Raw genomic sequence first — 46,144 nt, 5'->3', positions numbered from 1 at the left:
TCCCGCCCGCACCCCGAGAGGCCGTGAACCCCAGGCAACGCCCCCCCCTCTCCCCCCTTTCTCTTTGGGGGGTGGCGGGGGGGGGGTCTCCCCCCCCCCCCCCCCCCCCCCCCCCCCCCCCCCCCCCCCCCCCCAGGAAACCCCGCTGGGCTGGGCTGTGACTACGAGGCGTTCGGAACGATGACGCCGATCTTCGGGGCCGCCTCGTTCTTGTAGTCCGCCGGGCCGAGGTTGGCGTCGACGGCCTTCTGCCAGGAGCCGTCGCTGACCATCTGCTCCAGCGCCTTGTTGATCTTGTCGACGGTCGCGGTGTCGCCCTTCTTGACGCCGACGCCGTAGTTCTCGTTGCTCAGCTTCAGGCCCGCGAGCTTGAACTGGCCCTTGTACTGCTCCTGGGACGCGAAGCCGGCGAGGATCGAGTCGTCGGTGGTCACCGCGTCCACGGCGCCGCTCTGCAGAGCGGCGATGCACTCCGAGTAGGTGCTGACCTCCTTCAGGTTCGCCTTCGGGGCGATCGACTTCTGGACGTTCTGCGCCGAGGTCGAACCGACCACGGAACACAGGTTCTTGCCGTTGAGGTCGTCGCCCTTGGCGATGTCCGAGTCCGACTTGATCAGCAGGTCCTGGTGGGCCAGCAGGTACGGGCCGGCGAAGTCCACCTTCTGCTTGCGCTCGTCGTTGATCGAGTAGGTGGCCGCGATGAACTTGACGTCCCCGCGCGCGAGGGCGTTCTCGCGGTCGGCGCTCTTGGTCTCGACGAACTCGATCTGGTCCGCCTCGTAGCCGAGCTGCTTGGCGACGTAGGTCGCCACGTCCACGTCGAAGCCGGCGAAGGATCCGTCGGGCTTCTTCAGACCGAGACCGGGCTGGTCGTACTTGATGCCGACCTTGATCTTGCCGCCACCGCCGGTGCCGGTGGTGGAGCCGCTGCCCGCGTCGTCGTCGCTGTCGCCGCCGCACGCGGTGGCGGAGAGGGCGAGGGCGAGCACAGCGGCCGAGACGGCGGTGACCTTGCGAAGCTTCATGACTACTTCCTTAGGGATGAAGGACTGAGGGCGGTGCGGGTTCCGTCAGACATAACGGGCCGGGGCGCGGTCAGTGGTGAAGGATCTTCGACAGGAAGTCCTTCGCACGGTCGCTGCGCGGGTTGCTGAAGAACTGGTCGGGAGTGGCCTCCTCGACGATGCGGCCGTCGGCCATGAAGACCACGCGGTTCGCCGCGGATCGTGCGAAGCCCATCTCGTGGGTGACGACGATCATGGTCATGCCGTCCCGGGCGAGCTGCTGCATGACCTCGAGCACCTCGTTGATCATCTCCGGGTCGAGAGCCGAGGTCGGCTCGTCGAAGAGCATGACCTTCGGGTCCATCGCCAGCGCCCGGGCGATGGCGACACGCTGCTGCTGGCCGCCCGAGAGCTGCGCCGGGTACTTGTCGGCCTGGGTGCTCACGCCGACCCGGTCGAGGAGGGCTCGGGCCTTCTCCTCGGCCTGCTTCTGGTCCGTCTTGCGGACCTTGACCTGGCCCAGCATCACGTTCTCGAGCACGGTCTTGTGCGCGAACAGGTTGAACGACTGGAAGACCATGCCGACGTCGGCCCGCAGCCGGGCCAGCGCCTTGCCTTCCGCGGGCAGCGGCTTCCCGTCGATCGTGATCGTGCCCGCGTCGATCGTCTCCAAACGGTTGATGGTGCGGCACAGGGTCGACTTCCCGGACCCGGAGGGCCCGATGACCACGACAACCTCACCGCGGGTGATCGTCAGATCGATGTCCTGGAGCACGTGCAACGCGCCGAAGTGCTTGTTGACACTCTTCAGGACGACGAGATCGTCGGGCGGGGCCGCATCTTCCTTGGCCACCGAAACATCGGTCATCGCTCTCAGGCTCCGTCCTCCTCGGTTTCGGAGGACAGTAATAACCGGGCGCGACCAGCGTCATTACATCTGAGGGGAATCTGAGCATCACGATCCGATAGCAATCGGACACGTGTCGTAGTACTTGCGACCTGCGCGCGTATCGGCCGGGTAACGGAAGTTCCCCGCAACCGGAACCCACTTGACGGCGTCCTCGTCCATCAGCGTGACTGCCATGATGCACACGCACGTGTGGCACTGTTTTTTGTACATAACACGACCAAACGGCCGATGAACCGGAGGGGGCCGGGATGAGACTGCTCCTCGTCGAGGACGACAACCATGTCGCCGCCGCACTGTCCGCGGTCCTCAGGCGGCACGGGTTCGACGTCACCCATGCCCGCAACGGCGAGGAGGCCCTTCAGGCGCTGGTCCCCGAGGGCCCCGGCTTCGGCGTCGTCCTGCTCGACCTCGGCCTGCCCGACCAGGACGGCTACGAGGTCTGCGGCAAGATCCGCAAGCGCACCGCCACCCCGGTGATCATGGTGACCGCGCGCGCCGACGTACGCTCGCGCATCCACGGCCTCAACCTGGGCGCCGACGACTACGTGGTGAAGCCGTACGACACCGGAGAACTGCTCGCCCGGATCCACGCCGTCAGCCGGCGCACCGTGCCCGAGGATCCGGCCGCGGCCGGCGACGACGCGCTGCGGCTCGGCCCCGTCCAGATCGAGCTGCCCACTCGGCGGGTCACCGTGGACGGTTCGGTCGTCCAGCTGACCCGCAAGGAGTTCGACCTCCTCGCGCTGCTCGCCCAGCGTCCCGGTGTGGTCTTCCGGCGCGAGCAGATCATCAGCGAGGTCTGGCGTACCAGCTGGGAGGGGACCGGGCGCACCCTGGAGGTCCACGTGGCCTCCCTGCGCGCCAAGCTGCGCATGCCCGCCCTGATCGAGACCGTACGGGGCGTCGGGTATCGGCTCGTCGCCCCCGGCGCGTAGCGGGGAACGTTGCGCACACGTCTGCTGCCGCTGCTCATCGTGCTGATGGCGGCCGTCCTGCTCGCCCTGGGCGTGCCGCTGGCCGTCAGCGTGGCCGGCGCGCAGCAGCAGAAGGTGGTCGTCGACCGGATCGACGACACCGCGCGCTTCGCGGCGCTCGCCCAGTTCGTCACCGTCCCGTCGGAGACGGACACCGCCCTGCCCTCGTCCACGAACGAGCGGCTCGAGACGCTTGAGCGCGAGCTCGACAGCTACTACGACGTCTACGACATTCGTGCCGGTGTCTTCTACCCCACCCGTGTCCCTCTGGCCAATGCTCCGGGGAACTGGCCCCTCCCCCAAGAGGGTGAGGTGCGGGACGCGTTCCAGGAGGCGCTGCTCAGCCGGCGCAGCCACGACCCGCAGCAGGTGTGGCCGTGGCAGCGCCATCGTCTCGTCGTCGCGTCGCCGGTCATCCGGGACGGCGACGTCGTCGCGGTGGTCGTCACCGACTCGCCCACCGGGCCGATGCGGTCGCGGATCCTGCAGGGCTGGCTGCTCATCGGCGCGGGCGAGATCGCCGCGATGCTGCTGGCCATCGGCGCCGCGCTGCGGCTGACCGGCTGGGTGCTCAAGCCGGTCCGCGTCCTGGACGTCGTCACCCACGCGATCGCGAGCGGCCGACTGAAGTCCCGTGTCGCCGTCGCCGGCGGGCCGCCGGAACTCAGGCGCCTGGCCAGGTCGTTCAACGAGATGGCGGACAACGTCGAGGACGTGCTGGAGCAGCAGCGTGCCTTCGTCGCCGACGCCTCGCACCAGCTGCGCAACCCGCTCGCGGCGCTGCTGCTGCGCATCGAACTGCTCGCCTACGAGCTTCCGGAGGGCAACGAGGAGATCGCCTCCGTCCAGAACGAGGGCCGGCGCCTGGCCGAGGTGCTGGACGACCTGCTCGACCTGGCCCTGGCCGAGCACACCGAGGCCGATCTGAGGGTCACCGACATCGGCGCGCTGGCCTCCGAGCGCGTCGCCGCGTGGGCGCCCACCGCCGAGGCCAAGGGCGTCCGGCTGGTCGGCGACTGCCCGGCCACCACGGCCTGGGCCGACCCCGTCACGCTCTCCAGCGCGCTGGACGCGGTGATCGACAACGCCGTGAAGTTCACGCCGGAGGGGGAGAGCGTCGAGGTGTCGGTCGCGGCGGACGGTGAGACCTCCACCGTCGTCGTCACCGACAACGGCCCCGGCCTCACCGACGAGGAGCTCGCGCGCGTGGGCGACCGCTTCTGGCGCAGCGGCCGCCATCAGAACATCAAGGGCTCCGGCCTCGGCCTGTCCATCTCCCGGACCCTGCTCGCGGCGGGCGGCGGCTCCCTCTCGTACGACCATCACGAGCCGACCGGGCTGCGGGTGACCGTGTCGGTGCCGAGGTCACGGCCCACGCTCTGAGCGGCGGCGGGTTACGGCTTGACGGAGCGGTAGTAGCGGCGGGCGCCGTCGTGCAGAGGGAGGGGGTCGGTGTAGATCGCCGTGCGCAGGTCGACCAGCTGGGCGGAGTGGACGCGCGAGCCGATGTCGTCCCGGCTCTTGATCACGGTCCGGGTCAGCCACTCGGTCAGCCGGGGGTCCATGTCCGTACGGGTCATCAGCAGGTTGGACACCGCGATCGTCGGCACGGTGTCGCCCTTCTGGATGGTCGGGTACGCCGACTCGGGCATGTTCGTCGCGCGGTAGTAGCCGGTGGAGCTGTCCTGGCTGTGCATCTTGGCGACGAGCTTGGCGTCGATCGGCACGAACCGGAAGTCGAAGGTCTTGGCCAGGTCCCGCAGACCGCCCGTGGGCACCCCGCCGGACCAGAAGAACGCGTCGATCTTCCCCTGCGCCAGTCGCTGGGGACCGGTGTTGATGCCCTCCGACACGGCCGTGATGTCCTCGCCCGGGTCCACGCCGGCCGCCTTCAGCACGCGTTCCGCTATCAGCCGCACGCCCGAGCCGGGCAGCCCGGTCGCCACGGTCCTGCCCTTCAGGTCGGTGAGGGAGCGCACGTCCGAGTCGCGCGCCACGACGAGCTGCACATAGTCGTCGTAGAGCCGGGCCACGCCGCGCAGCCGGGCCGCGGACCCCTTGTTCCGCGACTCGTAGGTCTGCACCGCGTCCGCCGCGGCGATGGTGAAGTCGGCGTCGCCGTTCGCCACGCGCGCGACGTTCTCCTGCGAGCCGTTGCTGGTCGTCAGCGTCACCTTCAGGTTCGGCATGTCCTTCGCCAGCTCGTCGCGGAGCAGGGTGCCGTACTCCTGGTAGACGCCGTGGGTCGTGCCCGTGCTGAAGGTGATCGTGCCGTTCGGCGGGGCCTCGCCCAGCGGCAGCAGCCACCACAGCAGCAGACCGAGCGTGACGACACCGGCCGCCGCACCTTGCAGCGCCCGGCGCCTGCCGATACGGGGGAACACCTTGGACATGCGGCGATCCTGCCAGCAGGGACGCGGTGCTGACCAGGGCGGGGCTCACGGACCGGCGAGACGGGGCGGGCTGTCGGTGGGGGTCGTTACAGTCGGTGCATGAGTTCTTCGCCCGTCGAACTGGTCCGTGAGTTCCACCATGCCTTCGGGCTCGACGCCCGTGGTACGCCGACCGAGGTGTCGCCCCGGCTCGCCGCGCACCGGGGCGAGCTGCTCGCCGAGGAGGCGGCGGAGGTGGCCGAGGTGTCGGTGGGCGGCCCGTTGGACCGGCTCGCGCACGAGCTGGCGGACGTCGTGTACGTCGCGTACGGCACCGCCCTGGTGCACGGCATCGACCTCGACGCGGTGATCGCCGAGATCCACCGGTCCAACATGACGAAGCTGGGCCCCGACGGCCAGGTCACCCGCCGAGAGGACGGCAAGGTCCTCAAGGGCGAGCACTACGAGGCGCCGGACGTGTCGGCGGTGCTGCGCCGCCAGGGATGGATACCTGGCGGCGCGTCCTGATCCACCGGGACGGGCGGTCCTAGGAGGACTCGCCGCCCGCCAGCTTCCACTCCCGGTGCAGTGCCCCGAGCGGGATGTCCCGCTGGAACACGGGCGTGCCGAAGATCGACAGCTGCAACCGCAGGGTGCCGCTGAGGTCGACTCCGCCGTAGACGGCCCAGGAGCCCTCGGCCTCGAACACGTCGTCGGTACCGGTCACCGTGCCGGTCCCCTCGCCGCGGACGTACGGGGCCAGGTCGGCGATGACACCGACGCTGCCGTAGAGACCGACGGTGGCCTGGGCGCCGAGGGCGGCCTTCACGCTTCCGGCGGTGGTGACGGAGGTCCGTACGGGCGTGCTCGTCATGTCGGAGGAGCTGACCGGCGTCCAGCCCTGGGCGAGGCCGAAGGTGCCGCCGGCCTTGAAGTCGCCCTTGAGGTTCTGCTCGACGTCGACGGTGACCTTGCCGTCGCCGCTGATCTGGATGTAGCAGGTCAGGTCGAGGTTGACGACGACGGGCACGGGGCCGACCTGGAGCACCGGGTCGGCGTGCAGCGTGGCGAAGGGAATGCGCACTGGGGTTGCTGAGGCGCCGGCGCGGCCCTTCAGCGCCCAGCCCGAGGTCCAGTCGCCGGACACGCCCAGGTAGGCCGAGGCGGGCGCGGTCTCGGCGCCCTCACCGCCGTAGCGGAAGTCGACCTGCGGGGCGACCTGCACGAAGCCCTCGACGGACGCGGAGGCCGAGGCGGTGGCGTCCCCCGCGGTCGTGGTCGCGGTCGGCAGCTCGGCGCGTACGTCGAGCCGCAGACTGCCCAGCGGAACCGTCGCGCCCTCCGGCCCGACGTGCACGTCGTCCGTGCGCGTCCAGGAGACGTCGACGTCGGGCAGCAGCTTGTCGATGTCGAAGGCGGCCGGGTCGACCGGCACGCTGCCCTTCGCGGTGTCGTCCCCGAGCAGGGCGTTGAGCTGGGCGGGCTCGGTCTGTACCTCCGTGCCCTCCTCGGTCTCGCCGATCACCTTGGTGACCTTCGCGAGCAGGCCCTTCGGGGCGCCGGGTGCCGGGGCGCTGGCGATGACGTCGCCGACGGCGGTGCGGTGGGGCGTCTCCTCCGAGGCGCTCGGGGAGGGCGGGTTCGCGGTGGGTGAACCTGCCGAGGGTGAGGAACTCGGCTCGTCCGTCCCGTCGTTGGAGGAGATGACGGCGCGCCGGGTCTTGCTGTCGTAGGAGCTGACGCTCAGCTCCGTGGACTGGGCCTCGCCGCCGGCGGTGCCCGGACTCGCGGTGGCGGTCGCGGTCCCGGCGGGCGCGGCGGCCACCGCGAGCGAACGCTCCGCGGAGTCGGGAGAGGCGTCCGCGGCGGCCTGCCGGCCGGCGGTCGAGGAGGGAGTGTCGGCCTGCGACGGGGGAGAGGAACAGCCCGCAGCGAGGAGGAGGGCGGATGCGGCTAAAGCGGGCATGAGGGCACGGGAGTGCCTCAGGCGTCTGCGCAAGGTCAGTCCTGGAAGGTGGGGGGTGAGGAAAGGGGACCGGCCGGGCAGATGGTGCTACTGGCCGGTAACAGGCCATGAGCATGCCATGGGTGACCCAAGGAGACTTCACGAATCAGCCATGTGTGGGGTGTGACGTGAGACACGAGATACGGGTGGGGGCGGTGCGTCCGGTGGGGCGAGTGGGGCCGGTGGGGCGCGCGCGTCCGGTGGGGCGAGTGGGGGTCGGTGGGGGCGCGCGTCCGGTGGGGCGAGTGGGGTCGGTGGGGGCGGGGCGCGCTTTCCTCAGTCGCTCACCGGTGTCTACGGCCGCCGTACCTCCGGCGGGTGCTCCGGCGTGCCGGGGCCGGGGCCGGGGCCCGTGCCAATGCCAGTGCCCGTGCCGGGGCTGGTGCCGGTGCCCGCTGCCGTTCCTGTGCCCGTGTCCGTTCGAGTGTCCGTGTCCCCGCGCGGGTCCCCCGTGACCGCGCTCGTTCCCGTCGGTCGGGTGCGGCGGTGGGTCCACCAGCTCGCCACCGGTTCCGTGAAGCGGGCGGTGAGGGGGCCCAGGACGACCAGGAGGAGGACGTACGCCGTGGCCAGCGGGCCGAGGGACGGCTCGATCCCGGCGGTGACCGCGAGCCCGGCGATGACGATCGAGAACTCGCCGCGGGCCACCAGCGCACCACCGGCGCGCCACCTGCCCTTGGCCGAGATACCGGCGCGGCGGGCCGCCCAGTAGCCGGTGGCGATCTTCGTCGCGGCGGTGACGACGGCCAGCGCGAGCGCGGGAAGGAGGACCGGCGGAATACTCGCCGGGTCGGTGTGCAGTCCGAAGAAGACGAAGAAGACCGCGGCGAACAGGTCCCGCAGCGGGCTCAGGAGCGTGTGCGCGCCCTCCGCGACCTCCCCCGACAGCGCGATGCCCACCAGGAACGCGCCCACGGCCGCCGACACCTGGAGCTGCTGGGCCACACCTGCGACCAGGATGGTCAGGCCCAGGACGACGAGCAGCAGCTTCTCCGGGTCGTCGCTCGACACGAAACGCGAGACGACCCGGCCGTAGCGCACCGCCGTGAACAGCACGAGCCCCGCGACGCCCAGCGCGACGGCCAGGGTGAGGCTGCCCGCGGCCAGCCCCGCCCCGGCCACCAGCGCCGTGACGATGGGCAGATAGACCGCCATCGCCAGGTCCTCCAGGACGAGGACGCTCAGGATCACCGGGGTCTCCCGGTTGCCGACCCGGCCCAGGTCGCCGAGGACCTTGGCGATCACCCCGGACGACGAGATCCAGGTGACGCCCGCCAGCACCACGGCTGCCACCGGACCCCAGCCCAGCAGCAGTGCGGCCGCCGCGCCCGGCAGCGCGTTGAGCGCGCCGTCCATGAGCCCGGACGGGTAGTGGGCCTTGAGGTTGGAGACCAGATCGCTCGCCGAGTACTCCAGGCCGAGCATCAGCAACAACAGGATGACGCCGATCTCCGCGCCGGTCGCGATGAACTCCTCGCTCGCCCCGAGCGGCAGCAGTCCGCCCTCCCCGAAGGCCAGCCCGGCCAGCAGGTACAGCGGTATCGGCGAGAAACGGAAACGGGCCGCGAACCGGCCGAGCAGGCCGAGGCCCAGGATGATGGAACCGAACTCGATCAGCAGGACGGCGGAGGAGTGCATCCGTCGCTCACTCCCGCCCGAGTATCGCCGCGGCCGCGTCCACGCCCTCACGGGTGCCGATGACGATCAGGGTGTCACCGCCCGCCAGCCGGAAGTCCGGCGCCGGGGACGGAATCGCCTCGGCCCGCCGCAGCACCGCCACGATCGACGCGCCGGTCTCCGTCCGCATCCGGGTATCGCCGAGCAGCCGGCCGTTCCAGCGGGAGGCCGCCGCGACCTCGATCCGCTCGGCGACCAACCCCAGGTCCGTGGTGTACAGCAGGCTCGCGCTGTGGTGGGACGGCTTCAGCACGTCGATCAGCGAGCCCGCCTCCGCGCCGGTCAGATGCAGGGAGTGGGCGCAGGTGTCGGGATCGTCGGCCCGGTACACGCCGACCGTGCGGGTGCCGTCGCGGTGCGCCACCACCGACAGATGGCGCTGCTCGCGCGTCACGAGGTCGTACTGGACCCCGATGCCTGGCAGCGGTGTCGTCCGGAGGCGTGGAGCAGACACGTTTCTTCCCCTTACTGATCGTTCCTGTCCGTGCTGATTGCTGCTGATGCCGTCGATCGCCGTCGATCGCTGCGGATCGCTGCGGGTCGCTTGTGCGAGGCCAGCCGCTGCGCGGCTGCCGACGGCGGGGCGAGGGGCCGCCGCCGGGTGCGCGCAGCCGCCATGCTGCCATCCACCCGTACGGTGGCGACATGGGTGTTGTGACGGATGGACAGGGCCGCCGGACGGAAGAAAGGCTGGTCACGGCGGTGCCATGGGTGGTGCGTGGCGGGAGAAGGCGGAGCGGAGGGAGAGGGAGCGTGTCGCTGTTCCGGAGGATCTTCGCCCTCAACGCCCTCGGTCTGATCGTGGCCGCCGCGCTGCTCCTCGGGCCGGTCACCGTCTCCACCCCGGTCCTGCCGGGCGAGGCGCTCGTCGTGCTGGCCGGGCTGGCCGTGCTGCTGGCCGTCAACGTCCTCGTGCTGCGGGTCGGACTGGCCCCGCTCGGACGCCTCGGCCGGGCGATGGCCGCCGCCGACCTGCTGCGGCCCGGCGCCCGTGCCGTGGTCAGCGGACCGGTGGAGACCGCCGAGCTGATCACGACGTACAACGCCATGCTCGACCGGCTCGAGGCCGAGCGCGCCGCCAGTGCGGGGCGCGCGCTGTCCGCGCAGGAACGCGAGCGGCAGCGCATCGCGCGCGAACTCCACGACGAGGTCGGCCAGACGCTGACCGCCGTCCTGCTCCAGCTCAAACGGGTCGCCGACCGGGCACCGGAGGAACTGCGCGACGAACTGGGCCAGGCCCAGGAGGCCACCCGCGCCGGGCTGGACGAGATCCGCCGGATCGCCCGCCGGCTGCGCCCCGGTGTCCTCGACGAACTCGGGCTGCTCAGCGCCCTGCGGTCGCTCGCGGGCGAGTTCACGACCCATGGGCTGACGGTCCGACCCGACCTGCGCCCCGGCCTGCCCTCGCTGCCCCAGGAGACGGAACTCGTGCTCTACCGCGTCGCCCAGGAAGCCCTCACCAACACCGCCCGCCACTCCGGAGCCGACCACGCCGAACTCCGCCTGCGCCCGCTCGCCGACGGTGTCGAACTCCTCGTACGCGACAACGGGCGCGGGCTGGGCGAGACCACGGGGGAGGGAGCCGGCATACGGGGGATGCGGGAGCGGGCGCTGTTGATAAGGGCGAGGCTTCTGGTGACTTCGGGCGTGGGGCGCGACGGGAGGGGCGGTACGGACGTACGCCTGTGGGCATCGGTGACGCCCGCGCCGCTGCCCCACGATCCGGCCGCCGTCGGGGCGGGCGCCTCCCCGCCTGCCGTACTCGGAGCGGAGCGATGAGCGACGGCAGGGGCGGTCGGCCGATCCGCGTGCTCCTCGCCGACGACCACACGCTGGTCCGCCGGGGCGTGCGGCTCATCCTGGACGGCGAACCCGACCTGGAGGTCGTGGCGGAGGCCGGGGACGGGGCCGAGGCGGTCGAGAAGGCCCGCGCCGGGGGCATCGACCTGGCCGTTCTCGACGTGGCCATGCCTCGGATGACCGGCCTCCAGGCGGCCCGCGAGCTCTCCCGGCGCCTGCCCGCCCTGCGCATCCTCGTCCTCACCATGTACGACAACGAGCAGTACTTCTTCGAGGCCCTCAAGGCCGGGGCCGGCGGCTACGTGCTCAAGTCGGTCGCCGACCGGGACCTCGTCGAGGCGTGCCGGGCGGTGGTGCGCGACGAGCCGTTCATCTACCCGGGCGCGGAGCGGGCGCTGGTCCGCTCCTACCTGGACCGGCTGCACCGCGGGGACGCCGTCGACGGACTGCCCGCACGGCCCATCACCGAGCGCGAGGAGGAGATCCTCAAGCTGGTCGCCGAGGGCCACACCTCCCGGGAAATCGGCGCGCTGCTCCACATCAGCGCCAAGACGGTCGAACGCCACCGCGCCAACCTCCTGCACAAACTCGGCATGCGCGACCGCCTGGAACTCACCCGCTACGCCATAAGGGCCGGCCTCATCGATCCCTGAGGTCCTGAGGTCCTGGGGTCCTGAGGTCCTGGGGTCCTGAGGTCCTGGGGCCCTGAGGCCCTGGGGCCCTGAGGCCCTGAGGTCCTGAGGCCCTGAGGCCCTGGGGTCCCTGGAGGGGTCCCCGAGCTCCCTGAGCGTGGACGGGAGCCGGTGGAGTGTTCACGCGCCCGCGTGTACGTACGCCGCCCACACGTGCGGTCGTTCCGGTATCCGCTCGCGCAGGGCGCGGACGCTGTGGTGGAGGGCGTGGGCCGGGAGGTGGGTGGTCGTGGCGTGGCGGTAGAAGTCGCGGGTGACATGGTCGGCGTGGGTGCTGTCGATCTCCCAGAGCGTGCCCACGGCGGTGGGGAATCCGGCGAGGAGGAAGGCGCCGGTGATGTGGATGGCCTCGTCGCTGAGCCGTTCGGAGGTGCGGGCGGTGCCGCAGGCGGCGAGGAAGGCGAGCTGTGCCGCGCCCGGCTGCGCGCGGCAGATGTCCAGCACGGACAGGGACTCGCCGCTCGGCAGATGCAGCAGGGCGCCGGACGGCTCCGCCGGGTCGGCGGCCGCGTGGCAGCCGAAGTGCGCCCAGGCCGCGCCGCCCAGTGTGGCCAGCACGGCCGCCCGGGTCGCGGCGGCGCCCACCAGCGGCTCGCGCGCCCCGAGCAGCCCGGCCGCGTAGCGGGTCGCGGCCGCGACACCGGGCAGGTCCTCCTCGGGTGCGGCGACCAGCAGCGCGGTGCCGTCGCCGGCCCCCTCGCGCCGTTCGGCGCGGGCGCGGGCGTACGCGAGGGTCTGGAAACCAGGGACGTACGACGACACCACGGTGTCCAGCGCGGCCCCGCAGCCGCCGAGGTCGCCGAGGTCGCAGTCGGGGCGGGTGCACTGGGCCGCGTGCAGCGGCAGGGCGTGGAAGGCGCCCGTGGGCACCCACCAGATCCTCGGCCAGGGACCCCCCTCGGGGACGGGCGCGGTGGCCCCCACGTGTTCGAGGACGGGCCGTACGACCGTGTGCCAGGTCCAGGACAGCGTCCGGCGGATCGTGGCGCCGGCGCCGACCAGCTCGGCCGGGGAACGCCTCGACGCACCCTGCGCGTTGATGATGTCGACGGCCTCGCGCAGCCGTCGGGCCGCGTCGGTGACCGCGGCGGCGTCGGGTTCCAGGGTGAGCGCGGTGATCGACCGGTCCGTCACGACGACGGCGTGGCACAGGCGTTTGGTGTGGTTGAGGACGACGACCGGGCCGTCCGCCGCGAGGGCGCGCAGCTGGGCGGCGGTCAGCGGGCGCAGGAAGCCGTCGAAACCGGGCTGGGCGCGGATGCGGTCGACCAGTGCGTCCAGGGCGCGGGACGTACGGAGTTTGCCGAGCCGGGCGCGCTCGGCGTCCCCGGGCGCCACCGGCGCATGGTCGGCGGCCAGCGCGTCGGTCAGCCGCTCGAACTCGCCGGCCAGCTCCGGGTGGGCGGCACGCAGCTCGCCGAGGTCGGTCCGCGCCTCCAGCCGCCGGGCCAGCAGCAGCCCGCGGCCGCGCTCCAGCAGCTCGGTGGCGCGGTCGACCTCGGGGCCGGTCACGGCGCGCGGGAGGGCAGGGGGATCGTTCAAGGCGCGCAGGAGGGCGGTCGGGTCGGGCGGGGCGCCGGCGCCGGCCCCGGCGCCGGACACGGCTCCGGCGCCGGTCCCGGCCTCGGTTTCTGACACAGGCTCGGCTTCTGACATGGCCTCGGCACCTGTGCCAGCCTGCGCCTCTGACACGGCCTCTGCTTCTGACACAGCCGCCGCCTCTGACATGGCCTCAGCTCCTGCCTGGGCTTTCGCCTCGGCCAGGAGCTGCCGCATCTGCCGCAGGTGGTCCTCGAGGCGGGCGGTGCCGTCGCGGACCAGGAGCGTGGTGAGGATCAGCTCGACGATCCCCCTGATGTCCCCCTCGAACTGCGTCAGCCCGTACTCGGCGGACCGCTGGTCGCTGCCCCGGTCGGTGATGTCCGGCAGCGCCGCCACGGCCGCGTCGAGGTGGGAGAGGGCCAGGTCGACCCGGGGCCGGGGCCGGGCCAGCGCACCCGCCGCCGCCCCGATCTCGCCGTGCGCCCGCAACAGCACCGGGATCCTCGGATCCCGCAGCGCGGCGGGGTCGGCGACCCCGGAGAGCCGGTCGCGCAGCGGGGCCATCAGGGCCTCGAACGCGTTCGACGGCGACGACGGCGACGACGGCGTCCGCGCCGAGGACACGGCCGAGGACTCGGCCGGGCCAGGGCCCTCGCCCGACCGCTCCCGCGTGACCGGCGGCAGACGTCCGCCGCCCGCGAGGCCGACACCGATCATCGCCAGGAAGGACCGCATCATGTCCGCCCAGCCGTCCGGCGCCTCCGGCTCGACCGCCTCGATCAGCCGGGCGGCCTCCACGACGAGGGCCTTCGCCCGCTCCGGTTCGTCGGCACCGAGCGCCAGCGCGCGCAGGGCGAGGACCCGCAGCAGCGTCATCCCGGTGAACAGCCGCATCCGGGGATCCGGTGGTGCCGCCGCGTACCGGCGACGGCACCGGTCGACCTGATCGTCGGTGACATCCCGCTCCGGACCGCTGCCGCCCGGCCCCATGGTCTCCAGCAGGTCGAGATAGACGTCGCCCATCATGTCGGCCCCCGGCAGCGCGTCCGCCGCCTCGGGGCTCGCGCCGCCGCCGAGTTCCCGCATCCGCCGGGCGATCGCGCGGGCCTTGTCGAGCTGGCCCGGCTCATGGCCGAACCAGTAGAGCTGCACGGCGTTGTGCAACTCCGTGTGCGCGGCCCAGAACGCCTGGCTCAGGTCGGCCACTTCACCTTCCGGACCGTCCCCGCCCTCCCCACCTTCCCCATCCCTCCTGCCCTCCCCGCCGTCCGCACCGGCTCGGCCGTCCGCCGCCCGTGCCGTCGCGAGCAGGACGGCCGCCTCACGGGAGGCCTCGGTGTCGAAGTGCGCGGCCGACAGGGCCGTGAGCGCCTGGGCGAGCATCAGGTCGACCGCCACGGGCAGCTCCTGCGCGTGCGCGCGGGCATGGCGCAGCAGCGGCACGGCCTCTTCGAGGAGCGCCGGGTCGATGCGTACGGAGGCCAGCGAGCACAGCGCGCTCCCGAGTGCCGCGGACAGGTACGGCCGCTGCGGATCGTCCTCGGCCATGTCGGCGAGGAGTTCCCGCAGTACGGCGATGTCGGCGTCCAGGTGGTCCGGATCGTCCAGGCGGACGTCGGTCATACGGGACAGCTGGGAGATCATGCGGGACAGCTCCGGGTCCGCCCTGCCGTCCGGTTCACCGGTGACGACCGTCCCCGCGGCGGCCGCCAGCGCGGCGTCGTACGCGCCCTTGCGCAGCAGACCCGGCAGCAGCAGACCGTCCGGCGCCGCGGCCGCCGCCTCCTCGGCCAGCGACCTGGCCTCCGCTTCGAGGCGCTCGGCCCCGGCCCCCGCGCCGAGTCGACCCGCCCCCGCCGACCCCATCGCCCGGACGTCCGGCACCCGTACGTCCGTCCCCCGTACGTCCGTCCCCCGACCCTCCGTCCCCCGACCCTCGTGCGCCCGCACCTCCTGCGCCCGCAGTCCGACGAGGGAGGCCAGTACAGCGACGCACGCATACCGCAGCGGCGCGTCGGCGGGCACCCCGGTCAGCGACGCCCGGTACCGGGCGATCTGCTCGTCGGACACCGTGCCGGTGGTGAGGGTGGACAGGATGGCGAGCGTCTCCAGCGCGATGTCCGGGGCCTCGCCGTGCCGTACGGCCTGGTCCCGGAGCCGGTCGACCAGCAGACCGAGGGCCGGCCCGGCGTCCGGCCTGCCGTCGTCCGGATCCAGTGCCAGGCGCCGCAGGCTCAGCAGGACGTCGAGGTTCTCGCGCTCTGCGGCGTTCAGGGTGTCCGGGTCCACGGCGGCGAGGACGTCGACCGCCTCGCGCGAGACCGCGGCGTCGCCGCGCTGCTCGCCGAGGGCGGCGAGCGCCTCGCTCAGGGCCACCACGACGGCGAAGTGGGCCGGATGACCGGGCGGGGTGTGGCCGAGAGCCGTGCGCAGCCGTCGTACGGCACAGGCGACACGGCCCGCGTCCTGCTCCCGCGTGCCCGCCTCGGCGACGGCCGCGCCGATCTGGAGGTCCACCTGTCCCGGCCAGGCGCTGGGCGCGGCGTGCAGCGCGCGCAGGAAGCTCAGCCCCTCCATGGTCTCCGGGGCGAGCAGGCCGGGTGCCGCCGCGACCAGCCGCTCGACCTCGTCGAGCGAGGGCTCGCCGAGCAGCCGCGCCGCGTCCACGACCGTCCCGAGTGAGAACGCGGCCGCTTCCGTGCCGGCCGGGCCGAGCGCGCCTGGGCCGCCGAGGGCGTTCAGCCGTTCGCACACAGCGCGCGCGTGCCGGGCCGCAGCGGCGAGTGCGTCGGGATCCGCCGTGAGCCGGAACCGGGCCGTCTCGACGCCGAGGGCGTGCACCGTCAGGTCGACGAAGCCCTCGTGCTCCTCGGGCAGCAGGCTCAGGGCCGTCTCCGACCAGGCGAGCGCGCGCTCCAGCGCCGCCAGGCGGTCGGACTCGGGGACGTCGGGCGCTTCGAGCGCGTCCCCGTGCGCCGAGCTGACGAGGAACGCGAACCGTGCGTCGAGGGCCGGATCGGCGGGGTCGAAGGCCTCCTGGAGGGGTGGCGGGAACTGCACGTCCTCGGGGACGCGCGGCCGGAGAAACCCGAACGTGCTCATGACGATCGCGACGTTCTGCTGCGCGTCCGGATCCTCGGCGCCGAGGTGACGGAACCAGAACGTCCAGAAGACGGCGGCGACCGAGTCGAGGTCGACCGGCTCCTCCGGCGAGGGCGTGACCGACCGCAGCAGCGCGAGGGCGTCGGCGACCGCCTCCGGCTCGCGCAGTGGCCCGGGATCGCGACTGTTCTGGGCTGCCAGCAGGCGGGCGACGACTCGTTCCCGAAGCTCCGTCATCACTCCCTATAGTAATTTGATTTCACGTCAGCACAGTGTGAATTCAGGGCACTTGAGGCAGCTCCGGGCAGCCGAGGGGGACACGGTGGGACACGGGACGAAGGCGCAGCGGCTCTACGAGGACGCCGTCGCGTACGTGTGCCGCAACGCCGGGACGCTCCGCGAACTCGTCGGTCCCGCCCGCTGGGACGCCCCGTACGCGACCGTCCGGGACGGCGACCCCGCGGCCGAGGCCTGGCGGGACGCCGTACGCGCCCTGCACGACGCGGCCGAGGAGGCCGGCATACCCGGCGGGCTCGGCCTGCGCTCCACCATGGGCGCCGGCGACTGGCCCGCCGGACCCGCGCCCCGCTCGACCGGCTGGGTCTGCCCCACGGGCCGCTGTGCCCGGGTGGACCTGCACGAGGACACGGCTCCCGACACGGGCGTCTGCGCGCTGGCCGGCGGGCCGATGCGCCGGGTGGACTGACGACGGGGCGGGGGCGGGCAGGGTGGGACTCCTTCTCGAACTCCAGCGGCGCATCCCCGACGGATGGTTTCTGCGGCGGCTGCTGCCCGCCCTGCTGTTCGTCGTGGTCGTCCTCGTGGGCGGCGGGCAGCTCGGTCGGCGTCACTGGGACGACGTCGGGCTCGCCCGGGACCGGATCGCCGGCGCGCTGCGGCTGAACGGCGGGCTCGGCGCGGACGGCGTCGCCGTGCTCCTGCTCGTCGCGGTAGCGGCGGTGGTGACCGCGCTGGCCGTGCCCCTCGCCGCCGACGGCGTCGCCGCGCTGGCGGCCGGCGCCTGGCCCTGGTGGCTCACGCCGCTGGCCGGGCGGCTGACCCGGTGGCGGGCCCGGCGCTGGACCTCGCCCCAGGAGATCGGCCGCGAGGCCGTACGGGCCCGCGCGGCCGGACGGGAGACGCGCGCCGCCCGCCTCGACGCGCGCCGCGCCCGCGCCGCGCCGGCCAGGCCCGTCTGCCCCACCTGGTCCGGCGACCGGCTCCGGGCGGCCGAGCGCAGCGTCAGGACGGAGACCGGCACCGACCTCGCCGACGAGTGGAGCAGACTCCTCCTCGCGATACCGGACACCTCCCGCACCGCCCTGACCGAGGCCCGCGACGCCTATCAGGCGTCCTGCGAGGCCCTCGTGTGGAGCGCCGCGTTCACCGTCGTCGGCGTCTGGTGGTGGCCCGCGGGCCTCGGCGGGATCGTGCTGGGCCTGGCGTCCTGGCGCGCGCTGCGCCGCGCGGCGGACGGCCTGTGCCGCACGGCCGAGGCGGTCGTCGCGCTTCAGCGGACGGCGGGGGCGGCGACGGACTGAGGCCCTGACGGGACGAGGCCTTGACGGGCTGAGGCCCTGGCGGGCTGAGGCTCCGACCGGCTCAGGCCTGCCCGGCGCACCCCCGGCAGCAGTCCGCGCCGGATCTCGCAGCCCGCGCCGGGTCCCGTAGACGGGGCACACCCCCGTCCCTCGCATACTGTTCCGGTCGGCCGACCGGGAGGTCCCGGCATCCGTCCGCCCTCGAACCCGGAGGTCGCAGTATGAAGATCTCGCAGCGCGCCCAGGCCGTCGCGCCGTTCTACGCCATGGAGTTCGGCAAGCACGCCGCCGCGCTCCAGGCGCGGGGCCACCACGTCGTCAAGCTCAGCCTGGGCGAGCCGGACTTCGGCGCGCCCCCGGCCGTCGTGGACGCGATGCGCGAGGTCATGGACGCCGGCACGCCCATGACGTACACGGCGGCGCTCGGCCTGCCCGCGCTACGGGAGGCCATCGCGGGGTTCTACCGGGACCGGCACGGCGTCGACGTGGACCCGGCCCGGGTCGTCGTCACCGCCGGCGCCTCGGCCGCGCTCGTCCTGGCCACCGCCGCGCTGGTCGACCCCGGCGACGAGGTGCTCATCGCCGACCCGTCGTACCCCTGCAACCGGCAGATCGTCGAGAGCTTCGGCGCCCGCGTCGGCCTCGTCCCCACCACCGCCGACACCCGCTACCAGCTGGACGCGGCGTCCGTACGGTCGCACTGGACGGACCACACCCGCGGCGTCATGGTCGCCACCCCGTCGAACCCCACCGGCACCTCCGTCCCCACCGCCGAACTCGCCGCGATCTGCGACCACGCCCGTGAGCACGACGCCTGGCGCCTCGTCGACGAGATCTACCTCGACCTCGGCGACCACGACGACCAGGGCCGGCCGCCGCGCAGCGCGCTGTCCCTCGACCCCGGCGCGATCGTCATCAACAGCTTCTCGAAGTACTTCGGGATGACCGGCTGGCGGCTCGGCTGGTGCGTCGTCCCCGAACCCCTCGTACCGGCGCTGGAGCGCCTCGCCCAGAACTACTTCCTCTGCGCCTCCGCGCCCGCCCAGCACGCCGCCCTGGCCTGCTTCACCCCCGAGTCGCTCGCCGTGTGCGAGAGCCGCCGCGTCGAGTTCGCCGAGCGGCGCGCGCTCGTCCTCGACGGTCTGGAGCGGATCGGACTGCCGGTCCCGGTCCCGCCCGACGGCGCGTTCTACGTCTACTTCGACGTCAGCGGCACCGGGCTCACCTCGTGGGAGTTCTGCGAACGGGCGCTCCAGGAGGCGCACGTGGCCCTCACTCCGGGCCGGGACTTCGGCGTGCACACCGCCGAGACCCACGTACGGCTGTCGTACGCGGCCTCCGCCGACGAGCTCCGCGAGGGAATCGCCCGGCTCGGGACGTTCGTGGCCACGCTCCGGTAGTGCGCGCCGCGGCCGTCAGCCGCCCTTCGGCACCGCCGCGTCGAGGAGGGGGCCCAGCTCCCGGGCCACGGTCGTCAGCGCCCGGACGTCCCGCTCGGCCCGGGCCATGAGGATCGCCCCCTCCAACGCGCCGATCATGATGGCCAGCGCCGTCTCCCGCGTGAAGGCACCCAAGCTGCTGGCCCGCGACTTCGCCGTCCAGGCGGCGGCCGCGGACGTCCTGAAGAACAACCGGCTGATCGCCGGCGCCGCCCGCGAGACCGGCCTGGCCTCACCCCTCCTCGACGTCTGCCACGCCCTCTACGACGAGGCGGTCGCCCAGGGGCACGGCGGCGAGGACATGGTCGCCGTCCTGCACGCGCTGGAGACCCGGACCGACTCCCTCAGGTCGTCGTCACCCGAGTAGTGCGGACCCCGGGGCGGCCTACCCTGGAGGCATGCCGCATGTCGCCGTGACGGCGCTCAGCCATCCCGGACTGCTCCGGGAACGGAACGAGGACAGCCTCGTCGCCGGACCGTGGACGCTGTGCGCCACGGTGACCGAGAATCCCCAGACCCTGGTCTTCCCGCTCGGGACGCCCCTGGTCGTCGCGGTCGCCGACGGGCTCGGCGGGCATCCCCGCGGTGACGTGGCCAGCGGGCTGGTCGTCCGCCGGATGGCGACGGTGGGTCCCGTGCTGACCGACGAGGGCGCCCTCCGCGACACCCTGGACGCGTGCAACCGCGCCGTGTACGAGGCCGCCGGCGGCGACGAGGGCGGCGAGCTGGCCGCCATGGGGACGACGATCGCCGGGCTGGTCGTACGGCCCGACGAGGTGCTGGTGTTCAACGTGGGCGACAGCCGGGTCTTCGCCGTCCGCGACGACGGGCTGCGGCAGGTGAGCGTCGACGACAGCCCGCCGCTCGCCCCCGGGCAGCGCACGACGTCCGTCGTCACCCAGTGCCTGGGCGGGAGCCCGGACTTCCGCCCCGTCCGCCCCCACGCGACGGCGGTTCCGCTCGCCCCCGGCGACCGCTACCTCATCTGCACCGACGGACTGACCGACCCGGTGCCGGAGGACGTGCTCGAAGAGGTGCTGCGGGAGCACGACGACGCCCGCGCGGCCTTCGAACTGTGGAAGGCCGCGATCGCCGAGGGCGGCCCGGACAACATCACGCTGGCGCTCGTGCGGGTCTCGGAGGACTGACGGCGTCCCGGAGAAAGTGCGCCGGAGCGGCGGCGGGATCCTCCCGGCCGGAGCCCTCGTGGCGACCGCCTACCCTTGAGGCATGACCAGCAGCAGCGACCGGAGCCTCGCAGTGGACGTTCAAGCACCCAAGAGCTATGAAATCCGCACCTACGGGTGCCAGATGAACGTCCACGACTCCGAGCGGTTGTCCGGACTGCTGGAGGACGCCGGGTACGTCCGCGCCCCCGAGGGCTCGGACGGCGACGCGGACGTCGTCGTCTTCAACACCTGCGCGGTGCGCGAGAACGCCGACAACCGCCTCTACGGCAACCTCGGCCGGCTCGCCCCCCGCAAGGCCTCGCGCCCGGGCATGCAGATCGCGGTCGGCGGCTGCCTCGCCCAGAAGGACCGCGACACCATCGTGAAGAGGGCGCCCTGGGTGGACGTCGTCTTCGGCACGCACAACATCGGCAAGCTCCCGGTGCTGCTGGAACGCGCGCGCGTGCAGGAAGAGGCGCAGGTCGAGATCGCGGAGTCCCTGGAGGCCTTCCCCTCCACCCTGCCGACCCGCCGCGAGAGCGCCTACGCGGCCTGGGTGTCGATCTCCGTCGGCTGCAACAACACCTGCACCTTCTGCATCGTCCCGGCCCTGCGCGGCAAGGAGAAGGACCGCCGCACCGGCGACATCCTCGCCGAGATCGAGGCCCTGGTCGGCGAGGGCGTCTCCGAGATCACCCTGCTCGGCCAGAACGTCAACGCGTACGGCTCCGACATCGGCGACCGCGAGGCCTTCAGCAAGCTGCTGCGCGCCTGCGGCTCGATCGAGGGCCTGGAGCGGGTCCGCTTCACCTCCCCGCACCCGCGCGACTTCACGGACGACGTCATCGCCGCCATGGCCGAGACGCCGAACGTGATGCCGCAGCTGCACATGCCGCTCCAGTCCGGCTCGGACCCGGTCCTGAAGGCGATGCGCCGCTCGTACCGGCAGGAGCGCTACCTCGGGATCATCGAGAAGGTCCGCGCCGCCATCCCGCACGCGGCGATCACCACCGACATCATCGTGGGCTTCCCCGGCGAGACCGAGGAGGACTTCGAACAGACGATGCACGTGGTGCGCGAGGCCCGCTTCACCCAGGCGTTCACCTTCCAGTACTCCAAGCGCCCCGGGACGCCGGCCGCGACCATGGAGAACCAGATCCCCAAGGAGGTCGTCCAGGCGCGCTACGAGCGTCTCGTCGCCCTTCAGGAGGAGATCTCCTGGGAGGAGAACAAGAAGCAGGTCGGCCGCACCCTGGAGCTGATGGTCGCCGAGGGCGAGGGCCGCAAGGACGGCGCCACCCACCGCCTCTCCGGCCGCGCCCCCGACAACCGTCTGGTCCACTTCACCAAGCCGGACCAGGAGGTCCGCCCCGGTGACGTCGTGACCGTCGAGATCACGTACGCCGCCCCGCACCACCTCCTCGCCGAGGGCGCCGTCCTCGACGTGCGCCGCACGCGCGCGGGCGACGCCTGGGAGAAGCGCACCGCCGAGAAGGCCGCCCAGCCGGCCGGCGTCATGCTGGGCCTGCCGAAGATCGGCGCCCCGGCTCCGCTGCCGGCCGTGGCGAGCGGCTGCGGCTGCGACTGACGTGTCCGTCGCGGCGTGACGGCGGGCGGCCTCGGCGGGGTTACCCTGCCGATCGTGCTTGTCGCCGCCGCAGTCTGCCCCTGTCCGCCGCTCCTCGTGCCCGAGGTCGCCGCGGGAGCCGCACCCGAGCTGGACGCGGCGCGTACCGCCTGCTCCGACGCGCTGGCCGTGCTGGCGGCCGCGCGCCCGGACCGGCTCGTGGTCGTCGCACCCACCGACGAGGCCGGAGGTGGCGTCCACGCGGAGGGCACCCGGGGCTCGTTCCGCGGCTTCGGCGCCGGCGTCGACGTCGCCGTACGGCTGGGCCGGAACGGCCTGGACACCCCCGCCGGGCACGAGCTGCCGCCCTCCCTCGCCGTCGCCGCCTGGCTGCTGGAGCGGACCGGGTGGGCGGACGCCCCGATCGAGGGACTCGGCGTGACGGAGGCGCTCACGCCCGAGGCGTGCGCCGCGGCCGGACGGGAGATCGGCGCGCGGGCGGAGCGGGTCGCGCTGCTGGTGATGGGCGACGCCAGCGCCTGCCGGACGCTGAAGGCGCCCGGTTACCTCGACGAGCGGGCCGCGCCCTTCGACGCGGCGGTCGCCCGCGCCCTGGGCACCGCCGACCTCGCGGCGCTCCAGGCCCTGGACACCGCGCTGGCCCACGAACTGAAGGTCTCGGGCCGCGCCCCCTGGCAGGTGCTCGCGGGCGCCGCCGAGCACGCCGCCCTGACCGGCACGCTGCTGTACGAGGACGCGCCGTACGGCGTGGGGTACGTGGTCGCGGCCTGGTCGTAGGGCCATGGGGTCGTAAGGCCGTGGGGTCGTGGGGCCATGGGGTCGCAGGGCCATGACGCGCGAGGGCGCTGAAACGGCGGACGGCCGCGAGCGTTTCCGCTCCGCGGCCGTCCGCCGATCGATGGGCCACCGTTGGGGGGGCTCAGGAGGCCGGAGGGGGAGTCTTCGGCGGGGTGAAGGTGTCGCCGCCGCCCGCCCCGGGCTCGTCCTTGTGCGCGAGCCGGTCCATGGCGCCCTTCGCCTTGTCGGTGCCCGTGTGGATCCTGTTGCTGTACTTGCCCTTGGTCTTCTCGTCGACGACCTTGGCGGCCTTGTCGAGGCCGTGGTGGACCTTGTCCCCGTGGTGATGCGCGAGGTCCGAGACCTTGCCCTTGGCCGGGGCCAGCCTGGCCTTCAAATTGTCCAAAAGACCCATGGGTCACCTTCCCTCGCGGAGTCCGTCAGGTACGGGCGCCTTCGCCGGCCTCGCTGTCGGCCACCTCCTCGGCGGACTGCTGCCGGGGGATCTCCACGGGCTCGGCGGCGGCGACCGCGACGGCTTCCGCCGCCGCCTCCGTCCCCGCCTCCGTGGTGTCCCCGGCCCCGGCCGCCTTCGGTTCCGGCCCGGCCTGCGCGGTCTGCTCCGCCCCGCTACCGTCCGGTGCCTCGGCGGTGGCCGTCGCCTTTTCGGTGGCCTCCTCGGTGGTCGGCCCGGTGGCCGGCTCCTCAGCCGCCTCCTCGGTGGCCTTCGACCTTCGGAAAAGCCGCGCCAAAACGCCCATATTCACTCCATACGGTACTCGTGCGGGCGAAATCCCGCGTTGCCCGGTGCGCCTTTTTGCGCCCTCGGGGGCCGCCGCCACGGCGAACGGGTGACGGGATTCCCGCAACGGGCAACGACGTCGTACCGGCACCGTCACGTAACTCGTTCGAGGGCGGGCCCCGGGGTTTGGGAGACTGGTGCGGTGAGTAGCGCACCCCCCGCCCCCCGCGTCATCGCCGTCGTCGGACCGACCGCGGCCGGAAAGTCCGATCTGGGCGTCTTCCTGGCCCAACGGCTCGGCGGCGAGGTCGTCAACGCCGACTCCATGCAGCTCTACCGAGGGATGGACATCGGCACCGCCAAGCTGACGCCCGAGGAGCGTGCCGGCGTTCCGCACCACCTCCTGGACGTCTGGGACGTCACGGTCACCGCCTCCGTCGCCGAGTACCAGCGGCTGGCCCGCGCCAGGATCGACGCGCTGCTCGCCGAGGGCCGCTGGCCGATTCTCGTTGGCGGCTCCGGCCTGTACGTCCGCGGCGCCGTCGACAATCTGGAGTTCCCCGGCACCGACCCCGAGGTCCGCGCCCGGCTCGAGGAGGAGCTGACCCTGCGCGGCTCCGGCGCGCTGCACGCCCGGCTGGCCGCCGCGGACCCCGAGGCGGCGCACGCCATCCTGCCCAGCAACGGCCGCCGGATCGTCCGCGCCCTCGAAGTGATCGAGATCACCGGCAAGCCCTTCACGGCCAATCTGCCGGGCCACGACTCCATCTACGACACCGTGCAGATCGGCGTCGACGTGGCGCGTCCCGAACTGGACGAGCGGATCGCCCGCCGGGTCGACCGGATGTGGGACCAGGGGCTCGTGGACGAGGTCCGCGCGCTGGAGGCGCAGGGCCTGCGCGAGGGGCGTACGGCTGCGCGCGCGCTGGGCTACCAGCAGGTCCTCGCCGCCCTGAGCGGTGAGTGCACCGAGGACGAGGCGCGCGCCGAGACGATCCGTGCCACCAAGCGCTTCGCGCGCCGTCAGGATTCATGGTTCAGGCGCGATCCGCGGGTGCACTGGTTGAGTGGGGCCGCGGCGGATCTCACAGAACTTCCGGGGCTTGCGCTGGCGTTGGTCGAACGACCGGTTACAGCCTGATCACGTCATGGCATCGGGTCGCCCAGGCCGTCATCCGGGCCTCCGGAGCCGTGCCATCATCGAGCTTCGATCGACCAAGTGGAGTCCGAGTTGGGAGGGCGCGTGGCGATGGAGGCCGGCCCTCGTGACACCGCACCGGGCACCGGGCACCTCACCCCCGAGCCGGGGGAAACGGAGCCCGGGGACATCCGTCCGACCCCTGACGTGGCGGACGACACCCAGGGCGGTGCCGTGACCGACGACGGTCCCGAGCCCGAGGAGATGTTCGCCGGCGGGCCCGAGGTCGAGGTCGAGCTGCGCCCGCAGCGCCGGCTGCGGATCTGGCAGCTCGCGCCCATCGTCGCCCTGTCCGCGACCGGCTCCCTGATGTTCGCCTTCCCGCTCGCCTTCGACTTCGGCGACAGCGGGGCCGTGATCGCCATGCTGGGGCTGCTGATCTGCTGCTGCGCGGCCGGCTGGGGCATGATGGCCGCCCGCCGCGTCGGTTACACGTGGCCCGGACTCCCCGCGCGCGGTTCCGGCCGCCGCCCCGACTGGCGGGTCGTGCTGGCGTACGTCGTCCTGGTCGCCGTCGTGGCGGTGCTCGCCGTCTGGCGGGTCGCCCGGCTGCGCTGAGCCGCACGCGCGCGTGTGCGCCGGTGGCGCGGGCCGGTGACGGGCAGGGGTAGCGGGCAGGTGGATGCGTGCCGTTCGCTCGCGTGACGGCAGGGCGCCCCACACGCGTGTGACCGTGCTGTCGGTGCCACCCCGTACGATCGAGGAATGAGCACGCGGATCGCCTTCCTCAAGGGGCACGGCACCGAGAACGACTTCGTGATCGTCCCGGACCCCGAGAACGCCATCGACCTCCCCCCGGCCGCCGTCTCCGCCCTGTGCGACCGCCGCGCGGGCATCGGCGGGGACGGCCTGCTGCACGTCGTGCGCTCCGCCGCCCACCCCGAGGCCCGGGAGATGGCGGCCGAGGCGGAGTGGTTCATGGACTACCGCAACGGCGACGGCTCGGTCGCCGAGATGTGCGGCAACGGCGTCCGCGTCTTCGCCCGCTACCTCCAGCACGCCGGGCTGGTCACCGAGGGCGACCTCGCCGTCGCCACGCGCGGGGGCGTGAAGAGCGTGCACCTCGCCAAGGGCGGCGACGTGACCGTCGGCATGGGCCGCGCCCGCCTCCCCGAGGGGGACGTCACGGTCAGTGTCGGCGAGCGCAGCTGGCCCGCGCGCAACGTGAACATGGGCAACCCGCACGCCGTCGCCTTCGTCGACGACCTCGCGCACGCGGGCACGCTGTACTCCCCGCCGCCCTTCAGCCCCGCCTCCGCCTACCCGGACGGGGTGAACGTCGAGTTCGTCGTCGACCGCGGCCCCCGGCACGTCGCCCTGCGCGTGCACGAGCGCGGCTCCGGCGAGACCCGCTCGTGCGGCACCGGCGCGTGCGCCGTCGCCGTGGCCACCGCACGGCGGGACGGCGCCGACCCGGCCGTCACCGGCACCCCGGTCACGTACACGGTGGACGTCCCCGGCGGCCGGCTGGTCATCACCGAGCGGCCCGACGGCGAGATCGAGATGACCGGACCCGCAGTGATCGTCGCCACAGGTGAGATCGATCCGGAGTGGCTGGAAACCGCCGCCCGCTGACGGTCGCGCGGCTTGGCATCGGAGGCCGGGGCGGCCCGGGGGCGCGTGGAGGCATCCTCGGGGCCCGGTCAAGGGTTCGAAATGGCCATCCGACTCACGTCGGGTGGCGCAAAATCGTAAACCTCGGAATCGTCGCTCGAATGGGTGATCCGTTTCACGCTGGGCGAGAGGCGGTCTGTCGCGCGTGATGGGCTCGGTAGCATCAAGCACCGGCCCGGACGGGGGACATTGCCTGTCCCCTGAGCCGTGTCCGCCCTGGGACACCCCGTCCGCCGGTCCACGCAGCCGGAGGTGCCCATGAGTGCGGAGGCCACGAACCCTGCGACCCCAGGCCCGGTAGTCCCTGCCGCGCCCCGCAGACGCAGCCTTCCCAGGATCGACCTGCGCCGCCTTGGCCGCGCCGCGCTGCTCGGCTCCGCCTCCCGCGGCCGGCTGCCCGACGCGATCGGCCATGTCGTCGAGGCCCACCGCGCCCACCACCCCGACGCCGACCTCGAACCCCTGCGCCGCGCCTATGTGCTCGCCGAGTCCTCGCACCGCGGCCAGATGCGCAAGAGCGGCGAGCCGTACATCACGCACCCGCTCGCCGTGACCCTGATCCTCGCCGAACTCGGCGCGGAGACCACGACCTTGACGGCCTCTCTGCTGCACGACACCGTCGAGGACACCGACGTGACGCTCGATCAGGTGGGCGAGCAGTTCGGCGCGGAGGTGCGCTACATCGTCGACGGCGTCACGAAGCTGGAGAAGGTCGACTACGGCGCCGCCGCCGAGCCCGAGACCTTCCGCAAGATGCTCGTCGCCACCGGCAACGACGTCCGCGTGATGTCGATCAAACTCGCCGACCGGCTGCACAACATGCGCACCCTCGGCGTGATGCGCCCCGAGAAACAGGAACGCATCGCCAAGGTCACCCGCGACGTCCTCATCCCGCTCGCCGAGCGCCTCGGCGTCCAGGCGCTCAAGACGGAGCTGGAAGACCTCGTCTTCGCGATCCTGCACCCCGAGGAGTACGAGCACACGCGCGAGCTGATCGTCGACAACGCCTCCCGGGCGGACGACCCGCTCGCCGAGTTCGCCGACGCCATGCGCACGGTCCTGCGCGACGCCGACATCCAGGCCGAAGTCCTCATCCGGCCGCGGCACTTCGTCTCCGTCCACCGTGTCTCCCGCAAACGCGGCCGGCTGCGGGGCTGCGACTTCGGCCGTCTGCTGGTGCTGGTGAACGAGGACGCGGACTGCTACGGCGTCCTCGGTGAACTCCACACCTGTATGACGCCGGTCGTCTCGGAGTTCAAGGACTTCATCGCCGTCCCCAAGTTCAACCTCTACCAGTCGCTGCACACCGCCGTCGCCCGCGAGGACGGCCAGGTCGCCGAAGTCCTCATCCGCACCCACCAGATGCACAAGGTCGCCGAGGCCGGCGTCGTCGCGCTCGGCAACCCGTACGTCGCCTCCCCCGAGGCCTCCGCGGAGGACCAGACCCGGGCGTCGGCCCCGGCCGACGAGGAGCGCGCCGATCCCACCCGGCCCGGCTGGCTCTCCCGCCTCCTCGACTGGCAGGAGGCCGCGCCCGACCCCGACACCTTCTGGTCCACCCTGCGCGAGGACCTCGCCCAGGACCGCGAGATCACCGTCTTCCGCCCCGACGGCGGCACGCTCGGCCTGCCCGACGGTGCCACCTGCGTGGACGCCGCGTACGCGCGGTACGGCGAGGACGCGCACGCCTGCATGGGCGCCCGGGTGAACGGCCGGCTGGCAACCCTCAGCACCGTGCTGCGGGACGGCGACACCGTGCAGCTCCTGATGGGCCAGGACCCGGCCTCCGAGCCCTCCAGGGAGTGGCTGGAGCACGCCCACACCCCGGCCGCCCGGATCGCCATCCAGCGGTGGCTGGCGACCCACCCGGCACCGGCCGAGGCCGAGCGCGCCGACGAGTCCGCCCGGCGGATTCCCGGCAGCACTCCGGGGCCTGCCTCGGAGACCGGGCGGGGCGCCGGACCCACCACCGGACCTACCTCCGGGTCCACCGCAGGACCTACCGTCAGAGCCACCGCCGGGCCCGTGACCGACACCCTTGCGCCGGACCCCGCCGACGCCCCGGCGTCCCGGCCGGCGGCCGCGATCACCGTCGCCGACCGGCCCGACGCGAGCGTCCGCCTCGCCGGGTGCTGCACCCCCGTACCGCCCGACGAGGTCACCGGATTCGCCGTGCGCGGGGGAGTGGTCACCGTGCACCGCGTCGAGTGCGCCGCCGTGGCGCGCATGGCGGACGCGGGGCGCGCGGCGGTCGACGTGCGCTGGGGCGACACCACCGGGTGCCGGGTCACCCTGGTCGCCGAATCGTTCGGCCGCCCCCATCTGCTCGCCGACCTCACCGAGGCCATGGCCCTGGAGGGCGCCGAGATCGTCTCCGCCACCGTCGAGCCCCCGAGCCAGCAGCGCGTCCGGCACACGTACACCGTCCAACTCCCCGACGCGGCCCACCTCCCCACCCTGATGCGGGCCATGCGGAACGTCCCCGGGGTGTACGACGTGGACCGGGCCCAGCACCACGCGCCGGCGTCCTGAGAACGCCCGCCACCCGCGGCCTCGCGGGCCCACGTCACCGCACGCGCGCGTGCGCAACCCGTTCGGGTGGGCCGGGCGCGCGTCGCCGCCACGGGGCACGCACGCGCTGGTAGCGGTGGTGCATGCCGCACTCCCTCCGCTCCCCGGCCCCCCGTCTTCGCCCCCGCCCCGCAACCTCCCGCCGGCTGAAGTCCGCGCTGCTCGCCTCGGCCGTCTCCGTCTGTCTCGTCGCCGCGAGCGCCCCGGCGGCCCCGCTGGGCGTCGGCGACCGCCTCTACCCGTACCTGGGCAACCCGGGATACGACGTGGCGTCGTACGACCTCTCCTTCACCTATCCCGGCAGCAACAGCAAGCCCCTCCAGGCCGTCACCACCATCGACGCCCGGACCACCACCGCTCTGGAGCGGATCAACCTCGACTTCGCCCACGGCACGGTCGACGCGGTCGAGGTCGACGGTGAGCCCGCCGCCTTCACCGGCGCCGGCGACGACCTGGTCGTCACCCCGCAGGACCCGCTGCCGACGGGCAGCTGGACGCGCGTCACCGTGCGGCACACCAGCGACCCCGTGGCTGCCGACGGCCGGGACGGCGGCTGGGTGCGCACCGCGGACGGCCTCGCCATGGCCAACCAGGCCGACGCCGCCCACCTGGTGTTCCCGTGCAACGACCACCCCTCCGACAAGGCCATGTTCACCATCCGGATCACCGCCCCCGACGGCTACACGGCCGTCGCCAACGGACTGTCGGCCGGCGTCGACCGGGAGGGCGGGGCGACCACCTGGACGTACCGCACCCATCACCCCATGGCCACCGAACTCGCCCAGGTGTCCATCGGCCGCTCCACCGTCGTGCACCGCGAGGGACCGCACGCCCTGCCCGTACGCGACGTCGTCCCCACCAAGGACCGCGAGCTGCTCGAACCCTGGCTGAAGAAGACCCCCGAGCAGATCGCCTGGATGGAGGGCAAGGTCGGCCCCTACCCCTTCGAGACGTACGGCGTCCTCATGGCCGAGGCATCCACCGGCTTCGAACTGGAGACACAGACCCTCTCCCTCTTCGAGAGGGACCTGTTCACCGAGCCGGGCTATCCCGAGTGGTACATCGAGTCGATCATGGTGCACGAGCTGTCCCACCAGTGGTTCGGCGACAGCGTCAGCCCGCGCACCTGGTCCGACGTCTGGCTCAACGAGGGGCACGCCACCTGGTACGAAGCCCTGTACGCGGAGGAGCAGGCGGGCCGCACCCTGGAGGCGCGCATGAAGGCGGCGTACGGCGCCTCCGACCGCTGGCGCGAGGCGGGCGGCCCGCCGGCGCTCCCCAAGCCGCCGCAGCCCGGCCAGAAGATCGGCATCTTCCGCCCGAACATCTACGACGGCGCGGCGCTCGTCCTGTACGCGCTGCGCGAGGAGATCGGCACCCGCTCCTTCGAGCAGCTGGAACGCGCCTGGGTGCGCGACCACCGGGACGCCACGGCCACCACGGACGACTTCCGGCGCCTTGCCGGGGAGATCTCCGGACGCGACCTCGACGCCTTCTTCCAGGCCTGGCTGTACGGCGAGAAGACCCCGCCGATGCCCGGCCACGCCGACTGGAAGGCCACCGCGCCCGCGGCGAAGGACGCGGAGTGACACGGTGACGGCCCGGGGCTCCCGGACCGTCGGGCCCCGGAATAAGACGGTGACGAGACGGGGCGTCCCGTGCGACCATCGTCGGGTCGGCGTGGCACGGGACGCGGGAATCTCCCGGGGTGCTCGTGCGTTGTCACTCTTGACGGACCGCCGTATCGGCATCCCCAACGACGTAAGGACCCAATGACCTCCTCTTCTTCCCCTTCCCAGGACACCAAGCGCTTCGCGCACGCCTATCCCGAAGGTCTTCGGGCCGATGCCCTGATGGAAGAGGACGTCGCCTGGAGCCACGAGATCGACGGAGAGCGGGACGGCGATCAGTTCGACCGCTCCGAGCGCGCGGCCCTGCGCCGTGTCGCGGGCCTCTCCACCGAGCTCGAGGACGTCACCGAGGTCGAGTACCGCCAGCTCCGTCTGGAGCGGGTCGTGCTCGTCGGCGTCTGGACCACGGGGACCGTGCAGGACGCGGACAACTCCCTCGCGGAGCTGGCGGCCCTCGCGGAGACCGCAGGCGCGCTCGTGCTCGACGGTGTGATCCAGCGCCGCGACAAGCCCGACGCGGCCACCTTCATCGGTTCCGGTAAGGCCTTGGAGCTGCGTGACATCGTCGTCGAGTCCGGCGCGGACACCGTCATCTGCGACGGTGAACTCAGCCCCGGCCAGCTCATCGCCCTCGAAGACGTCGTCAAGGTCAAGGTCATCGACCGTACGGCCCTGATCCTCGACATCTTCGCCCAGCACGCCAAGTCCCGGGAGGGCAAGGCGCAGGTCGCGCTCGCGCAGATGCAGTACATGCTGCCGAGGCTGCGAGGCTGGGGTCAGTCGCTGTCCCGTCAGATGGGCGGCGGCAAGGGCGGCGGCCTCGCCACCCGTGGTCCCGGTGAGACCAAGATCGAGACGGACCGGCGGCGGATCCGCGAGAAGATGGCGAAGATGCGCCGGGAGATCGCGGACATGAAGACCGGCCGCGAAATCAAGCGCCAGGAGCGCAAGCGCCACAAGGTGCCCTCCGTCGCCATCGCGGGCTACACCAACGCCGGCAAGTCCTCCCTGCTCAACCGGCTGACCGGCGCGGGCGTCCTGGTCGAGAACGCGCTGTTCGCGACCCTCGACCCGACCGTGCGCCGGGCCGAGACGCCGAGCGGCCGCCTGTACACCCTGGTGGACACGGTCGGCTTCGTCCGGCACCTGCCGCACCACCTGGTCGAGGCGTTCCGCTCCACCATGGAGGAGGTCGGCGAGTCCGACCTGATCCTCCACGTGGTGGACGGCTCGCACCCCAACCCGGAGGAGCAGCTGGCCGCCGTCCGCGAGGTGGTCAGGGACGTCGGTGCCACCGGCGTGCCCGAGATCGTCGTGATCAACAAGGCGGACGCGGCCGACCCGCTGACCCTCCAGCGGCTGATGCGGATCGAGAAGCGCTCCATCGCGGTCTCCGCCCGCACCGGCCAGGGCATCGAGGAACTGCTCGCGCTGATCGACAACGAGCTGCCGCGGCCCTCGGTCGAGATCGAGGCGCTCGTGCCGTACACCCACGGCAAGCTGGTCGCCCGCGCCCACACCGAGGGCGAGGTGATCTCCGCGGAGCACACGGCGGACGGCACCCTGCTCAAGGTGCGGGTGCACGAGGAACTCGCGGCGGATCTCGCGCCGTACGTGCCCGCCTCGGCGGTCTGACCTCCGCGGTCCGACCCGTACGACCCAAAGGTGAGGCCCCGCTCCCTGTCGCAGGGGGCGGGGCTTCGGCGCGGACGGTGAAGGTTCCCGAGTGGTGCCCCACCGCCGGTTCCGGCTACTGACCGGCGAACTTGTCGCTCACCGAGTCGTACACGCCCTTGGCCACCTCACCCAGCCGCGGCCCCGCGAGCCAGCCGGAACTCACCGGACCGATCGAGGTGTTGGACACCAGCGCCGGCTTGCCGTCCGACCCCGCGGCCACCCAGCCGCCACCGGAGGAACCGCCGGTCATCGTGCAGCCGATCCGGTACATCGTCGGGTCCGAGGCGTTGATCGAGAGCCGTCCCGGCTTGTCCTGGCACTGGTACAGCTTCTGCCCGTCGAACGGCTCCGCCGCCGGATAACCCGTCGCGGTGATGCTGTCCACCTTCGGTACCGCGGGCGCGGCGAAGTCCACCGGCAGCGCCGAACCGACCGTCTCCTCCAGGGACTTGCCGGAGCCACCCTCCTCGGGCGTCACATGGATGACGGCGAAGTCGTACGAGGCACCGTCACCGCCGGTCTGCCCGCCCTGGGCGATCCACTGGTCCGAGGTCCGCACCCAGTCACCCCACCAGACGCCGTACGGAGCCACCTGCTCCTTGGTCGCCGTCTCCATCTCCTGGCTCGACATGCCCGCGTCGTTGTACGACGGCACGAACGCGATGTTGCGGTACCAGCCGCCGTCCTTGCCCGCGTGCACACAGTGGCCCGCCGTCCACACCATGTTGGACTTGCCGGGGTGGGCCGGGTCCTGCACGACCGTCGCCGAGCACACCATCGTGCCCTCGGGGGAGTCGAAGAACACCTTGCCCGCTTCGGGGGCGTTGGCGTGGTACGTCGTCGGCACGGCCTTCGCGTCCACCGCCTGGGGCGTCGGGTCGGTCACGCCCTGGTCACCGGAGAGGTCGTTGTCGTCGACCCCGCGGTCCGGGTCCTCGGCCTCCCGCATCCGGTCCGGGTCCCACAGGCCCTCGATGATCGGGTTGATGTAGTCCTGCGCCTCGCGCAGCCAGTCGTCCTTGTCCCACTCCTTCCAGGCGCCGTTCTTCCACTTGTCGAGATCGATCCCGTGTTCCTTGAGCTTGTCCTTGATGTCGTCCGGGATCGTGATCTTGCCGTCGCCGCCGGCCGTGGCCGAAGCACCGGCCTGACCGTCGGCGTTGGTGTCGCCCGAATCGCAGGCGGTCGCGGTGAGCGCGAGCACCGAGGCGAGGGCGAGGGCACCCAGCACGGGGGACGTTCTGCGGCGCGCGGTCCCCCCTCGGCGAGCGGTGAACGACGGCCGTATGAATCGCATGGTTTTAACTCCCCCTGCTGTCAACGAACTTGAAGCCGCCGACCGGTCCCGAGCAGGTACTCATCCTGATCTCACGGCGAGTTCACGCGGGTCTCACGGCCATGTGCGACGGCATCACACGATATGCGCTCGCTGTGGGGGACTTCCGACGGAACGGCAACGGTTCCGTCACGGCAAGGATCTTGAGGCAACCCGTAACCCGGTACGGGCTCCGCGGTTGGTAGCGGTGAGGGCCTGCTGCCGGTGCCAGGCCCTCCGTGCGCAATTCCACCGAAGTGACGAGTTCGCCGTCCGAGGTGCGCGGATCCGGTGACCGGGATCCCGGCCTCCTGCGCGATGCACCGACTTGCCTCTGGACAGCGGGAGGACAGGGAGCCGTGGCCGTGACCGAGCCTGTGGCGGAGGGGGATGCGGCGGAGGATTCGAGGGGTTCGGGGGAGTCGGGGAACTCGGCGGATTCGGGGAGGCCGGGGGTTGGTGTCGGTGCTTCCGGGACTGCCCTCGGAGCGGCTGCCGCGCGGGCTGTTCGCGTGACCGCCACCGGGGCGGCTGAGGGCGGGACCGTCGTGGTCGGAGTGCCGACCGGTTCGAGGCCCGCGCACGAGGGGATCCTGCGACGCCAGTCGGCGCGCGAGTCCGCGGCGCGCACCTATGCGCGGGCCCTGCCCATCGTTCCGGTCCGGGCGCGCGGACTGACCATCGAGGGGGCTGACGGCCGCCGCTACCTCGACTGCCTCTCGGGCGCCGGCACCCTCGCGCTCGGCCACAACCACCCCGTCGTGCTGGAAGCCATCCGCAAGGTCCTCGACTCGGGCGCGCCCCTGCACGTCCTCGACCTCGCCACGCCCGTCAAGGACGCCTTCATCACCGAGCTGTTCCGCACCCTGCCGCCCGGGCTGACCGACCACGCGCGCGTGCAGTTCTGCGGCCCGGCCGGAACGGACGCCGTCGAGGCCGCGCTCAAGCTGGTCCGCGCCGCCACCGGCCGCACCGGCGTCCTGGCCTTCACCGGTGCCTACCACGGCATGACCGCCGGATCCCTCGAAGCCTCCGGAGGCGCCTTCGACGTCCGGGTGACGCGCCTGCCCTTTCCGCAGGACTACCGCTGTCCGTTCGGTGTCGGCGGCGAGCCCGGCGCAGAACTCGCCGCCCGCTGGACCGAGTCCGTCCTCGACGACCCCAAGTCCGGTGTCCGTCCACCCGCCGGGATGATCCTCGAACCCGTCCAGGGCGAGGGCGGGGTGATTCCTGCGCCGGACACCTGGATGCGCCGTATGCGGCAGATCACCGCCGACCGCTCCATCCCCCTCATCGCCGACGAGGTCCAGACGGGCGTCGGCCGCACCGGTGCCTTCTGGGCGGTGGAACACAGCGGGGTCACCCCCGACGTGATGGTCCTCTCCAAGGCCATCGGTGGCAGCCTGCCCCTGGCCGTCGTCGTCTACCGCGACGACCTCGACGTCTGGGAACCAGGCGCCCACGCGGGCACCTTCCGCGGCAACCAACTCGCCATGGCCGCCGGCACGGCCACCCTCGCCTACGTCCGCGAGAACGGCCTCGCCGGCCGCGCGGCCACCCTGGGCTCCCACCTGCTGAGCCAACTCGGCCGCCTCGCAGCGGACTTTCCCTGCATCGGTGACGTACGTGGGCGCGGCCTGATGATCGGGATCGAGCTGATCGACCCGGAGGGGGAGCGGAGGAACGGGCTGGGGTGGGGCAGCGTTGAGCGAGGTGGCAGCGGTCAGGTCGGCGACCACGGTCAGGCCGGCGCTTCGGCCTCCGCCGGCGTCAGTGGTCACGGAGGCGCCAGCGGTCACGGGGGGCCCAGTGGTCACGGCGGTGCCGGCGGTCACGGGGGGCCCAGCGGTCACGGCGGTGCCGGCGGTCACGGGGACACGGTCGCCTCCTCGGCCGCCGCTCATGCCGTCGCCGCCGGGATCGGCGCGCCGGCGGCCGGGCTCGACGCCCACCACCTCCCCGGCGGCGGCCACGCGCCCCGCACTGCTGCGGCCTGTCCCCCTGCCCGGAACCCTCACCCCGCCGCCCCCGGCCTGGCCGCCGCCCTCCAACGGGAGTGTCTGCGCCGCGGACTGATCGTCGAACTCGGCGGGCGCCACGCGAGCGTCGTACGGCTCCTGCCACCTTTGACGATCACCGACGAACAGGCGGCAGCCGTTCTCGACCGCCTGGCCGACGCGATGGCGGCGGTGGCCCGCGCCCACGCCGACGGCAGGGTCCCCACGGATCACCCCCTCACCCGGCAGAGCCGGCCGACCCCGGCCCCACCTCACGAGGAGCGACCTTGACCACCTCCCCACAGCCCGCAGTCCCCTCGCAGCACACACCTGCCGAAGCCCCCACACCACCATCGACCTCCTCCGTCCCGGCCCCCCGCCAACAAGGGGTGACCACCCACACCGAACCGCTACGAACCGCTCCGACCGACCTCCTCGACCACCCCGACCCGCACACGGCGGCCCAGGCCGCGGCCGTGGAGAACGTGCTGCGCTGCTGGGTCCGCGAGACCGGCCTCCCCGTCCCCGGCGACGGCACCCTCCGCGTACCGCTCCCCGCCAGCGGCACCGCCCTGCTCGCCCCCGTCCTCTCCTGGTCCCCCACCGGCTACCACCGGTTCGGCCTCCCGCGCCTGGCCGACGCACCCGAGCAGTCCCCACCCGTGGACGCCGTCACATTGGCGGCCCTCCTGACCCGCGAGAACCCCGGCGCGCACGGTCCGACCGGAACGACCGGAACGACCGGAACGACCGGAACAACAGACCCCACCAGTCCCACCAATCCGACCGGCCCGACCGGCCCGACCGGTGAGAGGGACTCGCTCGGCCAGGCTCGCGCCCCCTTGCCCAGCGAGGGCCCCGACCTCGTGGCCCGCGTCGCCGACTCGGTCCGCCGTACCACCGCCTTCATCAGGGAACGCCGGGAACGCCCCGCCGACGGACCCGATCTCTTTCTCTCCGCCGAACAGGCACTGGTCCTCGGACATCCCCTGCACCCGACCCCGAAGAGCCGAGAAGGCCTCTCGGAGAGCGAAGCGCGTCTGTACTCACCCGAATCACGTGGCTCCTTCCTCCTGCACTGGCTCGCTGTCGCTCCTTCCGTACTCGCCACCGACTCCGCCTGGACGGCCCGTGGGCGTACCGTCCCCGCCGACCGGCTGACGGCCCGGCTCGCCGATGCCGAGCTGCCCCTTCCCGACGGCTGCGCGGCGCTGCCGGTGCACCCCTGGCAGCTTCGCGAGGCCCGGCACCGCCCCGAGGTCGCGGCCCTGTTCGACGCCGGGTTGCTCCACGACCTCGGCGCTCATGGCTCCCCATGGCATCCCACCTCCTCGGTACGGACCGTCCACCGGTCCGGCACCCCGGCGATGTTCAAGCTGTCGCTGGGCCTGCACATCACCAACTCCCGTCGCGAGAACCTCCGCAAGGAGCTCCACCGCGGCGTCGAGGTCCACCGTCTGCTGCGCGCCGGCCTGTTCAGGCAGTTGCAGGCGGCCCACCCCGGCTTCGACATCGTCCGCGACCCGGCGTGGCTCGCGGTCGACGGGACGGACGGCCTCCCGGTGACGGGCCTCGACGTGGTGATCCGCCACAATCCGTTCAGCCCGACCGACGACGTCACCTGCGTCGCCGGCCTCGTGGCACCCCGGCCGTACCTCCCGACAGCCGAGGCACTCCCACCGTGCCCGGACCAGCCGCCCGCGCACAGCTCCCGGCTGGTCACGCTCGTCACGCGTCTCGCCGAACGGACAGGCCGTCCGCGAGCGGCCGTCGCCGCCGAGTGGTTCCTGCGCTACCTGGAGCAGGTCGTACGCCCGGTGTTGTGGCTGGACGGTGAGGCCGGTATTGCCCTGGAGGCGCACCAGCAGAACACCCTCCTCCTGCTGGACCCCGATGGCTGGCCCGCGGGCGGCCGCTACCGCGACAACCAGGGCTACTACTTCCGCGACTCCCGCCGTGCGGAACTCGAAGCCCGGCTGCCCGGTATCGGCGAGCGCAGCGACACCTTCGTCTCCGACGATGTGACCGACGAGCGCTTCGCGTACTACCTCGGCATCAACAACGTGCTCGGACTCATCGGTGCGTTCGGCTCCCAGAAGCTCGCCGACGAGCACCTCCTGCTCGCCGCGTTCCGCCGCTTCCTCACCGACGCCACCTCCGGCCCCGACCGGCTGCGCAGCTCCCTGCCCGCCCGACTGCTCGACTCACCCACCCTGCGCTGCAAAGCCAATCTGCTGACCCGGCTGCACGGCCTGGACGAACTCGTCGGCCCGGTGGACACCCAGTCCGTCTACGTCACCATTGCCAACCCCCTTCACTCTCTTCATCCCTGAGATTCCCTCCGGCCTGAGATTCCCTCCGGCCTGAGATTCCCTCCGGCCTGAGATTCCCTCCGGCCTGAGATTCCCTCCGGCCCTGAGATTCCGTCCGGCCCTGAGATTCCTTCCGTTCCTGTACCGGCCGTTGCCCCGACCCACCGCTGAGAGGAGCGCACCGTGCCTGCCACCCGCGCAGCCACCGTCACCGGTACCGCCGTCACCGGTACCGCCATCGCCACCCCCACCGCCGACGATCTGCTCGGCCGTGTCGGTGACTGGGCGCCGGCCGTCACGCCCGCGGGTGCGTTTCGCCTCGTCCCCGTACACCTTGAGCGGGACCTTCCGTCCGTCGGGCGGTGGATGAACGACCCCGAGGTCGCGGCGTTCTGGGAACTGGCAGGTCCCATGTCCGTGACCGAGCGGCACCTGCGCCCCCAACTCGCCGGTGACGGGCGCAGCGTTCCGTGTGTGGGCGTGTTGGCGGGCACGCCGATGAGCTATTGGGAGATCTACCGGGCGGACCTCGACCCGCTGGCCCGCCACTATCCGGTGCGGCCTCACGACACCGGGGTCCATCTCCTCGTCGGCGAGGTCGCCGACCGGGGACGAGGGCTCGGCAGCCTGCTGCTCAGAGCCGTCGCCGATCTCGTGCTGCGCGAGAGACCCGCATGCACGCGTGTCGTCGCTGAACCCGACCTTCGCAACACCCCCTCCGTCGCCGCTTTCCTCAGCGCGGGCTTCCGGTTCTTCGCCGAGGTCGACCTCCCCGCCAAGCGGGCCGCCCTCATGGTCCGGGACCGGAACCTGCGTGATGTTCTGTGACGCTCCGCAGTTGATCCGTCACAGGTGGAACGCCTCGGGAATCGTGCCGGTTCCCGCACGTTCCTCCGTTCTCAAAAATTTCTCGCCCCACCCGCCACATCCACCACCCGCCCCACCTGCCACCCGCCACACTCATCACCCGTCACGGCACACCTGCCACCGGCCACACCCACCACACCCGCCACCCGCCTCATACGCACCCACTCCGCACACGGCCCACCCCACTCCACACCCCCGAAGCCGAGAACCTCACACCTTGATTCCGTCACCACCCCCCTCCCTGACCACCTGCGCGATCACCCGTTTGTCAGTCCCGAGCCGTAGGGTGGTCGCGCTATGACGAAGCCCTCCCTCCCTGAACTCCTCCATGCCGCCGTCTCCGCTGTCGGCGGCGCGGAGCGCCCCGGCCAGGTGGCCATGGCCGAAGCCGTCGCGGAAGCCATCGACGACGGATCCCACCTGCTCGTCCAGGCCGGCACCGGCACCGGAAAGTCGCTGGGGTACCTCGTGCCCGCGCTCGCGCACGGGGAGCGGGTCGTGGTGGCGACCGCCACCCTCGCCCTTCAGCGCCAGCTCGTGGAGCGCGATCTGCCCCGCACGGTCGAGGCGCTGCATCCGCTGCTGCGCCGCCGTCCGGAGTTCGCGATGCTCAAGGGCAGATCGAACTACCTGTGCCTGCACCGCCTGCACGAAGGTGTCCCGCAGGACGAGGAGGAGGGCCTCTTCGACCAGTTCGAGGCGGCTGCCCCGACCAGCAAGCTGGGCCAGGACCTGCTACGGCTGCGCGACTGGTCGGACGAGACCGAGACCGGCGACCGCGACGACCTCACTCCCGGCGTGTCCGACCGGGCCTGGGCCCAGGTGTCGGTGTCCTCGCGGGAGTGCCTGGGCGCGACGAAGTGCGCGTACGGCGCCGAATGCTTCGCGGAGATGGCCCGTGAGCGGGCCAAGCTTGCCGAGGTCGTCGTCACCAACCACGCCCTGCTGGCCATCGACGCCATCGAGGGCGCCCCGGTCCTGCCGCAGCACGAGGTACTGATCGTCGACGAGGCCCACGAGCTGGTCTCGAGGGTCACCGGCGTCGCGACCGGCGAACTCACCCCGGGCCAGGTGAACCGCGCGGTGCGCCGGGCCGCCAAGCTGGTCAACGAGAAGGCCGCCGACCAGCTCCAGACCGCTGCCGAGGGCTTCGAGCGGCTGATGGAGCTGGCGCTGCCGGGCCGTCTGGAGGAGATCCCGGAGGATCTCGGCTACGCCCTGATGGCGCTGCGCGACGCCGCGCGTACCGTGATCTCCGCGATCGGGGCGACCCGCGACAAGTCCGTGCAGGACGAGGACGCGGTCCGCAAGCAGGCGCTCGCCTCCGTGGAGTCCGTGCACGACGTGGCGGAGCGGATCGTCAACGGGTCCGAGTACGACGTTGTCTGGTACGAGCGGCACGACCGCTTCGGTGCCTCCCTGCGCGTCGCCCCGATGTCGGTGTCGGGCCTGCTGCGGGAGAAGCTGTTCGCGGACCGCTCGGTGACGCTGGCCTCGGCCACGCTGAAGCTCGGCGGTGACTTCAACGGCGTCGGCGCCTCGATGGGGCTCGCCCCCGAGGGCACGGAGGGCGACGATGTCCCGCAGTGGAAGGGCATCGACGTCGGCTCGCCCTTCGACTACGGCAAGCAGGGCATCCTCTACGTGGCCAAGCACCTGGCGCGCCCCGCACGCGACGGCGACCGCGCCGACATGCTGGATGAACTGACCGAACTGATCCAGGCGGCCGGCGGCCGGACGCTGGGCCTCTTCTCCTCCATGCGGGCCGCTCAGCTCGCCGCGGAGGAACTGCGCACCCGCATCCCCGAGTTCCCCGTCCTCCTCCAGGGCGAGGAGACGCTGGGTGAGCTGATCAAGAACTTCGCGGCGGATCCGAGGACGTGTCTCTTCGGCACGCTGTCCCTCTGGCAGGGTGTGGACGTCCCGGGCCCCAGCTGCCAGCTGGTCGTCATGGACAAGATCCCGTTCCCGCGCCCGGACGACCCACTGATGAGCGCCCGCCAGAAGGCGGTGGAGGACGCCGGCGGTAACGGCTTCATGGCCGTCGCCGCCACGCATGCGGCGCTCCTCATGGCGCAGGGCGCGGGCCGGCTCGTACGCGCGTCGGGGGACCGCGGTGTGGTGGCCGTACTGGACCAGCGGTTGGCGACGGCCCGCTACGGGAGCTATCTGAAGGCGTCGCTGCCGGACTTCTGGTACACCACGGACCGCAACCAGGTGCGGAAGTCCCTCGCGGCGATCGACGAGGCGGCGAAGAAGGCCGAGGCTGCGAAAGAGGCCGAGGCAGGGTGAGACCCGGCCCGTCCCCCTGCGGGGCGGGCCCCCGAAGCGCGGACGCTTGGGCGGTGCAGGGCGTTCCGGCACAGCACAGGGCCCCGGAACCGGCGCAGGGATCCCGGGGCCCAGTCAAGGGGGGCGGAGCGGTGGCGTCCGCCCGCCGGCCTCAGACGCGGCGCAGTACGGCCACCACCTTGCCGAGGATGGTCGCGTCGTCACCCGGGATCGGCTCGTAGGCCGCGTTGTGCGGGAGGAGCCACACATGGCCGTCCTCGCGCTTGAAGCGCTTCACGGTGGCCTCGCCGTCGAGCATGGCGGCGACGATGTCGCCGTTCTCGGCGACGGGCTGGCGGCGGACGGTGACCCAGTCGCCGTCGCAGATCGCGGCCTCGATCATCGAGTCGCCGACGACCTTCAGCACGAACAGCTCACCGTCGCCCACGAGCTGCCGGGGGAGCGGGAAGACGTCCTCGACGGACTCCTCGGCGAGGATCGGGCCACCGGCGGCGATCCGGCCGACCAGCGGGACGTACGACGCGGCGGGCTTGCCGGCGGTGTCCGTGGGCTGCACGGTGGCGGCCTGGTCGGAGCCGCGCACCTCGTACGCGCGCGGGCGGTGCGGATCGCGGCGCAGGAAGCCCTTGCGCTCCAGGGCCATCAGCTGGTGCGCGACCGAGGAGGTGCTGGACAGGCCGACCGCCTGGCCGATCTCCCGCATGGACGGCGGGTAGCCGCGCCGCTGCACGGAGTCCCTGATGACCTCGATCACCCGACGCTGCCGGTCGGTGAGTCCCGAGCTGTCCGCCCGGATCCCTGGAGGTCGGCCCGGCAGGGAGCGCTTGTGCCCCTCCGGGTTCACGGCTTCGTTCATCGCATGCACCGGCTCGAGTCGGCCCTGGGAGCGGTCCTGGGCGGTGATGGTGGCACTGTCTGCGGTGGTGGTCACGTCGGCCCCTCTCGATTGTCTCCCTGCTGGACAACGGTAGTTGCTTTCGAAAGGTTGCGCCAAACACACGTTCGAGTGAAAAAGCGCGGATAGCCTGACTTGATCATGTGTCTGGGTGTATGGCTGACATAGCGCCTCGCGGACAAAAGGGCTCATTGTTGTACCCTTCACCGCTGAGCCACGACCGAGGCCGATGGCCCTGCCGGGGTGTCGCCCCAGTCTGCCATCCGGAGTCTCGCCCGCCGGGGGCCGGGCCCCGCTCTCTGCGAGAGTCCCACCTCTCCTCCCTGCGGCCCCCACCGTATCGCCGTAAGTGCCGCGACGACACGGCCGTGCACGCGCGCGCGGGTGTGTTCCGCGGGTCCGGTGCGACGGCCGCGGCGTACGGTGTGTGACCGCGCGAGCGCGACACGCGCGTTTCGTGTACATGCATGAGCCAATCCCCACATGTAGTGGTTGGATGAGAGCTGCGGCCCAGAAGTTGTGGTCACCCGTGTCTTCGGACGCTCGTGGATCGCCTATGCTTGGGGCTGCTTCGAGGGGCCCATGAGGCCCGGCGAGGCTATTGAGTCTGCTGTGAGGAGGGTTGGGAGTTTCATGCACTGCCCCTTCTGCAGGCACCCCGACAGCCGTGTCGTCGACAGCCGTACGACGGACGACGGCACGTCCATCCGCCGGCGCCGCCAGTGCCCGGACTGCTCCCGTCGTTTCACGACCGTGGAGACGTGTTCGCTGATGGTGGTGAAGCGGTCCGGAGTCACCGAGCCGTTCAGCCGTACCAAGGTCATCAACGGCGTGCGCAAGGCGTGTCAGGGAAGGCCTGTCACCGAGGACGCCCTCGCCCAGCTCGGCCAGCGGGTCGAGGAGGCGGTGCGGGCCACCGGGAGCGCCGAGCTGACCACCCATGACGTGGGGCTGGCCATACTCGGCCCGCTGCAGGAGCTGGACCTCGTCGCCTACCTGAGGTTCGCCTCCGTGTACCGGGCCTTCGACTCGCTCGAGGACTTCGAGTCCGCCATCGCGGAACTCAGGGAACAGACGGGACGCTCCGCCGCGGACAAGGACGACCGCGAGCACGCGGGAGGCGCCGCGGGCGCTGTCGCGGGGAGCCGGGAAGACGACGGCGGGCCCGGAGGGACTGTTCCGGTCCCCGAGCCCGCCCACGCCGCCGACTGACCGACAGGCCGGGACCGGACGGAAGACTCCGGGGCCGGCCGGGTGGCGGCGGATTCAGACCTGCTGTGGGCGGTAGCGCGTGGGTGCCCACAGCACACGACAGAACAACGTGTCACGGGAACATCGTGGCATTTCAGGGCGTTTTCGCCCGTAGAGGGAGGCGGCATGACAGAGACGGCGAGCGGTCCGGCACGAGGTTCCCGAGCGAAGGGCACCAAGGCCACCAAGGGACTGCGTATCGAGCGCATCCACACCACCCCCGGCGTGCACCCGTACGACGAGGTCGCGTGGGAGCGTCGTGACGTCGTCATGACCAACTGGCGCGACGGCTCGGTCAACTTCGAGCAGCGTGGCGTCGAGTTCCCCGACTTCTGGTCGGTGAACGCGGTCAACATCGTCACCAGCAAGTACTTCCGCGGTGCCGTCGGCACCCCCCAGCGCGAGGTCAGCCTGAGGCAGCTGATCGACCGCATCGTGAAGACGTACCGGAAGGCCGGTGAGGACCACAAGTACTTCTCCTCGCCCGCCGACGCCGAGATCTTCGAACACGAGCTGGCCTACGCCCTCCTGCACCAGATCTTCAGCTTCAACAGCCCTGTCTGGTTCAACGTCGGCACCCCGCAGCCCCAGCAGGTCTCCGCCTGCTTCATCCTGTCCGTCGACGACTCCATGGAGTCGATCCTCGACTGGTACAAGGAAGAGGGCATGATCTTCAAGGGCGGCTCCGGCGCCGGCCTGAACCTCTCCCGCATCCGCTCCTCCAAGGAGCTGCTGTCCTCCGGCGGCAACGCCTCCGGCCCGGTCTCCTTCATGCGCGGCGCCGACGCCTCCGCCGGCACCATCAAGTCCGGTGGCGCCACCCGTCGCGCCGCCAAGATGGTCGTCCTCGACGTGGACCACCCGGACGTCGAGGACTTCATCGAGACCAAGGTGAAGGAGGAGGAGAAGATCCGCGCCCTGCGCGACGCGGGCTTCGACATGGACCTGGGCGGCGACGACATCACGTCCGTCCAGTACCAGAACGCGAACAACTCCGTCCGCGTGAACGACGAGTTCATGACGGCCGTCGAGAACGGCACCGAGTTCGGCCTGCGTGCCCGTATGACCGGCGAGGTCATCGAGAAGGTCGACGCCAAGAAGCTGTTCCGCAAGATGGCCGAGGCCGCGTGGGCCTGCGCCGACCCGGGCATTCAGTACGACGGTGTGATCAACCGCTGGCACACCTGCCCCGAGTCCGGCCGGATCACCGCGTCGAACCCGTGCAGCGAGTACATGCACCTGGACAACACGTCCTGCAACCTCGCCTCGCTGAACCTGATGAAGTTCCTCAAGGACGACGGCCAGGGCCACCAGTCCTTCGAGACCGAGCGCTTCCAGCAGGTCGTCGAGCTGGTCATCACCGCGATGGACATCTCCATCTGCTTCGCCGACTTCCCGACCCAGAAGATCGGCGAAAACACGCGCGCGTTCCGCCAGCTCGGCATCGGCTACGCCAACCTCGGCGCCCTGCTGATGGCCACCGGCCACGCGTACGACTCCGACGGCGGCCGCGCCCTGGCCGGTGCCATCACCTCCCTGATGACCGGCACCGCCTACCGCCGCTCCGCCGAACTGGCCTCGGTCGTCGGCCCGTACGACGGCTACGCCCGCAACGCCGACGCCCACAACCGCGTCATGAAGCAGCACGCCGACGCCAACGGCACGGCCGTCCGCATGGACGACCTGGACAACCCGGTCTGGGCCGCCGCCACGGAGGCCTGGCAGGACGTGGTGCGCCTCGGCGAGAAGAACGGTTTCCGTAACTCCCAGGCGTCCGTGCTCGCCCCCACCGGCACCATCGGCCTCGCGATGTCCTGCGACACCACCGGTGTCGAGCCCGACCTCGCCCTGGTCAAGTTCAAGAAGCTGGTCGGCGGCGGCTCGATGCAGATCGTCAACGGCACCGTCCCGCAGGCCCTGCGCCGTCTGGGCTACCAGGAGGAGCAGATCGAGGCGATCGTCGCCCACATCGCCGACAACGGCAACGTGATCGACGCCCCCGGCCTGAAGCAGGAGCACTACGAGGTGTTCGACTGCGCCATGGGCGAGCGCGCCATCTCCCCGATGGGCCACGTCCGCATGATGGCCGCGATCCAGCCGTGGATCTCCGGCGCCATCTCCAAGACGGTCAACATGCCGGAGACGGCGACCGTCGAGGAGGTCGAGGAGATCTACTTCGAGGCCTGGAAGCTCGGCGTCAAGGCGCTCGCGATCTACCGCGACAACTGCAAGGTCGGCCAGCCCCTCTCCGCGAAGACCAAGGAGAAGGAGAAGGCCGAGATCACCGAGAAGGCCGAGGACACGATCCGTACCGCGGTCGAGAAGGTCGTCGAGTACCGCCCGGTCCGCAAGCGCCTCCCCAAGGGCCGTCCCGGCATCACCACGTCCTTCACGGTCGGCGGCGCCGAGGGCTACATGACCGCCAACTCCTACCCGGACGACGGTCTCGGCGAGGTCTTCCTGAAGATGTCGAAGCAGGGCTCGACCCTCGCGGGCATGATGGACGCGTTCTCCATCGCGGTCTCCGTCGGCCTCCAGTACGGCGTGCCGCTGGAGACGTACGTCTCGAAGTTCACCAACATGCGCTTCGAGCCGGCCGGTATGACGGACGACCCGGACGTGCGGATGGCGCAGTCGATCGTCGACTACATCTTCCGCCGCCTGGCGCTCGACTTCCTGCCCTTCGAGACCCGCTCCGCGCTCGGCATCCACTCCGCCGAGGAGCGTCAGCGCCACCTGGAGACCGGTTCGTACGAGCCGGCCGAGGAGGACGTCGACGTCGAGGGCCTGGCCCAGTCGGCCCCGCGGCAGACGGACCTGAAGGCCGTCGCCACCCCGAAGGCCGAGGTCGAGGTGGCCCAGCCCGCCCCGAAGCAGGCCCACACCAGCGCCGAGCTGGTGGAGATGCAGCTGGGCATCCAGGCCGACGCCCCGCTCTGCTTCTCCTGCGGTACGAAGATGCAGCGGGCCGGTTCCTGCTACATCTGCGAGGGCTGCGGCTCGACCAGCGGTTGCAGCTGATCCCCGTCACGCCGGCCAGGCGCGCATGACCTGGCACAGGGCGGTGGGGGGGGGGGGGGCCCCCCCCCCCCCCCCCCCTTCCCCCCCCCCTCCCCCCCCCCTTTCCCTTTTTTCCACCCCTTTCCCCCCAAAGAAAAGTTAACCTTCCCCCCCCGAGGGGGAAAGGGGA

Annotated in this window: 34 protein-coding genes and 2 pseudogenes; 24 read left to right on the top strand and 12 right to left on the bottom strand. The window is 72.1% G+C overall.

Annotation, left to right across the window (positions count from 1 at the left end):
* Window positions 1-161: 161 nt before the first annotated feature.
* Together ACZ6D7_RS38780 and ACZ6D7_RS38775 are read right to left on the bottom strand one after the other, a co-directional pair.
* Window positions 162-1,025 (bottom strand): glutamate ABC transporter substrate-binding protein, encoded by an 864-nt coding sequence (locus tag ACZ6D7_RS38780; protein WP_469501163.1) that lies wholly within the window; start codon window positions 1,023-1,025, stop codon window positions 162-164.
* Between the two features lie 70 nt (window positions 1,026-1,095).
* On the bottom strand, window positions 1,096-1,872 hold the full coding sequence (locus ACZ6D7_RS38775) for an amino acid ABC transporter ATP-binding protein (protein ID WP_469501161.1): 777 nt from the start codon (window positions 1,870-1,872) through the stop codon (window positions 1,096-1,098).
* 290 nt (window positions 1,873-2,162) lie between these two features.
* Here ACZ6D7_RS38775 and ACZ6D7_RS38770 point away from each other — a divergent pair, with 290 nt between their 5' ends.
* Window positions 2,163-2,849, top strand: a complete 687-nt coding sequence (locus tag ACZ6D7_RS38770) for a response regulator transcription factor (protein ID WP_469501159.1) — start codon at window positions 2,163-2,165, stop codon at window positions 2,847-2,849.
* Window positions 2,850-2,858: 9 nt separating this feature from the next.
* Window positions 2,859-4,271: a sensor histidine kinase gene (locus ACZ6D7_RS38765; RefSeq protein ID WP_469501158.1), complete on the top strand. Its 1,413-nt coding sequence runs from the start codon at window positions 2,859-2,861 to the stop codon at window positions 4,269-4,271.
* Between the two features lie 11 nt (window positions 4,272-4,282).
* On the opposite strand, the gene ACZ6D7_RS38760 is transcribed toward ACZ6D7_RS38765, so the two are convergent.
* Window positions 4,283-5,281, bottom strand: coding sequence for a TAXI family TRAP transporter solute-binding subunit (locus tag ACZ6D7_RS38760; RefSeq protein WP_469501156.1), 999 nt, complete (start codon window positions 5,279-5,281; stop codon window positions 4,283-4,285).
* A 99-nt stretch (window positions 5,282-5,380) separates the two neighbouring features.
* Between ACZ6D7_RS38760 and ACZ6D7_RS38755 the strand changes: the two genes are divergently transcribed.
* Window positions 5,381-5,788 carry a pyrophosphohydrolase domain-containing protein gene (locus ACZ6D7_RS38755; RefSeq protein ID WP_469501154.1) on the top strand — a complete coding sequence of 136 codons (408 nt, stop codon included), beginning with the start codon at window positions 5,381-5,383 and terminating at the stop codon, window positions 5,786-5,788.
* Between the two features lie 19 nt (window positions 5,789-5,807).
* On the opposite strand, the gene ACZ6D7_RS38750 is transcribed toward ACZ6D7_RS38755, so the two are convergent.
* The 3 genes from ACZ6D7_RS38750 to ACZ6D7_RS38740 all read right to left on the bottom strand — a co-directional run bounded on the left by ACZ6D7_RS38750 (window position 5,808) and on the right by ACZ6D7_RS38740 (window position 9,396).
* On the bottom strand, window positions 5,808-7,226 hold the full coding sequence (locus ACZ6D7_RS38750) for a hypothetical protein (protein WP_469501151.1): 1,419 nt from the start codon (window positions 7,224-7,226) through the stop codon (window positions 5,808-5,810).
* Window positions 7,227-7,559: 333 nt separating this feature from the next.
* A complete protein-coding gene (locus ACZ6D7_RS38745) occupies window positions 7,560-8,903 on the bottom strand; it encodes a cation:proton antiporter (protein ID WP_469501148.1) in 1,344 nt (447 codons plus the stop codon).
* A gap of 7 nt (window positions 8,904-8,910) precedes the next feature.
* On the bottom strand, window positions 8,911-9,396 hold the full coding sequence (locus ACZ6D7_RS38740) for a cation:proton antiporter regulatory subunit (RefSeq protein WP_469501147.1): 486 nt from the start codon (window positions 9,394-9,396) through the stop codon (window positions 8,911-8,913).
* Window positions 9,397-9,695: 299 nt separating this feature from the next.
* Between ACZ6D7_RS38740 and ACZ6D7_RS38735 the strand changes: the two genes are divergently transcribed.
* Both ACZ6D7_RS38735 and ACZ6D7_RS38730 read left to right on the top strand, forming a co-directional pair.
* The gene (locus ACZ6D7_RS38735) at window positions 9,696-10,721 is read left to right on the top strand and encodes a sensor histidine kinase (RefSeq protein ID WP_469501145.1); all 1,026 of its coding nucleotides are present in this window, start codon (window positions 9,696-9,698) and stop codon (window positions 10,719-10,721) included.
* Window positions 10,718-11,395 (top strand): response regulator, encoded by a 678-nt coding sequence (locus ACZ6D7_RS38730; protein WP_469501143.1) that lies wholly within the window; start codon window positions 10,718-10,720, stop codon window positions 11,393-11,395. The genes ACZ6D7_RS38735 and ACZ6D7_RS38730 overlap by 4 nt, the downstream gene beginning before the upstream one ends.
* Window positions 11,396-11,554: 159 nt before the next feature.
* Here the strand turns inward: ACZ6D7_RS38730 and ACZ6D7_RS38725 are convergent, their stop codons facing one another.
* Window positions 11,555-16,315 carry a CHAT domain-containing protein gene (locus ACZ6D7_RS38725; protein ID WP_469501142.1) on the bottom strand — a complete coding sequence of 1,587 codons (4,761 nt, stop codon included), beginning with the start codon at window positions 16,313-16,315 and terminating at the stop codon, window positions 11,555-11,557.
* 85 nt (window positions 16,316-16,400) lie between these two features.
* Between ACZ6D7_RS38725 and ACZ6D7_RS38720 the strand changes: the two genes are divergently transcribed.
* The 3 genes from ACZ6D7_RS38720 to ACZ6D7_RS38710 all read left to right on the top strand — a co-directional run bounded on the left by ACZ6D7_RS38720 (window position 16,401) and on the right by ACZ6D7_RS38710 (window position 19,019).
* The gene (locus ACZ6D7_RS38720; RefSeq protein WP_469501140.1) at window positions 16,401-16,784 is read left to right on the top strand and encodes a hypothetical protein; all 384 of its coding nucleotides are present in this window, start codon (window positions 16,401-16,403) and stop codon (window positions 16,782-16,784) included.
* A gap of 22 nt (window positions 16,785-16,806) precedes the next feature.
* Entirely contained in the window at window positions 16,807-17,619 is an 813-nt protein-coding gene (locus ACZ6D7_RS38715; RefSeq protein WP_469501138.1) for a hypothetical protein, read from the top strand.
* Window positions 17,620-17,840: 221 nt separating this feature from the next.
* Window positions 17,841-19,019: a pyridoxal phosphate-dependent aminotransferase gene (locus ACZ6D7_RS38710; protein WP_469501136.1), complete on the top strand. Its 1,179-nt coding sequence runs from the start codon at window positions 17,841-17,843 to the stop codon at window positions 19,017-19,019.
* A gap of 15 nt (window positions 19,020-19,034) precedes the next feature.
* Here the strand turns inward: ACZ6D7_RS38710 and ACZ6D7_RS38705 are convergent.
* Window positions 19,035-19,157: pseudogene (locus ACZ6D7_RS38705) on the bottom strand (TetR/AcrR family transcriptional regulator); the annotation flags it as partial.
* 1 nt (window position 19,158) lies between these two features.
* Between ACZ6D7_RS38705 and ACZ6D7_RS38700 the strand changes: the two are divergent.
* The 4 genes and pseudogenes from ACZ6D7_RS38700 to ACZ6D7_RS38685 all read left to right on the top strand — a co-directional run.
* Window positions 19,159-19,425: pseudogene (locus ACZ6D7_RS38700) on the top strand (NAD-binding protein); the annotation flags it as partial.
* A 31-nt stretch (window positions 19,426-19,456) separates the two neighbouring features.
* Window positions 19,457-20,206 (top strand): PP2C family protein-serine/threonine phosphatase, encoded by a 750-nt coding sequence (locus ACZ6D7_RS38695; protein WP_469501133.1) that lies wholly within the window; start codon window positions 19,457-19,459, stop codon window positions 20,204-20,206.
* An 82-nt stretch (window positions 20,207-20,288) separates the two neighbouring features.
* Window positions 20,289-21,815: a tRNA (N6-isopentenyl adenosine(37)-C2)-methylthiotransferase MiaB gene (gene miaB / locus ACZ6D7_RS38690; RefSeq protein WP_469501130.1), complete on the top strand. Its 1,527-nt coding sequence runs from the start codon at window positions 20,289-20,291 to the stop codon at window positions 21,813-21,815.
* A 54-nt stretch (window positions 21,816-21,869) separates the two neighbouring features.
* Window positions 21,870-22,592 carry a class III extradiol dioxygenase subunit B-like domain-containing protein gene (locus tag ACZ6D7_RS38685; protein WP_469501128.1) on the top strand — a complete coding sequence of 241 codons (723 nt, stop codon included), beginning with the start codon at window positions 21,870-21,872 and terminating at the stop codon, window positions 22,590-22,592.
* A gap of 142 nt (window positions 22,593-22,734) precedes the next feature.
* On the opposite strand, the gene ACZ6D7_RS38680 is transcribed toward ACZ6D7_RS38685, so the two are convergent.
* Together ACZ6D7_RS38680 and ACZ6D7_RS38675 are read right to left on the bottom strand one after the other, a co-directional pair.
* Window positions 22,735-23,007 (bottom strand): antitoxin, encoded by a 273-nt coding sequence (locus tag ACZ6D7_RS38680; RefSeq protein ID WP_469501125.1) that lies wholly within the window; start codon window positions 23,005-23,007, stop codon window positions 22,735-22,737.
* 25 nt (window positions 23,008-23,032) lie between these two features.
* Complete coding sequence (locus ACZ6D7_RS38675; RefSeq protein WP_469501122.1) at window positions 23,033-23,353, bottom strand: hypothetical protein; 321 nt, start codon at window positions 23,351-23,353, stop codon at window positions 23,033-23,035.
* Window positions 23,354-23,536: 183 nt separating this feature from the next.
* Between ACZ6D7_RS38675 and miaA the strand changes: the two genes are divergently transcribed.
* The 6 genes from miaA to hflX all read left to right on the top strand — a co-directional run bounded on the left by miaA (window position 23,537) and on the right by hflX (window position 31,983).
* Window positions 23,537-24,475 (top strand): tRNA (adenosine(37)-N6)-dimethylallyltransferase MiaA, encoded by a 939-nt coding sequence (gene miaA / locus ACZ6D7_RS38670; RefSeq protein WP_469501120.1) that lies wholly within the window; start codon window positions 23,537-23,539, stop codon window positions 24,473-24,475.
* A gap of 108 nt (window positions 24,476-24,583) precedes the next feature.
* The gene (locus ACZ6D7_RS38665) at window positions 24,584-25,090 is read left to right on the top strand and encodes a hypothetical protein (RefSeq protein ID WP_469501247.1); all 507 of its coding nucleotides are present in this window, start codon (window positions 24,584-24,586) and stop codon (window positions 25,088-25,090) included.
* 147 nt (window positions 25,091-25,237) lie between these two features.
* Window positions 25,238-26,107, top strand: a complete 870-nt coding sequence (dapF, locus tag ACZ6D7_RS38660) for a diaminopimelate epimerase (protein WP_469501118.1) — start codon at window positions 25,238-25,240, stop codon at window positions 26,105-26,107.
* A 297-nt stretch (window positions 26,108-26,404) separates the two neighbouring features.
* The gene (locus ACZ6D7_RS38655; protein ID WP_469501115.1) at window positions 26,405-28,678 is read left to right on the top strand and encodes a RelA/SpoT family protein; all 2,274 of its coding nucleotides are present in this window, start codon (window positions 26,405-26,407) and stop codon (window positions 28,676-28,678) included.
* Between the two features lie 122 nt (window positions 28,679-28,800).
* On the top strand, window positions 28,801-30,306 hold the full coding sequence (locus ACZ6D7_RS38650) for a M1 family metallopeptidase (RefSeq protein ID WP_469501113.1): 1,506 nt from the start codon (window positions 28,801-28,803) through the stop codon (window positions 30,304-30,306).
* A 183-nt stretch (window positions 30,307-30,489) separates the two neighbouring features.
* Window positions 30,490-31,983, top strand: coding sequence for a GTPase HflX (hflX, locus tag ACZ6D7_RS38645; protein WP_469501110.1), 1,494 nt, complete (start codon window positions 30,490-30,492; stop codon window positions 31,981-31,983).
* Window positions 31,984-32,098: 115 nt separating this feature from the next.
* Here the strand turns inward: hflX and ACZ6D7_RS38640 are convergent, their stop codons facing one another.
* Window positions 32,099-33,322 (bottom strand): trypsin-like serine peptidase, encoded by a 1,224-nt coding sequence (locus ACZ6D7_RS38640; RefSeq protein WP_469501107.1) that lies wholly within the window; start codon window positions 33,320-33,322, stop codon window positions 32,099-32,101.
* Window positions 33,323-33,888: 566 nt separating this feature from the next.
* Between ACZ6D7_RS38640 and ACZ6D7_RS38635 the strand changes: the two genes are divergently transcribed.
* The 4 genes from ACZ6D7_RS38635 (at window position 33,889) to ACZ6D7_RS38620 (ending at window position 40,808) form a co-directional block, all read left to right on the top strand.
* Window positions 33,889-35,628 (top strand): diaminobutyrate--2-oxoglutarate transaminase family protein, encoded by a 1,740-nt coding sequence (locus ACZ6D7_RS38635; RefSeq protein WP_469501244.1) that lies wholly within the window; start codon window positions 33,889-33,891, stop codon window positions 35,626-35,628.
* The gene (locus ACZ6D7_RS38630) at window positions 35,625-37,670 is read left to right on the top strand and encodes an IucA/IucC family protein (RefSeq protein WP_469501105.1); all 2,046 of its coding nucleotides are present in this window, start codon (window positions 35,625-35,627) and stop codon (window positions 37,668-37,670) included. The genes ACZ6D7_RS38635 and ACZ6D7_RS38630 overlap by 4 nt, the downstream gene beginning before the upstream one ends.
* A 162-nt stretch (window positions 37,671-37,832) precedes the next feature.
* A complete protein-coding gene (locus tag ACZ6D7_RS38625; RefSeq protein ID WP_469501102.1) occupies window positions 37,833-38,477 on the top strand; it encodes a GNAT family N-acetyltransferase in 645 nt (214 codons plus the stop codon).
* Between the two features lie 336 nt (window positions 38,478-38,813).
* Window positions 38,814-40,808, top strand: coding sequence for an ATP-dependent DNA helicase (locus ACZ6D7_RS38620; protein WP_469501099.1), 1,995 nt, complete (start codon window positions 38,814-38,816; stop codon window positions 40,806-40,808).
* Window positions 40,809-40,959: 151 nt separating this feature from the next.
* Here the strand turns inward: ACZ6D7_RS38620 and lexA are convergent, their stop codons facing one another.
* Complete coding sequence (lexA, locus tag ACZ6D7_RS38615; RefSeq protein ID WP_388402538.1) at window positions 40,960-41,739, bottom strand: transcriptional repressor LexA; 780 nt, start codon at window positions 41,737-41,739, stop codon at window positions 40,960-40,962.
* Window positions 41,740-42,336: 597 nt separating this feature from the next.
* Here lexA and nrdR point away from each other — a divergent pair.
* Both nrdR and ACZ6D7_RS38605 read left to right on the top strand, forming a co-directional pair.
* Window positions 42,337-42,915, top strand: a complete 579-nt coding sequence (nrdR, locus tag ACZ6D7_RS38610) for a transcriptional regulator NrdR (RefSeq protein ID WP_469501095.1) — start codon at window positions 42,337-42,339, stop codon at window positions 42,913-42,915.
* A 165-nt stretch (window positions 42,916-43,080) separates the two neighbouring features.
* The gene (locus ACZ6D7_RS38605) at window positions 43,081-45,975 is read left to right on the top strand and encodes a vitamin B12-dependent ribonucleotide reductase (RefSeq protein ID WP_469501093.1); all 2,895 of its coding nucleotides are present in this window, start codon (window positions 43,081-43,083) and stop codon (window positions 45,973-45,975) included.
* The last annotated feature ends 169 nt before the right edge of the window (window positions 45,976-46,144 follow it).

It is taken from the genome of Streptomyces sp. NPDC041784, from assembly GCF_055591025.1.
This window is presented reverse-complemented; position numbering and strand designations above follow the sequence as displayed.

What these genes read in the sequence shown, in the direction of transcription:
- ACZ6D7_RS38695 (WP_469501133.1), top strand. Translation starts at nt 19,457, where the DNA reads ATGCCGCATGTCGCCGTGACGGCGCTCAGCCATCCCGGACTGCTCCGG.
- ACZ6D7_RS38605 (WP_469501093.1), top strand. Translation starts at nt 43,081, where the DNA reads ATGACAGAGACGGCGAGCGGTCCGGCACGAGGTTCCCGAGCGAAGGGC.
- ACZ6D7_RS38775 (WP_469501161.1), bottom strand. Translation starts at nt 1,872, where the DNA reads ATGACCGATGTTTCGGTGGCCAAGGAAGATGCGGCCCCGCCCGACGAT.
- ACZ6D7_RS38675 (WP_469501122.1), bottom strand. Translation starts at nt 23,353, where the DNA reads ATGGGCGTTTTGGCGCGGCTTTTCCGAAGGTCGAAGGCCACCGAGGAG.
- ACZ6D7_RS38745 (WP_469501148.1), bottom strand. Translation starts at nt 8,903, where the DNA reads ATGCACTCCTCCGCCGTCCTGCTGATCGAGTTCGGTTCCATCATCCTG.
- ACZ6D7_RS38650 (WP_469501113.1), top strand. Translation starts at nt 28,801, where the DNA reads ATGCCGCACTCCCTCCGCTCCCCGGCCCCCCGTCTTCGCCCCCGCCCC.
- miaB (WP_469501130.1), top strand. Translation starts at nt 20,289, where the DNA reads ATGACCAGCAGCAGCGACCGGAGCCTCGCAGTGGACGTTCAAGCACCC.
- ACZ6D7_RS38755 (WP_469501154.1), top strand. Translation starts at nt 5,381, where the DNA reads ATGAGTTCTTCGCCCGTCGAACTGGTCCGTGAGTTCCACCATGCCTTC.
- ACZ6D7_RS38640 (WP_469501107.1), bottom strand. Translation starts at nt 33,322, where the DNA reads ATGCGATTCATACGGCCGTCGTTCACCGCTCGCCGAGGGGGGACCGCG.
- dapF (WP_469501118.1), top strand. Translation starts at nt 25,238, where the DNA reads ATGAGCACGCGGATCGCCTTCCTCAAGGGGCACGGCACCGAGAACGAC.
- ACZ6D7_RS38730 (WP_469501143.1), top strand. Translation starts at nt 10,718, where the DNA reads ATGAGCGACGGCAGGGGCGGTCGGCCGATCCGCGTGCTCCTCGCCGAC.
- nrdR (WP_469501095.1), top strand. Translation starts at nt 42,337, where the DNA reads ATGCACTGCCCCTTCTGCAGGCACCCCGACAGCCGTGTCGTCGACAGC.
- ACZ6D7_RS38710 (WP_469501136.1), top strand. Translation starts at nt 17,841, where the DNA reads ATGAAGATCTCGCAGCGCGCCCAGGCCGTCGCGCCGTTCTACGCCATG.
- ACZ6D7_RS38655 (WP_469501115.1), top strand. Translation starts at nt 26,405, where the DNA reads ATGAGTGCGGAGGCCACGAACCCTGCGACCCCAGGCCCGGTAGTCCCT.
- ACZ6D7_RS38665 (WP_469501247.1), top strand. Translation starts at nt 24,584, where the DNA reads ATGGAGGCCGGCCCTCGTGACACCGCACCGGGCACCGGGCACCTCACC.
- ACZ6D7_RS38780 (WP_469501163.1), bottom strand. Translation starts at nt 1,025, where the DNA reads ATGAAGCTTCGCAAGGTCACCGCCGTCTCGGCCGCTGTGCTCGCCCTC.
- hflX (WP_469501110.1), top strand. Translation starts at nt 30,490, where the DNA reads ATGACCTCCTCTTCTTCCCCTTCCCAGGACACCAAGCGCTTCGCGCAC.
- ACZ6D7_RS38770 (WP_469501159.1), top strand. Translation starts at nt 2,163, where the DNA reads ATGAGACTGCTCCTCGTCGAGGACGACAACCATGTCGCCGCCGCACTG.
- ACZ6D7_RS38750 (WP_469501151.1), bottom strand. Translation starts at nt 7,226, where the DNA reads ATGCCCGCTTTAGCCGCATCCGCCCTCCTCCTCGCTGCGGGCTGTTCC.
- ACZ6D7_RS38725 (WP_469501142.1), bottom strand. Translation starts at nt 16,315, where the DNA reads ATGACGGAGCTTCGGGAACGAGTCGTCGCCCGCCTGCTGGCAGCCCAG.
- ACZ6D7_RS38760 (WP_469501156.1), bottom strand. Translation starts at nt 5,281, where the DNA reads ATGTCCAAGGTGTTCCCCCGTATCGGCAGGCGCCGGGCGCTGCAAGGT.
- ACZ6D7_RS38620 (WP_469501099.1), top strand. Translation starts at nt 38,814, where the DNA reads ATGACGAAGCCCTCCCTCCCTGAACTCCTCCATGCCGCCGTCTCCGCT.
- ACZ6D7_RS38680 (WP_469501125.1), bottom strand. Translation starts at nt 23,007, where the DNA reads ATGGGTCTTTTGGACAATTTGAAGGCCAGGCTGGCCCCGGCCAAGGGC.